Origin of the sequence: Daejeonella sp., assembly GCF_030695525.1 — a bacterium.
Classification (GTDB): domain Bacteria; phylum Bacteroidota; class Bacteroidia; order Sphingobacteriales; family Sphingobacteriaceae; genus Daejeonella.
Genome location: NZ_JAUYSS010000006.1, coordinates 1 through 51,076, shown reverse-complemented (window position 1 = coordinate 51,076; position 51,076 = coordinate 1). Strand labels below are relative to the sequence as shown.

The window sequence follows — 51,076 nt, the reverse complement described above, 5'->3', positions numbered from 1 at the left end:
GGGCTTCAGCCCGATTAAATGTTGTCGGCGCTGAAGCACCGGTTTACGTTATTTTCTAACCTGCTATATGTGGGGCTGAAGCCCAAATTGAATCACGCCGGTTACAACCCGCCTAAAGGCGGGCCCTATTGAGCGATACTTTTATACCCGAGAATAAAATAAACAATCATTAAGAAAATACCCTCTTTCCTAAATATGGCAAGAGTTTCAATTCTGCTGCCGGGCTAAACCTTCATATCTCACTTCTTCAGAAAGTACTCCAAAAACCCATAAGCCACTTCATTAGACTCCGGATTCGGGGTATGCTCGGGTCTGTTGGTCATTGCAACACGATGCTTGTAGCCCAGTAAATTATTAACAGAGACGGCGTGATTCAGTGGGATCCAGCGATCTGCAGGATCTTCAGATCCTCCCGAAACGAGAAACGGTCGTGGAGCCATGAGTGCATGCAATTCCTGAAGATTATACCCTTCTGATATAAGTTTTGGGTATAAGCCTTGTGCGGGATTTTCTTCGGTGATTAATCCTCTTTTTCGCCAGGGCTGAGGATGATAACCCAGATACCAGGGTTCCCAATAATTAATAGATTCGCGGGAATCTTCGAAAACAATACCCGGATCCGACCAAACCGCACAGGCAAATTTCTGATACAGACTGGAGGCAAACATTGCCCATTTTCCTCCGTAAGAATGACCCATAATACCAATCCGTTTCGAATCAACATTCTTAACTTTAGCAAGCACATTCCAGGCATTCGCAGCAGCATAAGCTAACATCGATAATGGCTGAACACTTGCATTTTGAATCCCCGGGTAATAAATTGAGTAAGTTCTGGAATTCGTGTTTTCTGTTGTACCTAAAGAAAGTGTCACAAATCCCCTTTTGCAAAGCTGATAGGCAAAATCCCGATCAGGAAGATCAGGACTTCCTAAACCTGCAGCAGTTTCGGGTTCATAATAAACAGTAATCACTGCAGGCTTTTTTCCTTTGCCATCAGGAACCAAAAGGTAGCCAATCGTCTTCTGACCGGGCACCCAGCTAAACCTGACCTGATACTGGGTAAAGCCATCCCTGCGGATTGTATCCAGAAACTCCATTTTCTGATCTGTTATGAGCGCAGGCCATTTGCCCATCATTCCATTCCAACGATCAAGGATTTCAATCCGCCTTTTCTTCCAGTCAGCAGGATTTTTCACTTCCCTCCCATCATAAAATTTTAATGGGGAACGATATTCCCCATATTGATCTTTAAACTGATCAGGACTAGAGAAATACGGCGCAATCTTTTGCCAGGCTGTTTCCTTACTTCCAGTTTGTGCAGTACTGTTTTGATAGAACAGTGGAAGAATGAACAGAATTTGGATAATACGTATGGTTAAAGTCTTCATCTATTTGAGATATTTTTCAAACCAGTCGAGCATTTCAATCTTCATATCATCAGTGAAAACATGCCCTGTATTAGGATAAATTATACTCCTGAACTTATCTTTCTCCTTATAAAGTGAGTAAACCGTATCTAATTTTTTCTCAAGGGTTTTCATGCCACTTAAGGGTGAACCGGCATCACTGTCTCCGGTTAAAGCCAGAAAAGGCCTTGGAGCAATGAGTCCCATGACCGCTTCAGTATCAAAGTGTTGCAACATACCAGGGACAAAATAATAGATACCGTGAGCTTTTAACTCTCTTTGTTCAATAAGTTCCTTGTACCTGGTAAAGCAAGCGATCCCAACCACAACCTTTACTCTTTCATCAAGTGCTGCCAGCCACCATGCCCTGGTACTTCCCATACTCATCCCTTCTACACCTATCTTTTCTGAGTCAATCTCGGGTCTGGTATTCAGATAATCAAGAGCGATCTGTTCATCCCGGATTTGCATGCCCCATAAGGAGCGGCCAAACCATAGATTGATCTTAAAAGTTGAAGTTTCCTGATCAGGGCCTTTGGACTGGGTTTCGCGTGCTCCGGCCGGACCTGTTCCACGGCGTTCACCATTAAAATAACTATCGATAGCCATTACTGCATATCCCTTTGATATCAGCAGGGCCAATACATCCTGAGCCGTACCAGAATTAGATCCAAAAACATTGTCCTTACTGCTACCATGTCCATGCATTCCCAAGATTACCGGCACTTTACCTTTCACATTGGTTGGAATAGCAAGGTATCCCGGAATCATGCCATCCACTTCATTATCAATCAGAAATTTTTCAAGTATATAGCCGTTCATCTGCTTACGAAAAATTGTTTTTACTTTCAGATCTTTAGGACGGGCAGGTATATCACCGAGCAAACGCTCCAGGGTAGCAGCCACCTTAAGCCTGTCATTTTTCCAGGCAGGCAAAGTGGAAGGAAAATTAAAATCCGGATAATTCCATTTTTGGTAATATTCAGGAACTTCTTCCCAGGCTTTTTGTTCTTTCCAAAGCACTTCCTGTGCTGCTACAGAATTAGAAATCCCGGATAGAATCAGGATTGATAACGATAAACAGAGAATGTAAAATTTCATTTCACCTTTAATTTAGTTTGAAAATTTCTTAATATAATATCTTCATATATAAGTCTTTAGGCCCTTGTGGCTTCCGAAATAAGCTTTGCAGAAAGATCTTTTCCGAGAAATTTATCTATCAGTTTATGTACGCCATAAAGAAATGGGGTCATCAGTATCGCAACTATAAATTTATAGGTGTAATTAACCAATCCGATGGCTGCAACCATCTGCCAGCTCCAGTTATATTGGGGATTAAGATAGAATGCGATGAAGATAACCACAAAACTGTCGATCAATTGAGATACCAGGGTAGAACCGGTAGCCCTTAACCACAGGAAACGCTCACCAGTAAGCTTCTTTATACGTTGAAAAATAATTACATCTGCCATTTGTCCGATCAGAAATGCGATAATAGAACCGGCAATAATCCACATCCCCTGTCCGAAAATTCCATTAAAGGCTGCGTTCATATTAACATCCACTCCATCAATAGTTTGATTGACCCAAAAGCCGGATGGAACCAGTTCCATTGCAAAACCAACTACTATAAAAGCATAGCTAATCAATATTGCAGCTAATATGGACAGAAATCGAACCTGTCTTACCCCAAAGTACTCATTGATAATATCTGTCATGATAAATATAAGCGGCCAGGTTACTACCCCGGCAGACATATTAAAAGAGAGGTCAGGAACGCCGAACATATCTATATTGAATTTCTCCATACCCAGAGAACCCTCAACAGTAAATATTTTAACCCCGATAAACTCAGCTAGAATAGCATTGGCCACAAGGAATGTGCCCAGAACGAGTAAAAGTCGACTTTCTTTGCTTTTATAGGTCATTTATACTTGTCAATTTGAAATCAAAATAATAATTAAATCCATAGAATTATAAAACATTCTAAATCAGGAAAATTAAAAATATCTAATTTAGATTTTAATATGCACTTAAAATCCAAATTGCCGGAGGTAGGCACCACAATTTTCACCATAATGTCTCAACTGGCTACAGAGTATAAAGCCATCAATTTATCTCAGGGATTTCCCGACTACCAATGTTCAGCACAATTGGTTGAGCTGGTCAATCATTATATGAAGTCGGGGCATAATCAGTATGCTCCAATGGCGGGCCTCTATTCACTGAGAGAGCGAATCGCTGAAAAACAGGAAAAGTTGCATCTGGCAAAGTATAATCCTGATACTGAAATAACCATTACTGCGGGTGGTACACAAGCGATTTTTACTTCGATTGCCTGTGTAATACAGCCAGGTGATGAAGTAATTATTTTTGAGCCTGCTTATGATTCATATACACCTTCTGTTGTTCTGTTTGGAGGGCTAGTCAGATCTGTAGAACTAAGTGCTCCAGATTATACCATCAACTGGGAGGAAGTCAGGCAGCTTGTCAATGAGAAGACACGAATGATCATCATCAATACTCCTAATAACCCGACGGCAAAAACCCTTCTTGAAGAGGATATGGCAGAACTGATCAGTATTACAAGAGATAGTAATATTCTGATCATTAGTGACGAAGTGTATGAGCATTTGGTTTATGATGGGACGAAGCACTTTAGTGTTTCGCAATACCCCGAACTAATGGAAAGAAGTTTTATTACAGCCTCTTTTGGCAAACTGTTACATACCACAGGATGGAAAGTGGGCTATTGTCTGGCACCTGAGTGGTTGATGAAAGAATTCCGTAAAGTTCATCAGTTTGAAGTCTTCAGTGTTAACTCGGCAGTACAATATGCCATCTCCGATCATTTATTAGATGAACGTAATTATTTGGATATCAGCGGTTTTTTTCAGACTAAGAAAGATTATTTTTATAACTTAATGAAAGAGACAAGGTTTGACCTTCTTCCATGTTACGGTTCATATTTTCAACTGGCACAGTATAGCAGGATAAGTGACGAAGGGGATACCGATCTGGCGCAAAGGATAATCAGGGAATTTGGTGTAGCCACTATACCTGTTTCTGCATTTTATAGTAAGGGAACTGATTACAGGGTTTTACGCTTTTGTTTTGCCAAAAAGCAAGAAACCCTCGAAAAGGCCGTTATTAAGTTAGCTCAGATTTAACAGCAACCAAATCGGAACATTTACGTATGAATATCATTGAATGGATACGCTAAAAATCACAACCTTCCAGGCTTACCTTTTCTGGGAGAACATTGAAAAAAACCTTCAAAACCTTGGGTTGAGACTTTCCTCAATACGTGAAAAAACCGACCTCATTGTGCTGCCTGAAATGTTCAGCACTGGCTTCTCAATGAATCCTGAGAATCTTGCCGAAGAAATGGATGGTTTAACAATGAAGTGGATGCATCAGCATGCAAAAAAGTTTGACAGTGTCTTAACCGGCAGCATCATTATTAAGGAGGATAAAAAATATTTTAACCGCTTGATCTGGATGCGTCCTGACGGCACTTATGACTATTATGATAAAAGGCACCTTTTTGGTTTGGGCGAAGAAGACCAACACTATTCAGCCGGAAATAAAAAACTATTTGTAGAATTACATGGCTGGAAAATTTGTCCGATGATCTGTTATGATCTCCGCTTCCCTGTATGGCTCCGAAATAAAGATGAAGAATATGACATGCTCCTGATTGTAGCTAATTGGCCTGAACGCCGTTCTCTGCATTGGCGTACGCTTATACCGGCAAGAGCTATAGAGAACCAGGCATTTGTTGTTGCTGTAAACCGGGTGGGACATGATGGCAATGAAATCTACCATTCCGGTGACTCGATGTGTATTGACCCTAACGGTAAAGTGATCTATTACAAACCCAATGATGAGGATCTTTATACATTTTCAATAAACAAAGAAGATCTCATTGCTGCAAGGGAAACATTCCCTTTCCTGAAAGATGCCGACAAGTTCAAAATAAATATAAAATAAGCAATCCTGAATTTTCAAACAAAAAGATTCCTGCTAAGTCCTGACAATGGAAATAAAACATAGTGAGAATGCCCATAAAGGCTCGTTTTACGTTGAAGAAAACAATTCAGTTCTTGCAGAGTTAAGCTATAGCTTTGCAGGAGCTGATAAACTGATTCTGGATCAAACCAATGTTTCAATAGAATTAAAAGGAATGAAAATAGGAAACAGCCTGATTGAGGCCGCAGTAAATTACTCTAGAGCAAAAAATATTAAAATTGTACCGCTTTGTCCCTTTGCAAAAGACTTGATTGAGAGTACTCCGGAATTCAGGGATGTGCTTATCCAAAAAGATCTTGGATAATTTTGGATCATTGTTTACCAGTTAAAGTAAATTTTTAGTCAAATGTGCCATCTATGACTTTAAAACGAGAATTTATTAACGTTTTTAAAAGTATGCCCTCCTGTTTTATCAAAATTATTAGACAAGCAAAATGAGGTTCCTTTTCAGGCTTTCCCGGACACTAGTGACTTTGGATTCTGGTATTATTTTTCATCTGTCAGTCGTTTCCTGCATTCCTCAAGCCGGGCTTTTTCAGCTTCTGAAAGCTCAGGCAGTTTCATATTCATTTCTTTAAATGTGTCTACAATGATCCTGCTGATTGCAATTCGGGTAAACCATTTTTTATCCGCAGGAACAACGTACCATGGGGCATGCTCTTCGGTGGTAGCTTTAATAGCCTCTTCATAAGCAATCATATACTGATCCCACTTTTGACGCTCATCAATGTCGGCTGAGGAAAATTTCCAGTTTTTCAAAGGTTGATCAATCCTTTCAAGAAATCGCTTTTTCTGTTCCTCTTTTGAAACATTCAAAAAAAACTTTATAACTACTGTACCATTCCTGCTGAGATGCTTTTCAAAGTCCCGGATACTCTCAAAACGCTTTTCCCAGAATGCTGCATTGATATCTTTCAGACTTTCAACTCCTGCAATTCCCTCATTAAGAACATATTCAGGATGAACCTTACAAACCAATACATTCTCGTAATGGGAACGGTTGTGTATCCCAACCCGGCCACGTTCAGGCAAAGCTTTGTAATGGCGCCATATAAAATCATGATCCAGTTCCTCGGCACTGGGTTGTTTAAAACTATAAACCTGACACCCTTGTGGGTTTAAACCACTCATAGTATGTCCTATTGCACTATCTTTTCCGGCAGCATCCATTGCCTGAAAAATAATAAGGAGAGAGTTTTTATTAAGAGCATACATTTCCTCCTGCAAATTGGCCATCTCAGCCCCCAGTTCTTCAAGCAGATTAATGGCCTTATCTTTTTTATAATCTCCGGAAAATCCGGGATCATGTTCTTTCAGGCTGAATGGTGCGCCTTTTGTAATTTTGAACTGATTAATGATAGCATCCATATAAAAATCTTTGCCAGCAATTTAAAACAATTTTTATCCCTTTAACGTTATTTTGACGGTATTTAGAAATTCTTAGAATTTTACCGCATATTAATCATGATTTCCTCATATTTACCCTATGTTCAGAAGAATTAAAAACAAGCCACTTCGTTATTCTGCAATAGTTTTTTACTTAATTATCCTGTTTTTTTGCGCACTGGAACTTAATTTTTTGTGGCTTTTTGGTTATTCACCCTCTATAAAAGATATTAAGAGTCCCAGTATAAATATTGTCTCCGAACTTTATACTACTGATGGTAAACTGATTGGAAAATATTACGTAGAAAATCGCACACCTGTTGAATATGATAGCATATCTCCTGCAGTGATTGATGCTTTGGTTGCGACAGAAGATGTACGATTTTTCCAGCACAGCGGGATTGATGTACGCTCTCTGATCTCAAGTATGATATCAACCGCTACGGGTGACCGTCGCGGAGCCAGTACAATTACCCAACAGCTTGCAAAAAATCTATACAGTACACGAAACAGGAAATCCCAGGGACTCATCAAGTATATTCCAATTGTCAGAACCGTAATTTTCAAGTTGAAAGAATGGCTCACCGCATTCAAACTTGAGAAATATTATTCCAAAAACGAGATTCTGACACTCTACCTTAATACTGTACCATTTGGCAATAATACATTCGGAATAAAGACTGCATCCAAACGGTATTTCAATAAAGAGGTAAACAAATTACAGGTTGAAGAAGCCGCACTGCTTGTCGGGATGCTGAAAGCAACCACCACGTATAATCCAATCCGAAATCCTGATAAGGCACTTGATCGCCGGAACACAGTACTCAGCCAGATGGAAAAATACGAATATCTGAACGCATCTGAGTTTAAAAAGTATAGTCAGCGGCCACTTAAACTTAATCCCGGAAGCCTCGATGAAGGCAGTGACGGCGGATCCTATTTAAGGTCAGCTGTTTCAAGATACCTCGAAAAATGGTGCGAAGACAATGATTATGATCTGTATGCCGATGGACTGAAAATTTATACCACCATAGACTCCAGAATGCAGAGGTACGCAGAAGAAGCTGTTAATGGTCACATGAAGATCCTGCAAAAAAGATTTGAAAATGTCTGGGGAAACGAAAACCCATGGCGCACATCAGATGGAAAAGAAATTCTTGATTTTCCTGAAAAAGCGGCACAGAGGCTTCCCTATTATGACTTCTTGAAAAAAAGATTCAATAATAATCCTGATTCAATCAACTATTATTTGAACAGGACAAAAAAAATGAAGGTATTTAACTGGGACGGGGAAAAAGAAGTACAATTCTCTACAATAGATTCCATTAAATATTATGCTAAAATTCTGAATACCGGAATGATGTCTCTGGATCCGTTTAATGGGCATATTAAAGTATGGGTTGGCGGAATTAATAATAAATATTTCAAATATGATCATGTAAATCAGGCCAAAAGGCAGGCAGGATCAACATTCAAACCCTTTGCATACCTGGCCGCTCTCGAATCCGGAATGAATCCCTGCGATAAATTTACTGATGAAGCGGTAAGGATTCCCTATTCTATCAACAAAGGGAAAACAATTTACTGGGAACCCAAAAACGCAGATTACAGATTCTCCGGAAGGCAAATGTCTTTACGCTGGGCTATGGGCAAGTCTGTCAATTCAATTACAGCACAAATCACTGAAAAAGTTGGAGCTGAGAATGTGGTAAAGTATGCACACCAATGTGGAATTGAGAGTGATCTGAAGGCTGTTCCTTCGGTCAGTCTGGGACCAAATGATGTCAGTGTTTTTGAAATGGTAAAAGCATATGGTACTTTTCTGAATAAAGGAATCAGGACAGAACCCATATTGGTAGAAAAGATTACTGATTCAGAAGGAAACCTGATAGTGGAGTTCAAGGCCGAACAGAAAAGAACTCTTACTGAAGAAATAGCATGGCTGATGATCTACATGCTTCGGGGAGGAATGGAAGAGCCTGAAGGAACCTCCCAGGCCCTGTGGGAATGGGATCTGTGGAAGAATAATAACCAGATAGGTGGCAAAACAGGAACATCGTCTGACTATGTAGATGGCTGGTATATGGGTGTTACTAAAGATCTGGTTACCGGGGTTTGGGTTGGTGCTGATGAGCGAAGTGTACACTTTAAAACATCCCAGACCGGTGAAGGATCGAGAACGGCCCTTCCAATTTTCGGCAAATTCATGGAAAAAGTTTATAAGGATGTATCATTAGGTATAAAACCTGGGCCATTCCCTAAACCTGGAGTAGAAATTACGAGAGAGTATCAATGTGTAACCGCTTATAGCCGGCCCGATACGACGGCGATAGACTCAGCATTTATTGATTCTTTATATATCCCATTTGAAGCTCCTGACACATTAGAAGCACCAAATTTAATTATCCGAAGTACTACAAATCCGAATGTTCAGGAGAACAGGGGTAATCAATCACAGGAAAACAAGCAGCCCGCCAACAAGAAAACAGAAAGTCCGGTTGAGGTACAAAAATCACGGAAAGAGATTAGGGAAGAACGTAGACAGAATAAAGCAAAACAAAATAATTGATTTATGATTTAATGACCTGATATTTTACTTCCCGGGAAATCAAAATCATTAATTTTACGTAATTTAGAAAAAGTCCATTTCATTATATAATATGAGAGAGCGTAGTATTTGCCGAAAAATGCCATCATTTTGGCTAATCATAATCTTATTTACTGCCATTTTTTTTAGTGCCGCTATTGACGCACAAGCACAATATTTTGGTCAGAATAAGGTCAGATATAAAAACCTTAAGTTTAAGGTTTATGAAACCCCTCACTTTGACCTGTACTATTATCTAAAAAATGATAGTCTTGTACAGCGTTTTGCGAAAGAGGCTGAGGTTTGGTATGAATTACACCAGCAGGTATTCAGAGATACCTTCTTAAAGAAAAATCCATTTATACTTTATTCAAACCATCCAGATTTTCAACAAACCACCGCCTTAATGGGTAGTATTGGGGTTGGTACAGGTGGTGTTACCGAAGGACTAAAAAATAGGGTGATCATGCCCATTTCCCAGTTAAATCACCAAACAAGGCACGTATTAGGTCACGAGCTCGTGCATGCTTTTCAATACCACTCATTGATTGAGGGTGACTCAACCAACCTCGAAAACATAGGCAATTTACCTTTATGGATGGTAGAAGGTATGGCAGAATACCTTTCGGTAGGAAAGCAGGATGCTTATACATCCATGTGGATGCGTGATGCATACCTGAACAAGGATATTCCTTCTTTAAGAGACCTGACAACAACCAATAAGTACTTCCCATATCGCTACGGACAGGCATTCTGGTCGTACATTGGTTCCACATACGGTGATACAGTCATCGTCCCACTCTTTAAGGAAACTGCGAAATATGGCTATGAAATGGCTATTCGCAGAACTTTTGGATATGATGAAAGAACATTATCCAGTCTTTGGAAAACAAGCGTTGAGAATACCTACAGGCCATTTCTTAAAGACACTGCCCAAACACCAATTGGGAAAAAGATAATTGATGATAAGAATGGTGGGGCTACTTACAACCTTGCTCCGGCCATATCACCTGATGGAAATTATGTTGCATTCCTGTCAGAACGTGACCTCCTCAGCATCGATCTCTTTCTTGCGGATGCCAAAACCGGAAAAATCCTGAAAAAACTTTCCAGTAAGGCAAAAAGCGGGCATATAGATGAATACAATTTTATAGAATCAGCGGGCGCATGGTCACCCGACAGTAAAAAGTTTGCTTTTAGCGCATTCAGCGGCGGTGTAACCAAACTTCTGGTGGTAGATGCTACAAGCGGCCGTTTGCTTTCTACTGAAGCCATGGGCAATGTTGAAGAATTTAGTAATGTTACCTGGTCACCTAATGGGAATGACGTTGCGTTTTCAGGGCTGAGAGAAGGTCAAAATGACCTCTATCAGTTTAATCTGCGTACCAAGGTCCTGACCCAATTAACCAATGATAAATACTCGGATTATCACCCGAGCTATTCAAGAGACGGACGTTCGATTGTTTTCAGTACCGACCGTACCACATTCGATAAATCAGCCATCGGTGTTGATATAACAATGAGCCTGGCTGTTTTGGATATAGCCACTAAGTCTGTTAGTAATCTGGAGGTTTTTGACGGAGCCAATAACCTGAATCCACAATATTCGGGCGACAATAAGAGTATATATTTTCTATCCAATAGAGATGGTTTCAGAAATCTGTACCGCTATTCACTCGATAATAAAACAGTGGAACAGTTAACTGATTATTTTACAGGGATTAGCGGAATCACTGAATACTCCCCTGCCCTGAGTGTTTCAAACAATGATGACATTTTATATTCCTATTACAGAGCACAGAAATACACTATATATAACGCAAAAGCTACCGAATTTAAACCGAAGGAAATTGGTGTTCAGGAAATAAATTTTGATGCAGCTTTATTACCACCCACAAGATCTGTCGGTGTAAATATTATCAATGCTAACCTGAATAATTTTGAGCGCTTTGAAAGAATTCCTAAAGATTCGATCCGCACTATTGCCTATAAGCCTAAATTCAAACTTGATTACCTTTCAAGTAATGGAGTTGGAGCATCAGTTGGTAGGTTTGGAACCGGGCTTGCAAGTGGTGTTCAAGGTGTTTTCAGTGATATACTTGGTAGAAATCAGATCTTTGCAACAGCGGCAGTAAATGGAGAGATTTATGATTTTGGTGGGCAGCTAGCCTATGTAAATCAGCAAAGCAGAATCAATTGGGGAGTAGTTGGTTCGCATATTCCTTATGTTTCTGGGCAGGTTTCAGCCACTGTAGAAAATCTGCCTGGAGTTGGGCCAACTTATATTGAAAATTATGATATCATTCGCACCTTCGAGGATCAGTTTTCTGTTTTTGCATCTTACCCATTTTCAAGAAACCATCGCTTCGAGACAGGAAGCGGCATTTCCAGGTACAGCTACCGTATAGACCGTTTTAGTAATTATTACGATTATAACAGTGGTTTCCCAATCGGTGCAGACCGCCGAAAACTTTCGAGGGACGATGCATCATCTTTTTATGGAGTGTTTTTTGACCCTTTTACTACCATACAGTTAAATGCAGCATTTGTTGGGGATAACTCCTTCTCAGGTATGACTGGCCCTCTGGATGGTTTCCGATACCGGGTGGGAATTGAAAATTATCAGGGAGACTTTAAATTAAATGCAATTACCGCAGATGCAAGAAGATATGTCAGGTTGAAACCCATTACCATCGCAGGCAGAATTTATACTTATACCCGTATGGGCCGTGATGAAAACCGGCTTTTTCAAATGTTTGCAGGTAATGGATTCTTTATTCGCGGTTATGATGCCAATTCATTTTACCGGAATGGAGCAGCATCTAATAGCGGATCAGGAGAATTTGATATTAATCAACTAGTTGGTTCCCGAATCGCTGTTGCTAATTTCGAATTGCGTCTTCCATTCACAGGCCCTGAGAAACTGGCCGCTATTGAATCCAAATTTCTTTTTTCAGATCTGAACCTGTTCTTTGATATGGGTCTTGCATATGATAATGACTCAAAAGTGGCCTTCCGCTCATCCCCTAGGACTATAAATGGGTATATGGAACGTATTCCTGCGACGAGTGCAGGTGTATCGCTTAGAGTCAATGTATTCGGTTACTTTATCTTAGAACCCTATTATGCTATACCTTTCCAAAGGAAAGATATTAAAACCGGAATATTTGGTATGACATTCGCTCCGGGATGGTAAACAAAGAAAGCGGCCTTCGGGACCGCTTTCTTTGTTTAAGGGAAAACTCTTTCTAATGCAATTTCGTACTTTCTAATACAAGAATAATTAATCCAATCCAACTTGTGTAAAGTAAAAATGAAAATAACTAAAGTAATGAAGTCAGTTTTAAGTATTGCGATACTATTGTTAGTTGTATCAACTTCAGGTTGCGGACAAACAAATCCTAAAAGCAAGTCCAATAGCACCAAAGCCTTAACCTTCCCCGTTCAGAAATCTGAAGCCGAATGGAGAAAAGTACTTAGTCCAATTGCCTTCGAAGTGATGGTTAAACGTGGCACAGAACCTCCTTTTCGTAATCCCTACAATGACAATCATCAGAAAGGAATATATGTCAGCGCTGCGACCGGTGAACCTTTATTTAGTTCTGAGGATAAATTTGAATCAGGAAGTGGATGGCCGAGTTTTACAAAAGCCATTAAAGCGGGTGTTATAACAGTGGTTACAGATAACAGCCATGGAATGGTCCGTGATGAAGTGATTGAAACCAAAACCGGGCTACATCTGGGCCATGTATTTGATGATGGCCCTAAAGACAAAGGCGGAAAGCGTTATTGCATGAACTCGGCTGCACTAAAATTCATTAAAAAGTAATCAGGATAGACTTCTTACATTAGTATTCATAGTTTGGATACCTGAAACCAGAATCTGCTCAAAATCCAAACCGATGGTCAGGTCTATCCAATCCGGATTAACAGACCTGATCAATCTGTCCTTCTGAATACGCGTGAATTTGCTGATGAGTTTGAACCGCTCCATTGCCAGGCTTTCAGAATTTAATTCCTCAAAATAAACCAGCCTGGTTAATTGCTGTCCGGCATCAAAAAATAAATTCGGCATCTGCCTGTAAAAACTCATGGTCTTCATCAGGTCAGAACTCATCCCTACGTGGATACAACTGCGGTTACGGTCTGTAACCAAATAAACAAATTTTCTGGTCTTCATGGCTGGTTTGATTAGGATCGGCATATATTAAAAATTAAATTTTTTGTTCTGAAAATATTTACTAATTTTATGAGCATAAATTTACTAACTTTTTTAGTATTTCCAAATTTATTTTAAAATGTCAAACATTTCTTCAAATCTGAAGTACCTCCGCAAGAAAAAAGGGCTTACACAGCAGCAATTTGCTGATACTCTGGAAATCAAACGCTCCCTGGTAGGAGCTTATGAAGAGGATCGGGCAGAACCTAAATATGAATTACTAAAAAAATTCGCGGAATTTTATGAGCTTTCCATGGATGAACTCATTAATGATCGCATTGATGATCGTTGGAAACCTAAACCCAAAGGGGATCCCGCAAATATCAGGGTATTAAGTATTTCGGTAGACAGTCAGGACAGAGAGAATATCGAACTGGTTCCTGTAAAAGCAAGTGCAGGCTATTTAAATGGATACGGAGATCCTGAATACATCAGTGAATTACCAAAATTCCATTTGCCCATGTTCCGCCAGGGGACTTACCGTGCATTTGAAATTAAAGGTGATTCGATGCTTCCACTTCAATCAGGAACAATTGTAGTTGGCGAATATCTCAGCAATTGGAATGATATAAAGCCGGGTGATACCTATGTGGTGATAAGCAAGAGCGATGGCATAGTATACAAAAGAATAGGAAACAGGGTAAAGGAAAATAAGACATTAAAGCTCATTTCAGATAATCCGGTTTATGAGCCCTATGCCATTCCGACAGATGAATTATTGGAAATATGGAAAGCCAAAGCATTTATCAGTACTAATTTCCCTGAACCTGCGCCAGAGCCAACACTTGAAACCCTGACTAATATGGTTTCACAAATGCAGAAATCCATCTCAAACCTTGATAAAAACCGGAATTAACATAATTTAACATTTCCATTTTAAACTATTGATCGGTAAATCCATCTATCTGAATATATAAACACATACAGATATGAAGAAGATATTGATTATTGCAGCCCTATTTGTCGGAGTTATTACTTCCGGCTTTGCACAGGATACAACACCAGGAAAGAGACCTGCAGGGCCAGGCCCACATGGACAGCGGTCTGCCCAGGAAATGAAAACTCCGGAAGAGCGTGCAAAAATGAGCGCTGATGCCTTAGAAAAAAGACTCAATCTAAGTCAGGAGCAAAAAGATAAAGTTTATGCCCTGCATCTGGAACGCGCCGTAAAAATGGAAAAACTCCGTAAATCTGAAATGGATATGAGAAAATCCCAGATGGAAAAGCGCAGAGAGATCATGAATGAATCTGAAAAGAAAATGAATAAGATTCTGAATGCTGAGCAACAAAAAGCGATGGAAGAAATGAAACAAAAAGCTAAAGAAAGAATGAAAAACCGGTCAGAACACAGACCGGGAATGAGAAAGGGTTAATAATTCTTTGATTCATTTCTAATAAAAGCGACCCAATTCAGGTCGCTTTTATTATTTTTAACAAAAAAATTTGAGAGACATCAACACTTTCATTTCCAAAAGCCTTGATCAGCGCATTAAAAACAAATCACTTCGTACGTTAAAAACGGAGAATTCGCTCATTGACTTCTGTTCAAACGATTATCTGGGCTTTTCGCGATCAGAAGAGTTAAAGATCTTATTTGAAACTGAATTAAAGAAATATCCTGAGTATCGCATGGGCTCAGGTGGTTCCAGGCTATTGGCCGGCAATCATAGCTTTACCGAAAATCTGGAGCAGGGGATTGCCCTTTTCCACGATGCAGAAAGCGCACTGATATACAATTCAGGCTTTGATGCTAATATTGGTTTGTTAGCATGCCTTCCACAGCGTGGTGATACCATTATTTCAGATGAATTCATACATGCTTCAATAATCGATGGGATAAGGTTAAGCCATGCATCCCGTTATGTATTCAGGCATAATGACCACAGCAGTCTGGAACAAAAATTAAAACAGGCTAAAGGAAGGATATTTATAGTTGTTGAAAGTGTGTACTCTATGGATGGAGATGAAGCACCCTTAAAACAAATAGCGAAACTTGCAAAGCAATACAGTGCAGCACTCATCGTTGATGAGGCCCATGCGGTGGGGATATTCGGCGATTCAGGCAAAGGGCTGGTTTATGAGCTGGGACTTTGCGGGGAGGTATTCGCCAGAATTATCACTTTTGGCAAAGCTTTAGGTAGCCATGGTGCTGCTATCCTCGGCAGCAAGCAGTTGAGATCCTATCTGATCAACTTTTCAAGGGCTTTCATCTATACAACAGCCGCACCATTCCTTAGTCACCTGGCTGTTAAGAGTGCCTACTTGTACCTTAATAGCAGAGATCATCAATCAGAAATTCATCAGCGGATAAAATTTTTCAAACAGAACGCCAAAACAGGAATCAATCTGCTGAATAGCAGATCAGCTATTCAAATCATTGTCATTCCCGGAAACGAGAAGGCCAGGGAAATAGCCAGGCTTATTCAGGTGGAAGGTTTTGACCTAAGGGCAATTCTGAGTCCGAGTGTTGCAGAAGGATCGGAACGTCTGCGAATCTGCCTGCATAATCACAATTCAATTGAAGAGATAAAAAGCTTTTGTGAACTATTAAATAAAACACTTTGAGAAAACGTCCAATATTTATAACAGGCATAGGCACCGGCATTGGTAAAACTATTGTTTCTGCCATTTTGGTTCAAAAACTGAAAGCCGACTACTGGAAACCTATTCAATCAGGCGACCTTGATAACAGCGATACTGACCATGTCAGAAGCCTGGTGACTAACAACACAACAACATTCCATCCTGAATCATATCGACTTACACAGCCCTTCTCCCCTCACAAATCTGCTGCTATTGATGGAATATATATCGATCCGCAAAAAATTGTATTACCCGATACAAACAATCAGTTAATAATAGAAGGTGCAGGCGGATTAATGGTGCCCCTGAATGACAACTTTTTAATGATTGACCTGATAAAAAAATTGGATGCTGAAGTTATTTTGGTTTCGAAAAACTATCTGGGTAGCATCAATCATACCCTGATGTCGGACGGGATTCTGAAAAGCAATGGTATTAAATTAAGCCGGCTTATATTTTCCGGGGATCATGATCATGATTCTGAAGGGATCATCAGGAAGTATTTGCAAATTGAAAGCATTCATATTCCTTACTTTAATGTACTAAATGCTGATAGTATATCAGCATTTACAGAGAAAATGATCTGGTAGAAAATTACTTCACTATTATTGGCTGCCGGATAAGCCTTCTTTATTTGTTCTTTTTTGGGTTTTATTCAATTGCTGGGGGGCTTCATTCCAAATTCCAGGGAAATTATATCTATCAGGGAAATATCAGAAACAAAAAAAAGGTCCTGAGCTAAACTCAGGACCTTTTTCATCTTAACAATTTAAGACTTAGAAACCAGGATTCGGTTGTAAGTTCTTGTTATTATCCAATTCTCGCTGAGGGATAGGAAGAATAGTTTTCTGACCACCAAAAGCTGCCAGAGGATTACCTGATCTCAGGTTTTGCTTGTATCTAAGCATATCCATTCTTCTGAAACCTTCGAAAGCAAGTTCTTTTCTTCTTTCAAGAAGAATGGCATCAATTAATGCCTGCTTACTTGCAAAAACCAATTTAGGAGCTAATCCCGCTCTATTTCTAAGGTTGTTCAAAATGGTGATAGCTTCAGCACTAAGCGCTGTTTGCTGAGCCAATGCTTCAGCAAGGTTCAGATAAACCTCAGTAATTCTGATTACAGGTGAATTATCTGAATTGTTTACAGCATCCGGGAATTTAGAAGTAAATGTACGGCTAAGTGCATCTGCTGCAGTTCCAGTACGCTTTAATAAATAACGCTTATCTCCTGCTTCTGCTTCATATGCCGCTATTAAATTAGCTGAGAAAGGAGCATCACCACGACCACCCAATGGTGCCGGAGTATAATAAGATGCCCAACCACCTGAACCTGTTCTTCCATTATCTGTTGCAGAGTTCTGGATAGTAAACACATCTTCAGCAGTATTTTTATTGTAAAAAGTATAGTCAGTAGCTAAAGTGTAAGGACCAGTAATTGCAGCCCTTGCAGCCGTAATTACATTTGCCCACTCTTCACGGTAAAGATATAACCTCGACAATAATGCATTAGCAGCGCCTTTTGTTGCACGACCTCTGGTATCTGTACCTGAAGTATAGCTTGCAGGTAATGCTGCAGCAGCTTCTGTAAGATCCTTTTTAATTTGATCATGAACCTGGTTAACGGTTGCTCTTGCAGGATATGTAATTGTTCCAGTAAAATCATCAACAACCAGAGGTACACCAAGATTAGTTCCGGTGCTTTGCTGAAATGGTTGAGCATACATATTTACCAATTGCAAATAGGCCAAAGCACGTAAGAACTTTGCCTCTCCAGCAAACTGATTTTTCTCGGCATCTGATAAACCAGCTACACTTCCAATATTGGCAATTACTTTGTTTGCACGGGTAATAACCTGATAATGTACCTGCCAGATACCAGAAACGTTTGAATTGGTTGAAACGGTTGTGAAATCCCTAAGCTCCTGAAGTGTTGGGAAAGAACCTACAAATTCAACATTATCTCCCATATACTCTTCAATAATTTGCGGCATAGAACCGTAAAATTCAAGAGTTTGAGCAGTACTGTATACACCTAATACGGCACTTCTTGCAGTAGAAGGACTACTGAAGATAGTCTCTTCAGTTAAATCCTGCTCTGGTGTCAGCGCTAATTTATTTTCACATGAACTCAGTGAAAATGCCAGTGCTGAAATTGCTATTATATATTTTATTTTCATTATTTCTTAAATTAAAGTCCTAAGTTGATACCAAACGTAACAGATTTAGCCTGTGGCAATGCAAAGAACGATTCACCCATAATAAGGTTGTTTGGTCCGTTTGCAGAAACTTCAGGATCTGGTCCTCTGAAATCTTTGTTCTGAATTGTCCATAAGTTTTGGCCTAAGACATAGATCCTTGCAGAACGTAATACCTTAGTTTTGCCAAGAACAGAAGATGGCAGATTGTAACCAAGTGTTACAGTTTTCAATCTTGCATAAGATCCATCCTGTAACTGATTAGTTGACAACTGACTGTAAGTAGCGCGGGTTGGGCTATTCAAACGAGGCGCAAATGCCTGATCTCCTGCTGCTTTCCAGTAGTTTAACAGATCTGTACTTTTATTGTATGAACCTGTTGCGAAGTTTTCAGTGAAACGTAATCCGTCAATTAAGACCTTATTACCATATGCAAAGTTAAAGAAAGCAGTCAGGTCAAATTCCTTGTAACGGAAACTATTAGTGAAACCACCAACAAAATCCGGATCAGCTTTTCCAGCTATTACGCGGTCAGCAGCAACCGGAGTTGTAGTTGCAGTACCATCCTTTTTCAACCACTCAGCATCACCCGTTGCAGGATTAATACCTTTGTACCTGATCAGGTAGAATGAGTTCCTTGATTCACCAACCACCGCTCTTTGTGCGGTAGATCCTGAAATAAAGTTTCTTCCTTCAGGGTCTTTATTCTCTGGCAATGACAATACGGTGTTTTTATTGAAACCGATATTGAAATTGGTAGTCCAGGAGAAGTTTTCAGATTTAACGTTTTGAGTACCTAAAGTAACTTCAAAACCTCTGTTTCTCATTTCACCAATATTTTGGGTTGCCGAAGCAAAACCAGTGGTGAATGGATAAGGAACACTAGCTAACAATCCCTGGGTATTCTTGTTATAATAGTTTAATTGCAAATCTATTGCATTAAATAATCTGGTTGTAAGACCGATATCCAATTGCTCTGTTTCTTCCCATCCTAAGTTTGGATTGGCAACACGTGCTGGAGTAGATGCAGAAGCATCACTGTATGCAGCACCAGCACCGAATGTACCCAGATAATCAAAGTAACCTATCTGATCATTTCCTGATATACCATAACTCGCAGTGAATTTCAGGAATTGAGCAATTTTGTTATCCTTATTAAAGAAGTTCTCATTAGACACAATCCATCCGGCAGAAGCTGCATAGAAAATACCATATCTTTTATTTTCACCGAAACGGGAAGAACCATCTCTCCTAACTGTTCCTTCTAAAAGGTATTTATCATTGTATGCATAACCAAGGCGGGCGAACTGTGATTCTAAAGCCCATTCTGAACCTGTTTCAGAAGCAGTAAGCGGAGTGGAAGCAGAACCAATATTTGGCAATGCATCACTTGCAAATCCTTGTCCTTCAAATAATCCATTGGTCAGTCTTGAGGTTTCGAATGAGTAACCCATTAATCCACTAATTGAATGGTTTTGACCAATAATCTTATTATAATTTAAGGTATTTGAAGTCAGCCATTTATTATCCTGACGTCTTGAGATATATCCGTAACCACCAGGTGTAAAAATATCAACCTCACGATATTTTTCATCAAATAAAGCATTGTCAATACCCCAATCAGTTTTGAATGTCAATCCACTAGCGATATCAACTTCTGCAAAAGCATTACCTGTATTACGTGTTGAATTTAACGTGTTGAAACCAGTAGCTTCAAGACCTAATACGTTTTGCACAAAACCTGTATTCACAAAGTTTCCGTTTGCATCATAAGGCATAACATATGGAAGCTGTAAGTATGCAGCAGTTAAAGGCGCGTATGTACTGTTTTCAGCACCGATACGGTCTGAATTAACTCTTGCTAAATTGTAGTTCAATCCAACTCTAACTTTTTGACTAATGTTGTGGTTGAAGTTAAAACGACCCGATAATCGATCTAAGTCATTACCTACAGTATAACCTGATTCATCAGAGAAAGTACCGCCAAGATAAAACCTAGTTTTGTCATTACCACCTGAAGCACTTGCATTAACATTATTCATTTTACCTGTTCTTACAACGGCATCAGCCCAGTCAAAGCTGGTAGTAGGATAAGCAGGAACTGCAGTATTGTTTGCTACCAGATAATCTCTGCGGAAAGTTCTCCACTGATCAGCAGTCATGTATTTCAGGATATCAGTAGGCTGAGAAGTACCATTAAAGTAATCTACATTAATCTTGGTCTCAGAATTATTCGCACCAGATTTTGTCTTAATTAGAATAACCCCGTTTGAACCCCTTGAACCGTAGATAGCTGCAGCAGATGCATCTTTAAGTACAGTCATGCTCTCGATATCATTTGCATTGATATTTAATAATGGGTTCAATCCTGCTCCTGCAGGAGCACCTTGTGTCTGAGTGTAATTTCCTGTATTCAATGGAACACCATCAATTACATAAAGAGGTTGACCACCAGCAGTTAAAGAAGACCCACCACGGATAGTGATTTGGGAAGAAGCTCCCAAAAGACCCGACGAATTCACCATGTTCACACCAGCCGCCTGACCTTGCAAAATTTGCTGCGGACTGATAATCGGCACGTTTTTGAATGATTCAGCACTTACTGTTGCTGTTGATTGTGTACTTAATGCACGGCTCTGAGCACCATAACCAACCACTACAACTTCAGAAAGGAGTTTTGCATCAGTAACTAAACGTACGTCAACACGGTTTCCTGAACCAATTGTTACTTCCTGTGCTAAATAACCGATATAAGTAAATGCCAACACAGAGGCATTAGCAGGCACACTTAAGGAGTAATTTCCTTCAGCACCTGTAGTAGTACCCGCAGTGCCACCTTTAACACGTACGGAAACACCAGGCAGAGGGAGGCCGTCATCGGCTCCAACAACTCTACCAGTGATGGTCTTATTTTGTGCTATAGCGCTTGAAACAGCGAATAAGCCAAACAATAAGAAAGCTAGTAATTTTCTTTTCATTTTTAAAATGTTTAATTAGATAATTGGTTTTGATCCGCAGACACGGACATAGGGCGCAATATTAAGTGTTCTAACACAATATCCATGTATTCTAACTGTAACTTTATAGTAACAATAATGTTGCATAGCAAAATACTATTGGCTCAAAAACAAAGATTTTGAATACCTGTAAATCCTTTATTATGTGAGATGTTAAATTTCTATTTACGTTTTTAATGATAAATCAGGCTATTTTCAAGCAAAAAAACTGTTACATAGTTTATATTATTAAGTGGTTCTGGCGCCACCCTGAAAAATACTTCTTTTCCAACCGCATTAAATAAGCGGAAAATCATTCCTAAATTTGAGCAGCAGCTAAATTGCCTGAATATTAATTCCCAATATGATCAACATACAAACAATTTCAGTTATAGGCTCCGGGACCATGGGCAATGGCATTGCGCATACCTTTGCTTTGTCGGGTTATAGTGTCCATCTGGTCGATATTTCAGAAGAAAGTCTAAAAAAGGGAATGGAAACTATCCATAAAAACCTTGATCGACAGGTTGCTAAAAATTTGATTACTAACGAATTAAAACAAAAGTCAATCAGTAATATTAAAACTTTTACTGATATTGCCATTGCAGTACATGATTCAGATCTCATCATCGAAGCTGCCACAGAAAATCAGGGTATCAAACTACAGATATTCAGAGATCTGGATCTCTACTGCAAGCCAGAAGCCATTCTTGCTTCAAATACCTCTTCCATCTCAATTACTACAATTGCCTCAGCAACTAAAAGACCGGATAAAGTAATTGGAATGCACTTCATGAACCCGGTACCAGTAATGAAACTGGTGGAAGTTATTCGTGGATATTCTAGTTCTGATGAGGTTACCAGGAGCATAATGGATTTATCCATAAAACTGAATAAAATACCCGTTGAGGTAAATGATTATCCCGGATTTGTGGCTAACCGAATATTAATGCCTATGATCAACGAGGCTATTTACACCTTGTATGAAGGTGTTGCCGGAGTTCACGAAATTGATACCGTTATGAAGCTCGGAATGGCTCACCCAATGGGGCCTTTACAATTAGCTGATTTTATCGGACTTGATGTTTGTCTGGCAATCATGAATGTATTATATCAGGGTTTTGGGAATCCAAAATATACCCCTTGTCCCCTACTCGTTAAAATGGTAACAGCTGGTCAGTTGGGTGTCAAAACAGGAAATGGGTTTTATGATTATTCTGGAGGCTCGAAAGAACTTGTGGTTTCGGGTAAATTCAAAAGGTAAATTGGAAATTATGAGATTTGAAATCTGAGGTATGACCGAGGAATCTGTTTCAAAATAATATTCATTTTTAACTATCTTAAAACTGCAAATCCATATAATCTTAGCAGATTTCTCCACTCATCTCAATTATTGAAAATGGAATAATACTACCCGCGTGTTCGAAATGACGGTAATTCAATTCTCCATTCTCAACTCTCCATTCTCCATTCTCAACTCTGCATTCTCAATTATTTACATCCTTGAGGGCACCCTTATCCCCAGTAAAGCCATTCCCTTATTGATGGTAGCTGCAGTCGCGGCAGCAAGATCCAGTCTGAAATTTTTAACGCTTGAATCTTCTGCTTTGAGTATGCTTTCCTCATGGTAAAACTTATTAAAAAGTTTAGCCAGTTCAAAAACATAATTTGCAATATGCGCCGGACTATACTCCTTTGCTGCGGCTGAAATTACTACAGGGTATTTACTCAGATTAACGATGAGTTCCCTTTCCAGGACTGTTAGTTCAAGCGAATGATCAAGTGATATTTTGGCTTTATAATCTGCTTTTGCAAGTACAGAACGTATCCTGGCATGAGTATATTGAATAAATGGACCTGTATGCCCCTGAAAATCAATAGATTCATTCGGATCGAACAACAGTCTCTTTTTAGGTTCAACTTTTAACAGGAAAAACTTAAGCGCACCCAAACCGATCATATTGTAAAGCTCATCTTTCTCATGCTCCGAAAATTCATCTACCTTACCCAGCTCTTCAGTACGTTCTTTTGCGGTTTGAATCATATCATCCATCAATTCATCCGCATCAACAACAGTTCCTTCTCTCGATTTCATTTTACCTGAAGGAAGATCCACCATTCCGTAAGACAAATGGTATAATCCCTTAGCCCACGACTTTCCTAATTTCTGCAGGATCAAAAACAATACTTTAAAGTGATAATCCTGTTCATTACCAACGACATATATGGACTGGTCCACTTTAAAATCATCATATTTTAGTTGGGCAGTTCCAAGATCCTGTGTAATATAGACCGAGGTTCCATCCGCTCGTAATACCAGCTTCTGATCCAGTCCATCTTCAGTAAGATCTATCCAGACCGAGCCATCCTCTTTTTTAAAGAAAACACCCTTAGCCAGTCCTTCTTCAATGATATCTTTTCCAAGTAAATAAGTATCAGACTCATAGTAATATTTAGCAAAATCAACCCCAAGCTGTGTATAGGTTTGTTCAAAACCAGCATATACCCATGAATTCATCATTGACCATAAGGCAATAACCTCAGGGTCGGCAGCTTCCCATTTTAGAAGCATTTCCTGAGCCTGCATGATAACAGGAGCGTTCTTCTTAGCATTCTCTTCAGTCTGACCCTTCTGAACAAGATCAGCAATCTGCTTTTTGTATTCCTGATCAAAAATCACATAGTATTTACCCACCAAATGATCTCCTTTCAGTCCGCTGCTTTCAGGTGTCTCTCCATTGCCAAATAAAGCCCAGGCTAGCATTGATTTGCAGATATGAATTCCACGGTCATTTACCAGGTTAACCTTAATAACTTCGTAACCATTTGCCGAAAGAATCTCAGCGACAGAATAACCTAAAAGATTGTTCCTGACATGCCCCAGATGCAATGGTTTATTGGTATTTGGAGATGAGTACTCCACCATTACTTTTTTACCATTGCCTGGAAACCGGCCAAAACCCTGATCCAGAATGGTATTGAGTAACTGATCAATCCAATATGTATCTGAAATTGAAAGATTCAGAAAACCTTTAATAACATTAAAGGCAGTAACTTCCCTAATATGCAGCTTCAAATATTCACCTATTTCAGCACCCGTTTGTTCAGGTGTTTTTTTTGAAAACTTTGTAAAAGGAAAGGTTACAACAGTTATCTGCCCCTCAAACTCTTTTCTTGTTTCCTGAATAACGATGCTATCTATTCCAATCCCGGATTGATAAAGTTCTGAAACAGCGTTTTGAATGTGCTCTGCTATGGTATTTTCTATTGTCATCTGTTGTGGGACTGCACCCGCTAAATTTAATCGTTAATTAAGGAATTTGTTGCACGCAATAAAATTTCAAAAGCATTCTCAGCCATAAGATTTTCCCTGTCGAGCGTAGGGTTTACTTCTACAATCTCAAACCCGCAAACTTTTTCACTGCACATCAGTCGGGCGAGCAAATTTCCGGCTTCCCGTTCAGTAATACCATGCGGTACAGGTGTTCCCGTACCTCTTGAAATAGAGGAATCAAGCGCATCAACATCAAATGAGACATAAATCAGGTCACAATTTTGCAAATATTTTAGTGTGTCAAGCGCAACCCGCTCCACCCCTCTTTTCTTAATCTCAGATGGGGGAAAGTTCTTTACCTTATGCTTTTTTAGTAAATATTGTTCAGGTGACTCAGAATCACGCATCGCAATATAAACAAGGTCATTATACTTTATTTTCGGAGCAATATTAGCAACATTTTTTAACTGATACCAGTAATTTATAGTCTCCTGATCTGGCACATTAATCTTTGACTCTATATTGTCCTCATCCAGAACAATTGCCAAAGGCATCCCATGCAGATTTCCTGAAGGTGTGGTGTAAGGCGAATGAATATCAGAATGAGCATCAATCCAGATCACTCCAAGCCGGCTTTTTGGGAATGCCTTTCGGATACCTGAAATGGTTCCTGCAGAACAACTATGATCACCCGATAAAATAATTGGAAACTCCTTATTCCTCAGGGTTTTCGCCACTTCCTCTGCTATCCTTTCCACCATTGTAAGCACTCCGGATATTCTTTTTGCATATTGATTGCCGGAAGTTTCGAGCAAAAGATGATTTTCATTCGGAACTTCAATGCTTTTGTATTTTTTAAAATATCTGCTGCCAAAGTCCAGAGCTGCGATTTTAATTGCATCAATCCCTAAACTTGAACCGCGGGTTCCGGCTCCGATTTCTGATCTGACCTCAATTATTTTTAGTTCACGCATCCCCTTAAACTTCGCTTTAAACTTAGGCTTAATATTTTTAAGTCTTGTATTTGGTTCTATACTATATGCTTTTTATATCTTTGCCAAAATTATAAAAAAATGCAGAGTTACGCGGAGTTTCTTGATTTAAGCGTGGGCTTCCCTCAGGATGGTTTTGACATCATTGATGATGAACTTTATTTCCATGATCTGAACCTGATGGAAATGATTGAAACCTATGGATCCCCTCTACGGTTCACTTACTTACCCATTATCAGTAAAAAGATACAGCAGGCGAAACTACTCTTTCAGGCAGCCATTGTTAAGAATAATTATAGAGGTGGTTATAAGTATTGCTATTGTACCAAAAGCTCTCACTTCAGACACATTGTTGAAGAGGCTCTTCGCAACGATATCCACCTGGAAACATCTTCGGCATTTGACATGCCAATGATTGACGCACTGGAAAAGAAAGGTTCTTTAAATAAGGATATTACAGTAATATGTAATGGGTTTAAAACCTTCCAGTACAAACAGTATATCATTGATATGCTTCATGATGGATTTAACAACATTATTCCAGTATTGGATAACAAAGAGGAGTTCAATATTTATGATGACGAACTGGATATTCCATGCAGTATCGGTATGCGAATTGCCGCAGAAGAACAACCTGATTCACAGTTCTATACTTCAAGGTTAGGAATCAGAATGGAAGATATTATTGACTTTTACAATCATAAAATTGCTCCTAACCCGAATTTCAAGGTAAAATTACTTCATTTCTTTATCAATTCTGGAATCTCTGATACCCCGTATTACTGGAATGAGCTTGAAAAATACACCATCCTTTACTGCAAGTTCAAAAAAATAAATCCTGATCTTGATACACTGGATATAGGTGGAGGAATGCCGTTCAAAGATTCCCTCGCCTTTGATTTCGACTACGAATACATGGTCAATGAGATAGTAAAGCGAATCAAAGAGATTTGTGCAGAACATGATGTAATAGAGCCAGATATCATCACTGAATTCGGTAAATATACTGTTGCTGAAGCATCCGGAATTCTCTATAAGGTATTGGGAAGAAAACAGCAAAATGATCGTGAAAAATGGCTGATGCTGGATGGTTCTTTCATTACGAATCTGCCTGATGTTTGGGCACTGAATCAAAAATATATTCTTGCACCAATAAATAACTGGGATTCTGAATACGAACGTGTAAATCTGGGTGGGATAACCTGCGACGGACAGGATTATTACAGTCAGGAGGCACATATGAACAACGTTTTCATGCCTAAGACCAGAAAAGTACAGTACCTTGGATTTTTTCACACAGGTGCCTATCAGGAGGTGCTGAGTGGTTATGGTGGCATTCACCATTGCTTGCTTCCTTCACCTAAACATGTAATTATCCGACGTAACCGTGATGAAACCTTTAATTTTGAAGTATTTGGCGAAGAGCAAAACAGCAAACAGGTTTTAAAGATTTTGGGTTACTAACCCGGCCCGGATCAAGTCCGGGCTGACAGGGGATCAAGTCCGGGCTGACAGGGGTATTAATCAAGGGTTGACATAAGGTTAAGTTTGGGTTGGCAAAAGGTCAAACCAGGAGCAAAGACTAAAATAAAATAATGCAGAAATACTATTTCCTACTTCTTTGCCTTTTTCCATTGATGTCTTGTTCTCAAAACAGAACATCTGAACCCAATGCTGAGACAACAGACAAGCTTTTGCCTCAACAGAATTTCACAACTCTGAAGTTTGAGGCTGATGGGAAACCATGTATTGCTTTAATTAATAACCGCTACATCGGCTACAAAGAAAAATCAAAATTCCCTTTATCCCTTTTTATCATGGTGAGCACGATTGAAAAAAACAAGGATGGCCATCCAGATGAGAAGGAATCTGAAATTTTCAATACCCTTCAAACAGATATCATTTCAGAACTGAGTCAGGTTCTTGGCCCTTACTGTTATGTCGGAACAACCACAATGCCGGGCTATCGCGACATTCTGCTCTACATTAATCCCCAGGACCGGGAAAAAGCAACTGATATTCTAAAAAAACTGAAAGGAAAATATAGTCGTATAGATACTATTTCCTTTGAAGAAGATGTTGAATGGGAAGCTGTATCTTCATTTTATGAGGCTATTTCCTTAAAAAATTAAGAGTCGAACTTATCCAGAAGTTTAATTAGAGTTGCAAAATCCTTAGGATATGGTGCTTCGAAGGTCATCTCTGTATTCTCATCAATTCTAAAGGTGATCTGTCGGGCATGAAGCGCAAACCTTTTCATCACAGGAAGCTCCTCCTGGTCTTTACTCAGTCTGTAAGCCCGCTTGATCTCAGATAAGTATACAGGTTTCCCTCCATACATTTCATCACCGGCGATATTTGCCCGCTGCGAGGCAAGATGAATTCGGATCTGGTGCATTCTGCCTGTAATCGGCCTGCATTCAACCAGAGTGTAATGTTTATAATATTTCAGTGAGTTAAAAACAGTTTCTGCTGGTTTTCCCTCCTGACGGTTAATTGCTACATTTTTGGCACCAAGGTTCAGAATAGGAAGATCAACATGCAGATCCTCAAATATATGAGTGCCATTAATTACAGCATGATACACTTTAATCACTTTTCTATGCTCAAATTGCATGGAAACAAATCGATAAGTCTCCGGATTTTTAGCAATGATGAGTACTCCTGAAGTTTCCCGGTCTAAACGATGGCAGATCTGTGCATCATCAGAATACTGCTTAGCCATTCTAAGGAGATTGTTTTCGCCACCTTCCCTATCATCCAGAGAACTTAAAAAAGCAGGTTTGTTAACTATGATGAGATTGTTATTCTCAAAAAGAATAAGATCTTCGAATTTCGGGAACTTCACGTATGCAGTATTAGACTGCAAAAGTAGGATTTTAATTTCAGCCGGGCGAAGCTTTTAGCTTTCAGTTTAAATTACTTTAATTCAAATTTATACCCTACACCTTTTACAGTACTTACATACTTATCACCAAGTTTTTCGCGAACTTTGCGGATGTGGACATCAATGGTACGATTGGTTACCACAACCGAATCCTCCCATATATTTTTCAGAATGACTTCACGGGTAAAGACCTTCCCAGGTTTGGAAGCAAGAAGGTATAATAATTCAAACTCCTTTTTGGCAAGAACAACCTTTTCACCTCTTTGGTACACCAGGAAAGCTTCACGGTCTATAACCAAATCCCCTATCTCGAGTTTGTTTTCAATTTCTATTTCTGATTGAACATTTCTTCGTAAAATGGCATTGATCCTGCTTGTTAATGCCCTGGGCTTAATCGGTTTTGCGATGTAGTCGTCAGCGCCAACATTAAAACCTGCAATCTCAGAATACTCTTCACTACGGGCAGTGAGGAACACCATAAAGGTATTCTTAAAATCATTCATGGTCCTCAGAATTCGACAGGCTTCGATACCATCCATTTTGGGCATCATAATATCCAGAATAATCAGATCTGGCAATACCCTCTTAGCTTCAGCAACCCCTTCCTGTCCATTTGAGGCAGTAAATACCTGATAACCCTCTTTCTTGAGATTGTACTCAATTAGTTCCCGGATATCCGGTTCATCATCAACAATCAGGATTTTGTGCTTTACGGCGCTCATTAGATAGAATTTTGGTATAAAAGTAATCTCTCCATTACACTAAATCGTTAAGCCAGTATTAAGAAATTGTAAATCATCATAATAAATTGACAATTTATTGTGATCAATTTAACACTTTCTCAAGGTAGTTCTGCAGTTCAGCACCTCTTAAATTTTTGGCAATGATTTTCCCTTTAGGATCAAGAAGAAAAGAAGCGGGTATTCCTTCAATTTTATACTGCATTGTTACCTTACCATCCCAACGCTTTAATTCTGATACATGTGACCAGTTTAAACGATCATCCTTAATTGCTTTTAACCAGTCTGATTTATCCTCATCGAGGGATACACCCAATACGGTAAAGCCTTTGTTTTTAAAGGCTTCAAACTGTTTAACAATATTAGGATTTTCCTCACGGCAAGGAGCACACCATGAAGCCCAAAAATCCAACAGTACATATTTACCTTTGAAATCAGATAATTTAACCAATTTGCCTTCAGTATCATTCAACTCAAATTCAGGTGCGATCTGACCTACCGAAACTGGCTTAACCCCTGCCATTTTTATAACAAATGACTGAACCGCTTTATTATTTGGAAAGACAGACCTGATTTCTTCAGCATATTCGATCAATTCAGCTTCGTACTTATTCTGATCCAGTGAACTAGCCGCAAAAAAACCGGCAAGATTATTTTTATTTTCCCGGGCAAACTTGAATGTGGTTTCAGAATATTTATCCATATTGGCTTGAAACTGCGGCATCAGAACATTAAAGATTGAATCTTTCGCAGCAGGATTTGCCTCGGTCATAACTGAATATTCATCCTGGATTCTTTTATAAATTTTACTGAACTCATACCCGATCTGATTAAACTCACGAATTTTTTCTGAGTCCTCTGAACCTTTAATCTGATAGGTATTGGTAGAATCAGCGTAATCTGTTTTAAAATTTACATCATCACCATTCTTTCCAACAATCAGAAAATTCTTTTCACCGACAACAAGTGTGTAAAAATCAGGTTCCTGTGCATTACGCCTGAATTTAAACTCATTGCTTTCATTTAAAAATGCAGAGTCAACAAGTTGGTCAGTTTCATAAAGCAAAACTTTTTTTATTTCCCCGGCATTGTCTACTTTCCCGGAAATGCTCAATTCATCATTATTATTGCAGGAAACCATAATTATACTCATCGCAATCATGGCTAATCCAAATACTTTTTTCATACTTTACTTTCTAATTTATCTATCACTAACTTGCTGGCAATCTGTGGATTAATCTTACCTTTAGTCCTTTTCATGAGATCCCCCATGAACAAACCAAGAACGCCCTTTTTTCCGTTATGGTATTCTTTAATCTTATCAGGGTAATTACTAAGTACTTCTTCAATAAGCAAACTCAATTCATCCTCTGCAGTATCAATCAATACCTGTAATGAAACAGCCATTTCTTCAGCAGATAGCCCGGGATTCTTAATCAACTCAGGAAAAACCTGATGAGCTGCAACTGAATAGTTGAGTTTGCCTTTATCAATCAGGGCGATAAGATCTGCAAGAACCTCTGGCTTAATAGGGATCTCTTCAATATGCCCGGGATTATCATGAAGATATGACCTCAAAGGGCCTATAACCCAATTAGCAGCAGCTTTATAATGCTGGGTCTTAGAGCTCAGTTCATCGAAATAAGTTGCAATCTCTTTCTCAGATGAAATTAAAATAGCATCATACTCGGAAAGGCCAAAAGCGGAAGTATAGCGTTCAATCTTTTTTGAAGGCAATTCGGGTAATCCGGCCGCTAATTCATCTATAAACTTTTGTTCAAGGACCAAGGGCTGAAGGTCAGGTTCCGGGAAATAACGATAATCATTGGCCATTTCCTTACTTCTTAAGGGACTGGTATTTCCGGTATCCGCATCAAAATTCAGGGTGTTTTGTTCAATATACTCACCTATTTCCAAAAGCCCGGCCTGTCTGATAAATTCATGATCAATAGCGCGCTGCAGGTTTCGGATTGAATTAAGATTTTTTACTTCACATCTATTGCCATATGCCGAAGCTCCCCTAAGCCTGATTGAAATATTGGCGTCGCAACGAATACTTCCTTCCTCCATATTCCCATCGCAAATATTCAGGTATCTCACCAATTTCCGAATCTCGGACAAGTATGCTGCAGCTTCATGTGCCGAGCGGATATCAGGTTCAGAAACTATTTCTATCAATGGGACTCCTGCCCTGTTCAAATCAATCAGCGAATCAAAAGCATCCTGATCATGCATGCTTTTCCCGGCATCATCTTCCATATGAATGCGATGGATTCGGATGCGCCTTGCTGAATGATCATCTGCTTTTATGTCAATAAAACCTGAGTGGCAAATTGGCTGACTATCCTGAGTAGTTTGAAAACCCTTGGGCAAATCAGCATAAAAGTAGTTTTTCCGATCAAAATGAGTATTTAGATTGATACTACAATTGGTTGCCAATCCCATTTTGATTGCATATTCAACTACCTTTTTATTGAGTTTGGGTAAAGTTCCGGGTAAACCAAGACTTACCGGACTTATATGCTCATTAGGGCCGGCACCAAAGCCGGCAGAGTCGCTAGAAAAAATCTTGCTTTCGGTTGATAACTGAACATGTACCTCAAGTCCAACTACAAGTTCATATTTATCAGTTAAACTTTCCGCTATTGTCGTCATTTAAACTTTAATGGTATCTATAATATCATACAAAGATAAGCAATTGATTATAGTGGAGAGTGGAGAATTGAAAGTGTCTAATTCTCCACTCTCAATTCTCCACCCGATAGCTATCGGGTCTCAACTAATAAAAGTTTTTGCTTTTTCCAGTGCTCTTTCAAGTCCTGAACTATCCTTACCACCTGCAGTGGCAAAGAAAGGCTGGCCGCCCCCACCTCCCTGAATTTCTTTAGCTAATTCACGTACAATATTTCCTGCGTTCAGATTCCTTTCTTTTACAAGATTATCAGACAGCATCACAGTCAGGCTTGGTTTTCCATCAATATCACAGGCCAAAACCAGAAAGAGGTCATTTATCAGGTCCTTTACAGCATAAGCAAGGCTTTTAACCGCATCGGTACTAGGCAATTCAACCATTTGGGTAATCAGGTGAATACCATTTATCGACACTGCATTTTTAACCAGTTCATGTTTCAATCCTGCAGAACGTTCAAGTACAGTTTTTTCAATTTCCTTTTTCAGACGATTGTTCTCTTCAAGTAATGACTCAACGGTTTTAAGAAGATCATTAGGGTTTTTTAGAAGGTCTTTTAATCCCTTTATCTGCTCGTTCTGAGTATTAATATAATTCTCAGCGATCTCAGCGGTAATCGCTTCAATCCTTCTGACACCGGCAGCTACCGCACTTTCAGAAATGATCTTAAAATAGCCGATCTGTCCGCTCGATTTAACGTGTGTCCCACCGCAAAGTTCTTTTGAAAAATGATCATCAAAAGTGATCACCCGAACATAATCTCCGTACTTTTCACCAAAAAGAGCAGTGACACCAGAGTCAATAGCTTTTTGATAAGGAACGTTCCGCTCTTCTTTTAAGAGTATATTTTCACGAATCCTACGATTCACAATACCTTCAACTTCTGATAGTTCACGTTCAGTAAGCTTTGAAAAATGTGAAAAATCAAATCGCAGATATTCCGGATTAACCAATGAACCTTTTTGATTTATATGATCACCCAAAACCTGCTTCAATGCTGCATGCAACAGATGGGTCACGGAATGATTATTTTCTGTTGCTGTTCTCTTCTGCTGATCTACCACAGCATAAAACAATCCGGAAAGTTCATCCGGCATTTCGTCCATAAAATGAACAATCAGTCCGTTTTCCTTTTTAGTATCTGTAACCGGGTATTCAAATAAACGTGATCGGTCTTCAAGTTTCCCGGTATCACCAACCTGTCCCCCGCTTTCTGCATAGAATGGAGTCCGGTTTAATACTACTTGGTACTGATCCCTTCCTTTGGCTGTCACCTTGCGATATCTCAGAATTTTACATTCCGTTTCCAGTTCATCATAACCGATAAATTCAACTTCCTCTTCCTCATTGATGATATGCCAGTCGCCGGTATCAATTGCTGTTGCAGCTCTGGAACGGGCTTTTTGCTTCTGAAGCTCTACTTCAAATCCCTCCATATCAACTGTCCAGCCCTTTTCCCGGGCCATTAGTTCGGTCAGGTCAATCGGAAATCCAAAAGTGTCATAAAGTTCAAAGGCAAATTCTCCATTAATGATCTGATCATCGGTTTCAAAACGTTCAAAACGATGAATTCCGGTAGCTAAAGTCCTCAAAAATGACAATTCTTCTTCCAGAACCACCTTTTGAACAAAATCCTGCTGCTTTTTTAACTCAGGAAATATTCCGTCGAACTGATCGGCCAGGATTGGAACTAGCTCATTTAAAAATGCTTCCTTCAGGTCAAGGAAAGTATACGCATACCTAACCGCTCTTCTGAGTATTCTTCTGACCACATATCCCGCCTTATTATTAGATGGTAATGTACCATCGGCAATGCAAAAACTGATTGCGCGGATATGATCAGACATCACACGCATAGCCACTGATGCACCCCATCCTTCCCCTCCGGGGACTGAATTTCCAACATAGGGCATACGTGATTTTTCTGAAATAAATTGAATCATCGGTTGGAACAGATCGGTATCGTAATTGGATGATTTATTCTGAACTACCCTTATCAGGCGTTCCAGTCCCATACCTGTGTCCACATGCTGGCCTGGAAGTTTTTCCAGACTACCATTTTTCAGGCGATTGAACTGCATGAAGACATTATTCCATATTTCAATAACCTGTGGATCATCCTGATTGACCAGTTTACTGCCATCTATTTTAAGACGTTCAGCATCCGGGCGCATATCCACATGAATCTCAGAACATGGTCCGCAGGGGCCTGTTTCCCCCATCTCCCAGAAGTTATCTTTCTTATTGCCCAGAAGGATACGATCTTCAGAAACATACTGTTTCCATATCTCATAGGCTTCCTGATCTTTTGGAAGCCCTTCATTCTTATCTCCCGCAAAAACGCTGACGTAAAGCCTGTCCTTGGGTATTTTATATACTTCAGTTAAAAGTTCCCAGCTCCAGGCCAGGGCCTCCTTTTTAAAATACCCGCCTTCAGGATTGGCAGGATCGCCAAAACTCCAGTTGCCAAGCATCTCAAACATAGTATGATGATAGGTGTCTATTCCTACTTCCTCAAGGTCGTTATGCTTGCCCGAAACCCGTAAACAACGTTGGGTATCAGCCACCCTTGGGTATTTTATTGCTGCCTGACCGAGGAACAAATCCTTGAACTGATTCATCCCCGCATTGGTAAACATCAGTGTAGGGTCATTCTTTACAACAATAGGTGCTGATGGCACAATATGGTGTCCTTTGGCGGCAAAAAAATCTAAAAAACCCTGTCTTATCTCTTTGGTGGTCATCCTGATTAGCTATTCTGCAAATATAATACAGATATGTGTTTTTTATGGAGAGAATATGAAATAGCCTGCGAGTAATGCTTTGGGCATTTATGCGTTATCATTATTCAAAGCATATTAATTTTTATTGCTTCGATTCAAATTTAGTAGTTTTACAAAAGCAAAATCATTGGCATGCCTTACAAAGAGCGCGACATTACAAAATTATACTACAGTATGGGTGAGGTGACCCGAATGTTTGATGTTAATGCATCCCAGATTCGTTTTTATGAACGGGAATTTGAGATTCTCCAGCCTAAGAAAAATAAAAAGGGAAATCGCCTGTTCAGTGCCGATGATGTTGAGAATCTGAAGATTATATTCAATCTTGTGAAAGAAAAGGGCTACACTCTTCAGGGTGCTAAAGATTATCTGCGTAGCAATAAGGCTGAAGTAAAAGAGAACCAAAAGGTAATTGACTCTCTGGAGCGCCTGAAACAATTTCTGCTTGAGGTAAAGGAACAACTTTGATTATGCCAGGGCAGAAAAAATCTCCAGCAACTCCTTTAAGGATATTGTTCGTCATAAATCCCAAATCAGGTCATGGTGGAGAGAGAAACCTTAAAAAGCTAATTTCCTGGCAATCAGAAACTGACGGATTTGATTATCAGCTCATTATAATGAGTGGTGATGATAAAGAACGAATTTCCAACACTATTAATCAATATAAACCTGACATTGTTGCGGCCGCAGGTGGTGATGGAACCATAAATCTAATGGCAGGAATACTTGCACATACAGGGATTCCTCTTGCAATTATTCCACAAGGCTCTGCAAATGGGATGGCAAAGGAGTTGCATATTCAGGGTAAAACTGAAAGCGCTTTAGAAATCCTGGTTAAAGGAAAAACAAAGGCCATTGATCTTATTAAGATCAACGACAGGATTTGTATCCATCTGGCAGATGTCGGTCTGAATGCAAGAGTAGTAAAGCGTTTTGAAAAAGATCCAAAAAGAGGCATTCTGACTTATGCCAGGCACCTTTTCGGAGAAATGTTTCTGCTTAAAAAATATGTATTCAATATATCCTGCGATGGTAAAACAATCCGAAGAAAAGGTGTTTCCATTACCTTCGCCAATGCTTCACAATATGGTACCGGAGCAGTAATCAATCCAAAAGGAATCCTCGACGATGGTAAATTTGAACTTGTAATCATCAAGCCTTTTCCACCAATCAAGCTTTTATCGATTACCTGGAAAATGTTTATGAATAAATTGCACACTTCGGATTATGTGGAGATCATCAGTTGTGTTAAAGCACAAGTTATCAGCAGTAGAAAAACAACACTTCAGGTAGATGGCGAGGTTCTGGGTAAAGTAAAGGAAATATCAATTGAATGTTTACACAAAGCACTCCTTGTTAAAGTTCCCTAGTCGATCTTAAAATCATAAACCATTTTCCCCATTTCAGCATTGTGATCAATTACCCAGGCTGAAATATAAACTGAGCCATTATTTTCAAACTTTAATTTAAAAAATCCTTTTGCTTTCATTCCAAATTTGAGGTTTTTCCCTGTCTGTAAAACATATTTAAGTTTCGAGCCGGCTCCGCTGACTATATAATGATTATGATCTTTTGCAATATGCTGAAGATTATGCTCATGTCCGGAGACATAAATAATGCCCGGATGACTTTTAAATATCTCAATGAGACGATGCCGCAAATGCCTGTAACGTGGATGGGCAATATCTTCTTTTGCCCCAAAATACTTTCGGTAAATAGGCAATAACGAACCCAGAATAGGCAGAGGGAAATATGCTTTGCGATGGAAAATGGTAAAAGGGAATAAGTGATGTCTTAACTTATACCGGCCGCCATGGATAGCATAGCTGTAAACAGGTGCATGTCCGGCAATGATTACTCGCTTATCCTTGTTATTTTCAAGGATTGTAATCAAATGTTTAAAAAAATCTTCCTCCGATTCTACCCTGCAGCCAAAACTTTGCCCGATGGGTCTGAAACCAGGTTGAAGCCACCATTGGGTATTTATCAGCACAAGGGTCACATTCGGATTTACATTGATCTCTGTTGGACCCGGGCAACCATTAGTAGGATACATTACCGTCTTACCAAATAGCTTTTCGAGGTATTTCTCCTGCCTTAAAATATATTCATAGCCGCCTTCCCGTCCTTTGTTCCAGTCGTGATTTCCTGAAATAAACAGCACCTTACCATGATAATCCTTCAAGGCTTCTTTATGCGCAATTAATGCATTCTCTGCATCTTTTCGAAGAATAGCACCTTCCGGAGGTAAGCCTTTAGGATAGATATTATCTCCAAGAAAGATAACCGCAGAATGTTGATCTGTATCGAAATGAGATCGCATCATTTCCAGGACGGGATCAGGCCCATGTCTGGCCACATTTCCAGTATCACCAATCAAAAATATCTCGTAAGTCTTTTTTTCCTTTCCTCCGGATTGCATCATTGATGGTTTAGTTTCAGGTTTTACCACTTCAGCTTCTCTTTATTTAAAAAGGCAGAAATTCCCTTTTTACAATCAACAGATGAACGGGTTTCTACGTTCATCTTTACGGCTAAATTCAAACTGTCTTCCAGGGAAAGATCCTGAACAGAGTTAATGAGTGCTTTTCCAAGCGCTACAGAATTTGCAGAAACAGATTCAACAAATTTTTGCGCATAGGCCTTTACCAGTGCAGCAATTTCTGCTTTAGGACAAATAAAATTGATCAATCCATAATTAGAAGCAGTTTGAGCATCAATTAGTTCTCCGCTAAGCAATAATTCCTTTGCTCTTCCTTCGCCTAGTCTTCTAAGCAGAAAACAGGTAACGAGAGCGGGGATAAAACCAATCCTAACCTCAGTATAAGCAAATTTTGCTTCGGGGACTGAGAATACCAGATCACACACTGATATCAGTCCGCAGCCCCCGGCTATAGCATGGCCTTCAACCTGCGCAATTACCAGTTTTGGGGACTTGTATATTAATAAAAAAAGATCTTTCAACAGATTGGTATCTTTCAAATTATCCTCTTCAGTATTAGTCTGTAGATGTTTCAGGTAATCCAAATCGGCGCCGGCACTAAATACTTCTCCATTGGCCTTAAGTATAATGACCTTAACATCTTCATCATCAATAGCAGCTTTAAAAGCATTTGTCAGTGACAATACAAGTTCCGGATTTAAAGCATTTCGCTTCTCAGGCCGGTTAATTGTAATATTCCCTATCCTATCAGTTGTATAATATTCCAGCAATTCCATTGTTGATTCCCTGTGTAAATAATCGGACCTGATCTGATCAAAATTAACCCAAATTACTATAGTTTGATAATATAAGCAGGTGAATTCTTCAAAACATACACGGAAAGATTCAATTTTGCAGCTTCTGCTAGCCAGAATTTAATCTTATAATCAGTATTGGTCGGGTCGATCAGAACTTTCTTAAACTCAACAATAGCATTGATATCTTCTAAATCCTGAACCGGATTTTGACTCAAAACAAGAATATCTACCTTCAATCTTTTACCCATATTGGGTAAGCTGATTTTTCTGTCCCATCTTAACACCCTGAAATTTCCAAATTGCATAAAATTGGAATCCGACCAGTATGAATTGGTTTTAAACTGGCTTTCAATATCCAGCAAGTGGATTTCAGGACTTCCACGGCTTTCCAATGCTGGCTTAATGGAATAAGAATACGTCCTGTCTGTAGACTCGAAATCTGCCAGAACTATGCTTTTAGTTCTTTTGGTATAAGCAATGGCGGATTTATTTCTAAGACTAAAAAATATCAATTCTTCCTTTCTATAATTCAGAATCCGATCCATTGAAAAGCTTATTTGAAGGATCAGAAAAAGTATTACTGTTGAAATCATTAAGCTTTTTAATCTGAATTTTACCCCAAGGGACAGAGTTAGAATCAGAGTGCAAACCAGAAAAAGTTGAATGCCATTGATCCATAATCCCGAGAGGCTTGCATAAGGCAGATTCTCTATCCGGAATAGAGTATTATTTGTGAGATGAATTAATTCACTCAAAAAAATTCCAATTGGGACAAGCAGAAGTTTAAATGGAATGGCGAGAAGCAAAATCCCTGTATACATAATGATTGTAACAGGTAAAACAATAAGCAAATTACTGATCAGGAAATATAGCGGAAAGTGATGAAAATAATATAAACTCAGTGGGAAAGTGGCTAACTGGGCAGCCACAGACAGGGCGGAGTAACTCCATACATAATCGATAAACTTGTTTCTGAAATACAAGGTGTGATACAATTTAGGATGGAAGTAAACCAGTCCGCAAACAGCCAGGTAAGAAAGCTGAAATCCTACATCAAAGAGATAAAACGGGTTATATAAAAGCAGGAAAAATGCTGAAACTGCAATCAAATTATAGGAGTTCTGATTTCTTTTTAGTGCTTTTCCAATTACCACAAAGCTGATCATTAATGCAGCCCGGCAAACAGGTGATGAAAAACCACTAATCAGGGCATAGAACCAGATTGCAGAAAGGATGAACAGAATTCGTATTAAAATCAGAGGTTTGCTTTTATCCATTGGCCTGAGTAAAACTGACAATACAAGAAATACGATACCTACATGCATTCCCGACACTGATAAAACATGCATAGTTCCAGTTTTTGAATAGGCCTCTATGACATCCTTATTCAAATCTGCCCGATACCCTAAAATTAAAGTCGATGCCAAAGCCGCCGCATCCGGATCAGGCAGATAGTTATTGTACTTACCAATCAGTTCCCTTCTTAAAGACAAAGCAAATGATATCACAGGATTACCTGCATCGCGCGCCAACACCTGAAATTGATCTGAGGGAACAAAAGATTGAAAGTAAATCTGCCTGTTTTCCATAAATGCCTTATAATCAAACTCCCCGGGATTGTAAGGGGGTTCGAGGGCATGATATAATGCAGGAATCAGCAAAATATCCCCGTAATCTGGCAGGTAGTTAATGTTAGAATCTGCTTCAAGTGAGATCAATATTTTTCCGCTGCTCTGTTTAACAGTATCCTGAGTATAAACTCCAATCACTTCACCCTCAAAACGAAAAGTAGCATTGGTTAATTTAGGTTCAGTTTGAACCTTAAGAATTAATAAGTCTGTTTTAAAATTGTTGAATCTTAGTGGGTCAAACCGATCTGAGTAATATACAGTAAGGCTGAAACTGAGAATATAGAGGAATAAATGAATGATCAAACCAAAAATCCATGCCATTCTGAAAAGGGAAAACCGTTTATATTTAATAAGCAGAAACAGGAAAATGCAAAGCGTGAAGAGACAAAACCCTAACCCAGAGTTGATGAAGAAAGGATGCGCAAATAATCTTGCTGAAATTATCCCAACTATTATGGGTATAAGAAATCGAACGAAAGGAACTTCTCCTGTGTAGAACATAATCAGAACTGAAAACGCAACTGTACCCTGATATCAGAACGCTTATTGCCATTAATCAGGTCTCCCCCATTTCCAACTGTTTCCTGGCCATGGTAGCTGCTTAAAGCATACCGAAACCAGAGATCAGTACTGCCTGATATCTTATATCTGCCATTGAAATAAAACCTGATCCCCTTCCCCTGGTAGGCAGGAACGGAATAAGAGTACAAAACATCATTCTCATAAGAATAGATCCTTGTATTGAACCCGGAGGTTTCAAAAATTGCAAAACGAACATTCCCTGAAATTTTTGAACCCAAAGGCTCGTAGATAATATCCTGAAAACTCAGAAAACCAAATTCCGGATTCAGAATACCCTTGCGATAACGAACAATTTCTGCACGGTTCCTGATAGAAAAATTATGACTGATCTTATAAGATAGCTCAAGCCTTAAATCCTGCTTATCCACGATTTCCAATCCTGATCCGGAATCTTCAGCGTTCTCTTCCCTGATCTGTTGCCTGAACCTGCCAGTAAGCTTAAAAAGCTTGTCGGGTGTATAACTGATTTGCGTAAAGAATTCATAACCAGAAGAAGGAGCATCGGCCCTGAATTTTAACCAGGGAAACCTGAAAAAATCTGAATAGGTATAAAGTTCCAAACCCTTGTTAAACTTGATGGCCAGACCTGAATAAAACCCTCGCTCATTAACCGCATTTGAGGCTTCGGCAATGCCCTGGTTAAAAAATGAATGATAATCTTTTTCATAATTACGATAGAACATTACCAAAGAGACTGGGGAAGCTATACTGCTGATTAAACCATTTATAAAGGCAAAACCGGAATTTAAACTATGGGCCACCTCACCAAAAACATAGGAACTCTTAAATGTATAACTGTAATTCAGGCTCAAATTGTTGAGGGTCTCACCTTTGAAATTATACTGCTGATAAAGTGCCTTCCCGTTTGCAAACGGAATACTGAAGCGGGTAAAATAAGCTGTCAATCCTACATTCAAATCCCTGTTAAGGTATTGAGCATTAGCACCATATACGCGCTGTGATACAGCATTTTTATTAAAAATCTCAGTTTTTGTCCGGTGCAAACCACTTATCTGCAGTGAACTGATCTCCATATTTGAATCAGCCTTTCCAGCATCAAGTCTTCTTCCTGAATAAAATGGCGTAAATAAAAATTTCCTTAACCCAAATGTAGCTGAGATGCCACGCATGAATAAGGATTCATTTACTGAACTGTAAGGTCTAAGGCCCAGGTCCTGTTTTGCAATTGTACCCAGGTTTGCTCCTTTGCCAAATCCTGCTCCGGCCCACATGCTCAATCCCTGTCCAAACTGCAGGGCATAATCACCAGCAATTACTTTTCTGATTATCCCGGTTCCTTTATATGAAATATTTGCTGAATAAAAATCAAAACCCCGGCCTCCATTGCTGAATGATAAAGGCTCACCGGCATCTTTCTCCAAATTAACTGAAGCAAAAAATATATTCGAGAAGTTAAATCGATATCTGGCAAACATCCGCATTGCTGAGCCTGCATATATTCCATTTTCTAATAATTTTGATGATGCATACCCGGATTGCTTCTCTAAAACTTGTCCAAACCTCAACATTAAGTCATGTTCGGCATTCATAAATACCTTTTTAAAGGATAAAGAGGTGAACTGTCCGGGGGGCAATACAACGATGAAATTTAAAAGCCAGCTTAGTGTCTGAGGATCAAATCCGGGTACACTCTGTAACTCAAGAACATCCATAAACAGCCCCTGTTCTTCCCTGTGGCTAAGTATGGAGTGGATCTGAATCGGAGAAATAAAGAATAGCTCCTGCAATTGATCCTTACTTGCCAGATTAATATTGATAGGAGATCTTCTGTAATGATTTAACCGATCCGAAATTTCTGAATAATCGTGATCCTCAGAAAGGTCAGGAGCCATGGATTCCAGTATTTGTTCTATCAGATCATCATTCTGAACCTGAGGGTAAGTGGGAATGCGCAGAATTAGACAAAGCAAAACCATCATATAAATCGCTCTGTAGTCAGAATTCATAGTTAAAAGATAAATTTGGAGAATACCCAAGTATCGGATGCGATGATATAGCTGCATCCACTGTAAACCTTCCGAATATTAATCCGAATCCCCCTGTCTGTTTAATTGGATTTGAATTTATCCCGCCCCGTAAATAAAACCGCTTAATAATTTGATATTCAATCCCCATCCTGATATTCATTCCAAAATCCAGCTTCTTATTCAGATCACTGACAAACAAAACCTTATCACTTAAATTGAACGCCATTCCAACAGAAATCCCTGAAGGGATATGAGAACCTGAATATTCATGAATTCTGCTCTGGCCGGGATTGTATATATAGCTGCCGAGACGGATTCTTTCGTTCAGACTATATTGCATACTTGCATCCACAGAAAAAGCTTTACCATTACCATAGCCTGGTATGCTGACCTGATGATATTTAATGGATAGCGATATAGAAAGTGCTGCAGAAAAACTTCTGGAAAGTGCAAGCCCGGCAGTTTGTTCCAGGTATTCAGTGATTCCATAGCGTTGAAAGCTAAGACCCCAAACATGATTCTTTACAGGCAATCCAAAAACTGCACTTTGAGTACTTAGTTCAGAGTCTAAAAAATGCTGTTCATATGCCAGCGCAAATATTGGGCGATCAATGTTTGCGGCACCAGCACTATTTTGCTGTATTGACCATACATCCTGTAATGCTGTACCTGCTGATCCCATTGCTATTGATCTGGAACCGGGGTTAATTTGAGCACTTAGAGAATAATGGAATAAAATACTGATCAGGCAGATGTATTTCATTATAATCAAATTAAGAATAGAGGAAGGAAGCGGCAAATTGAATTATTAAACGGTCGATTGTAACAAAATCCGGAATTATTGCTCTCTTTATCAGATCAATTTATAATCATGAAAAAAATAATTTTAAGTCTCGCTTTGTTACTCATAGGAACAATCGTTTTCGCACAAAGCAATAAAATAGCTGAGGGCATTATTATTTACTCAGTGGAATGGAAATTACCTGAGCAGATGCAAGCTATGGCCAGCAGCTTCCCGGCTGAAATTAAGGTGTATTTTAAAGGGGATTCATCCAGCTTAAAAACTGAATCTGCAATTTATAGTAGTACCAATATCATCAATTTCAATAAGGAATATGAGCGTCTCCTATTAAATATACCAATGATGGGGAAAAAGTTCTCTGTCATCTTTAGTCCGGCAGACCAGGAAAGAATAGCAGCAAATTTGCCAGAATTAATTATAAAACCAGGAACAGAAACAAAAAAGATTGCAGGTTATACCGCCATGAAACATGAAGTTAATGAAAAGAAAAGCAATCAAAACTCTGAAGCATGGTTTACAAAAGATGTTGAGATCACACCTAATTCCTTAAGCCGTTTTTATGCTAAAGAATACGGATTTCCGTTAGAATTCACGTCTTATATGAACGGCCTTAGCGTAAATGCGGTAGTGAAAGAAATCACCCAGGGTCCGGTACCTGCTGGCACTTTCAGCGCGACAAAAGATTATGAGGAGATTACTTTAGATCAGTTAATGCAGATGCAGGGTGGAAGATAAAGCAACACCTAAGTTTAATTAACCCAAAGTTTAAAGCTTTTTAACATTCGGCGTTTTTTATAACTTGCGCTGATGTTAAAAAGCTTTCTTGTTTTTGGCCGGTATTTCCTGTTCTGGATCATTTTTTTCTTCCTCGAGAGACTTATATTTCTAATTTATTATTCAGAAAGAATTTCATACTTGGGGATTAATGAAATTATCAGCACTTTCTGGCATGCTTTGAGACTTGACTTCTCTATGGCCGCCTATATTTCGGCAATCCCTGCCCTTGTTTATATTACACTTCTTTTTCTGCCTTCTGTAAGGTTCCCAAAAATAATAGCTAAAGCCTATGTGGTGTTTTTTGTTCTGCTATTTTCAATTATTGGGATTAGTAATCTAAATCTGTACAGGGAATGGGGTTCCAAAATCAATTTCAGGGCGCTCGACATGGCGATTAGTGCTCCAAAAGAAGCAATTGCCTCAACTTCATCATCTCCGGTCATCCTAATGTTCAGCATCTTATTTGCTTATATGATTTTTTCTGTTTATCTCAGTTCTAAAGTCATTCTGTATAAAATTGCCGATAGGGCTAAATATATGGGGATCAGGCTGATTATAAGCTTTTTAGTTTTAAGCACATTATTTCTCGCAATAAGGGGGGGATGGCAACTTTCACCCATCAACCAGAGCATGTCTTATTTTTCAGAAGAACCTGTTTTAAATCATGCTGCAGTAAATACAGAGTGGAATCTAATTCAGGATATTCTTAACAATAAGTTTGGGAATGAAAATCCATATAATTATTACCATGAGGAAGACGCGAAGAAGATTGTGGCCGGCCTCTTTAAAGAACCCTCTCCACCCACAACCCAGGTCATAAACACAGAACGTCCGAATATTGTATTCATTATACTCGAGAGCTTTACATCAAGGTTGGTGGAAGATCTGGGAGGAGAAAAAGGTGTTAGTCCGAATTTTAAAAAGCTGGTTGCCGAAGGTATATTGTTTGAGAATATCTATGCTGCATCGGGCAGAACAGATAAGGGAGTGGTAGCAATATTAAGCGCTTTCCCTTCTCAGGCCATCCGAAGCATCATGAAGCAGAATGATAAACAGGAGAGGCTTCCGTCAATTTCACAGGAACTTGTTAAAAATGGCTATTCAAGCTCTTTTTATTATGGAGGAGAGAGTGAATTCTTTAATATGAAATCTTATATTTTGAGTCATGGGTATCAAAAAATGGTAGACCAGCATTCATTTGATATGAAAGATATGAATTCAAAATGGGGCACTTATGACGATAAAGTATTCTCAAAAAACCTCGCCGATTTGGATCATGCTAAACAACCTTTCTTTACCACCATCCTTACTTTAACTAACCACGAACCATTTGAACTTTCTTCAGAACCTCATTTCAAAGGAGATGATGTAGATTCAAAATTCAGGAGTACTACATTTTATACCGATTCCTGTTTGGGTGCTTACATCCATGAAGCCAAACAAAAAAGCTGGTATAAAAACACACTTTTTGTGATCATTTCTGACCATGGCCACCGTATTCCCGGCAATCTTATGGAATATGATCCGGAACGTTACCGCATTCCCCTTCTCTACTTTGGGGAAGTGATTAAGCCTGAATTTAAAGGTACCCGGATTACTAAAATTGGAAACCAAACTGATCTTGCAGCAACTTTGCTTAGTCAATTAAAAATTGACTCAAAACGCTTTGTCTGGAGTAAGGATTTACTGAATCCGGGTACAGCCGGATTCGCATTTTTCAACTGGGATAATGGATTTGGATTTGCAAACAATGAGCAGATTATTTCATTTGATAATATTGGCAAGAACATTATTCTGAGAAAAAATCCAATAAACCCGAATGCAGATTCTGTACTGACAAGCCATGGGAAAGCTTATATGCAGGAAGTTTTCAGACAATACCTTGAATATTAACAATTTCCTACCGCAACAAAGCAATTTGTATTAAATTAAGCTTGAAGCTCAAAATCGCTCCAATGCCTCTTCAATTTTTAAATATACATAGTTCAATTGATCAGGGCTAATACAGTATGGTGGTAGTACATATATAATATTGCCAAGGGGGCGAAGAATTATACCCTGATCCAGAAAAAAGTTATATAGATTATCCCTTAAATTATTAAAATAGGATGTTTCACCAGTGCTCTCCCATTCCATAGCAAGAATAGTACCCGTTTGCCGGATATTTTTAAGCTTTGGATGGTCTTTAATTTTATTAAGAAATTCATAATGACTCTGGGTAATCCTCTCAATATTCTTCATTGTTTCATTATCGAGTAAGAGATCAAGACTGGCCAGAGCTGCTGAGCATGCAACCGGATTGGCGGTAAATGAGTGTCCATGGAACAATGTCTTCAGTTTATCATCAGAAAGAAACGCATTGTATATATCTGAAGTACAAGTAGTTAATCCCAGGGCCATTGTTCCTCCTGTCAACCCTTTTGAAAAACACATCAGGTCAGCCTGCTCAGAAAGATGATCGGAAGCAAACAGCTTTCCGGTACGGCCAAAGCCAGTCATCACTTCATCAGCAATAGTTAATATTCCATTTTTCCTGCAATGCAGGATCAGTTCATCCAAATACCGGGCTTCATACATTTGCATTCCTCCTGCACCCTGTACAAGAGGTTCAAAAATAAATGCTGCCAGATCAGAAGCGATCCCTGAAATATATTCTTTAAGGATTTCAATATTTCCGGCATTCGGAACATCCATGAATTCAACCTCAAATAATAATTTTTCAAAAGGCCGCGTAAATGCACTCCTGGAACTGACTGCCATTGCACCGAATGTATCTCCATGGTAAGAGTTGTTAAAAGCCAGAACTTTGGTTCTTGGATCCCCCAGATTACTCCGGTATTGAAAACACATTTTCAAGGCCACTTCAACTGCAGTTGAGCCATTATCAGAATAAAAGACCTTTGACTGACCAGATGGAAGAATCTCTATGAGGCGCTCAGCAAGTTCGACTGCACCGGGATGTGTAAAGCCTGCAAAGATCACATGCTCTAGTCGGCCGAGTTGCTCAGCAACTTTCTGTGCGATGTAAGGATGTGAATGTCCATGAATATTAACCCACCAGGATGAAACGGCATCAATGTACTTTTTACCATCCTCTGCAATAAGGTATACCCCATCTCCCCTAACAATGGGGATTGGAGATGCTGCATTCCGCATTTGCGTGTAGGGATGCCAGATCAGGTCCCTGTCGCGTTCAACTAAAGATTTTTGGGCCATTTCTCTTTCAATAATTCTACAACCCGCTGGTCGGTTGGAAAAGTAACATCCTGTATTCCAATTTCATTCAGATTCTTCCATCGGAAAGCCTGCAAAAGATCCCCTTCACTATCAAAATCAAACGGTACATCCCGAAAATCAAGTTGCAATACTGAATTTGGTCTAACTATATAATAAACACTGATCACCTGACTATCATTAAATACTGATTGAATATAAAAATCAGTAGTATAAAAATGCGCGATTATATCCACATCTACATGGCACTCTTCCATAAACTCTCTCTTCAAAGCATCAATAAGGCCTTCACCATACTCAAGACCGCCACCCGGGAACTTACAGAACCTGAAGCCATATTCTTCTTCATCACTCAATAAAATCTGATTCTGATCATTGATCAGCAAGCCATAAACCCGAACATTAAAATTATACATCCTTAGTAAAATGTTTTTGATTTCTGGTCACATTTTCGGTGGTCCATAATATATCGATACGCTTATCCTCTGATCTTACCTCACAGGCAGGCATTCTGCAATAATGGCAACACTCTGGCATACAGGGGTCAGCATGTATAAAAAATTCCATAGTGGAATTAGCCTTATGGTTAACCAGCTTATCTACTTCCGAAACTTCCTCATGAACTTTACAGAGGTTAAAATAATAAGGCAGCGTAATATGACAGTCAATATGCAAATCAGGTCCATAACGCTGGGTGCGAAGATTGTGCATATCAATCCATGATTCTTTACGGTGTTGGTTAAGTATTGCGATGATTTCATCAGCGGTATCGAAATCAGACTCATCCATTAAACCTGAAACAGATTTGCGAACGAGTTTATACCCACTGTAAATAATGTAAAACCCAATCAGTATCGAAAGTATACTATCGAGATATGTCAGACCGGTAATATAAATCAGAATCAATCCTGCCACGATCCCAACACTCGTGTATGCATCGGTCTGTAAATGCTTCCCGTCGGCATATAATGTCAATGAATTGAGCTTTTTACTCTGAGCAACCAGGTAATAACCTAAGCCGTAATTGATCAGTCCTGCTACGGCTATGATTATTGTACCATCCATAAGATCCTTGATCTCATGAGGATAAAAAAGATTATAGGCCGATTTAAAACTAATCAGGATTCCGGCAATTACAATGAGGCTTCCTTCAATAAACACTGAAAAGAACTCGACTTTACCATGACCATATGGATGATTGGAGTCACGGGGCTGAGCTGCTACATAAATACTGTAAAATGCAAATAGTCCGGCCAGGATATTAACGATACTTTCGGCTGCATCTGTTAATATTGAATTGGATGAAGTAATAAAATAAGCTGTAAACTTTGCAAGCATCAGCAAAATACCGATGACCAGGGATATTAAAATAATTTTTTTTTGAGCTTGCAAACCAGAGATATTTAAGAGCAAAAATATATAATACAACAGAGCATTTGTTATAAATGTCGAAATATAAGCTTCATTTATCTTTAATATTTGCATTGGATGGTCATGTTCATATATTTGCGTTAATTATGAGCACATTATCAAACCGAATTAACAACTTATCCGAGTCTGCCACGATTAAAATGGCAAAAATGGGCCGGGAATTAGCAGCAAAGGGAGTAGACGTTATCAGTCTAAGTTTAGGTGAAACAGACTTTTACACTCCGGACTTTGTTAAAGCAGCAGCCAAAGAGGCTATTGACAAGAACTTTTCTTATTACACTCCGGTTGCGGGCTATCCTGAACTTCGTAAGGAAATTGCAGCAAAACTGAAGCGTGAAAACAATCTGGATTATGATTTCGACCAGATTGTTGTATCAACAGGTGCTAAACAATCACTTGCCAATGCGATTCTTTGTGTAGTAAATCCGGGAGATGAAGTGATCATCCCTACACCTTACTGGGTATCATATTCTGAGCTTGTAAAGCTGGCAGAAGGTGAATCTGTATTCATCAACACCACTCTGGAGAGTGATTTTAAAATTACACCTGAAGAACTCGAGGCTGCAATCACTCCGAAAACAAAATTATTCATGTTCTCCTCACCAAACAACCCAACAGGCAGCGTTTACACCCGCGAAGAGCTTGCTGGTTTAGTGAAGGTTTTCGAAAAACATCCTAATATATATATCATTTCTGATGAGATTTATGAGCATATCAACTTCCTGAATGCGCATGAAACTATTGCACAATTCCCTTCTGTTAAAGACCGTGTAATCATTATCAACGGACTTTCAAAGGCATATGCAATGACCGGATGGAGAATCGGTTATTCTGTAAGCAGTAAAGAAATTGCGAATGCATGCGACAAGCTGCAAAGCCAAATCACTTCAGGAACCTGTTCAATCACCCAAAAGGCAGGTATTGCTGCGTATGCCGGAGGACTTGATACCATCCATGAAATGAGAACTGTGTTTAAAGAACGACGTGATCTTGTTTATGGTTTATTGAAAGATATCCCGGGCTTAAAAGTCAACCTACCGGGAGGTGCTTTTTACTTCTTCCCTGAGGTTAGCTCATTCTTTGGAAAAACCACACCTGATGGTGAAGTAATCAAAAATGCTGAAGATCTTTCACTTTACCTGTTAAATACAGGACATGTTGCTACAGTGAGCGGCGATTCTTTCGGAGATCCAAATTCAATCAGGCTTTCATATGCAGCGGCAAACGACAAGCTAATCGAAGCCATGAAACGTATAAAAGCTGCTTTAGGCGCTTTAAAATAGTAATTTGCTCTTAATATCGGGCTAATCACCCGGTTTTACATTTCATATCCCCAATGACAGATATCTTCGAAAAGTTCAACTCATTGAATATTATGATCATTGGAGATGTGATGATGGATAGTTATATCTGGGGGAAGGTTGAACGTGTCTCGCCTGAGGCACCTGTCCCGGTTGTAAAAGTAAGTAATAAAGAAAACCGACTTGGTGGAGCAGCTAACGTTGCCCTGAATGTTCAGTCACTTGGTGGAAAGCCTTTCATTTGTGCAGTCATTGGCGATAATCAAGAAGGTGAAGAATTTCTGTTGCTGCTCAGGAATCAAAAACTTTCAGAACAGGGGATATTGAAGATCAAAAATCGGTCTACTACAGTTAAAACCAGAATCATTGCTCACAATCAGCAAATTGTTCGGGTAGATGAAGAAACCGATGAAAATATCTCTGAAGCAGAAACAGAGTTGATGATTGAAATGATCAAAAACAATCTGTCCGAACAAAAAATTGATGCCATTATCTTTGAAGATTATGACAAAGGTTTAATTACTGAAAAACTGATTCATGAAACGGTAAAACTTGCAAATCAAAAGGGAATAATTACTGTTGTAGACCCAAAGAAACGAAATTTTCTTTTTTACAAAGGTGTCCATTTGTTCAAACCAAATTTAAAGGAGTTGGAAGATGGCCTTAAAATAGCCATTGATCCCTCAAAGGCCGTTCAGGTAGAAAATGCAATCAGCAAATTGAAGACACAGCTAGGAGCCAGAGCAGTAATGCTCACTCTATCAGAGAAAGGTGTATATATCAGCTCTGAGCAGGGGCAGCGTCATATTCCTGCACATAAACGTGATATTGCCGATGTATCCGGCGCAGGAGATACTGTAATCGCAACGGCAACACTATGCCTTGCAGCCGGTCTGAATGAATTTAAAGCCTCAGAAATAGCCAACCTGGCAGGAGGCCTCGTTTGCGAACATGTTGGCGTAGTTCCTGTTGATAAAGCAAGATTACTGGAAGAAAGCAGGAAACTATAAAGGTGTGTTGTCAGTTTGCTGTTATCAGGTAACTGGAACAACAAGATATTCTTTTAACAGAAAGTTGTAACAGAAAACAGAGAACTGAATTTGAGGAAATTGAAATAAGAAATTCTCTGAATTATCAACTGTCAATTCTCAACTACTAGTGTCCGGGGAAATTGAAATCGTAAGATTAAAAATCAAATCTCATAATTTTCTCTCTACTTTTCCTGCAGCAGAAAAGTAGCAAAATGCCGCCGCTGCACCTGATGCTATTAAAGTTAATGCTTTGGCTTGGCCTATGCTGCCCGCACCAGCTGAGGCGGAAA

At 39.2% G+C, this 51,076-nt stretch carries 41 protein-coding genes; 19 read left to right on the top strand and 22 right to left on the bottom strand.

Annotated features, from left to right (window positions below; translation table 11 throughout):
- Window positions 1–239: 239 nt before the first annotated feature.
- From Q8S11_RS00470 to Q8S11_RS00460, 3 genes are read right to left on the bottom strand one after another with little or no spacing between them, the layout of a single operon-like run.
- Window positions 240–1,388, bottom strand: a complete 1,149-nt coding sequence (locus tag Q8S11_RS00470) for a S9 family peptidase (protein ID WP_305660105.1) — start codon at window positions 1,386–1,388, stop codon at window positions 240–242.
- Window positions 1,389–2,507: a dienelactone hydrolase family protein gene (locus Q8S11_RS00465; protein WP_305660104.1), complete on the bottom strand. Its 1,119-nt coding sequence runs from the start codon at window positions 2,505–2,507 to the stop codon at window positions 1,389–1,391. It lies immediately after the preceding gene.
- Between the two features lie 56 nt (window positions 2,508–2,563).
- Window positions 2,564–3,334 (bottom strand): queuosine precursor transporter, encoded by a 771-nt coding sequence (locus Q8S11_RS00460; protein ID WP_305660103.1) that lies wholly within the window; start codon window positions 3,332–3,334, stop codon window positions 2,564–2,566.
- A gap of 99 nt (window positions 3,335–3,433) precedes the next feature.
- Between Q8S11_RS00460 and Q8S11_RS00455 the strand changes: the two genes are divergently transcribed.
- Genes Q8S11_RS00455 through Q8S11_RS00445 form a run of 3 tightly spaced genes read left to right on the top strand, consistent with a single transcriptional unit; the run spans window position 3,434 to window position 5,742 of the window.
- Entirely contained in the window at window positions 3,434–4,576 is a 1,143-nt protein-coding gene (locus Q8S11_RS00455) for a methionine aminotransferase (RefSeq protein ID WP_305660102.1), read from the top strand.
- Between the two features lie 40 nt (window positions 4,577–4,616).
- Window positions 4,617–5,399 (top strand): amidohydrolase, encoded by a 783-nt coding sequence (locus Q8S11_RS00450; RefSeq protein ID WP_305660101.1) that lies wholly within the window; start codon window positions 4,617–4,619, stop codon window positions 5,397–5,399.
- Window positions 5,400–5,445: 46 nt separating this feature from the next.
- Window positions 5,446–5,742, top strand: coding sequence for a GNAT family N-acetyltransferase (locus Q8S11_RS00445; protein ID WP_305660100.1), 297 nt, complete (start codon window positions 5,446–5,448; stop codon window positions 5,740–5,742).
- A gap of 182 nt (window positions 5,743–5,924) precedes the next feature.
- On the opposite strand, the gene Q8S11_RS00440 is transcribed toward Q8S11_RS00445, so the two are convergent.
- Window positions 5,925–6,806 (bottom strand): polyphosphate kinase 2 family protein, encoded by an 882-nt coding sequence (locus tag Q8S11_RS00440; protein WP_305660099.1) that lies wholly within the window; start codon window positions 6,804–6,806, stop codon window positions 5,925–5,927.
- 118 nt (window positions 6,807–6,924) lie between these two features.
- On the opposite strand from Q8S11_RS00440, the gene Q8S11_RS00435 reads away from it, so the two are divergent.
- From Q8S11_RS00435 to msrB, 3 genes are all read left to right on the top strand, one after another.
- Window positions 6,925–9,393, top strand: a complete 2,469-nt coding sequence (locus Q8S11_RS00435) for a transglycosylase domain-containing protein (RefSeq protein WP_305660098.1) — start codon at window positions 6,925–6,927, stop codon at window positions 9,391–9,393.
- A 91-nt stretch (window positions 9,394–9,484) separates the two neighbouring features.
- Window positions 9,485–12,607 (top strand): basic secretory protein-like protein, encoded by a 3,123-nt coding sequence (locus tag Q8S11_RS00430; protein ID WP_305660097.1) that lies wholly within the window; start codon window positions 9,485–9,487, stop codon window positions 12,605–12,607.
- Window positions 12,608–12,724: 117 nt separating this feature from the next.
- The gene (msrB, locus tag Q8S11_RS00425) at window positions 12,725–13,240 is read left to right on the top strand and encodes a peptide-methionine (R)-S-oxide reductase MsrB (protein WP_305660096.1); all 516 of its coding nucleotides are present in this window, start codon (window positions 12,725–12,727) and stop codon (window positions 13,238–13,240) included.
- Here msrB and Q8S11_RS00420 read toward each other — a convergent pair whose 3' ends face one another.
- Window positions 13,241–13,591 (bottom strand): GIY-YIG nuclease family protein, encoded by a 351-nt coding sequence (locus Q8S11_RS00420; protein ID WP_305660095.1) that lies wholly within the window; start codon window positions 13,589–13,591, stop codon window positions 13,241–13,243.
- 118 nt (window positions 13,592–13,709) lie between these two features.
- Here Q8S11_RS00420 and Q8S11_RS00415 point away from each other — a divergent pair, with 118 nt between their 5' ends.
- The 4 genes from Q8S11_RS00415 to bioD all read left to right on the top strand — a co-directional run bounded on the left by Q8S11_RS00415 (window position 13,710) and on the right by bioD (window position 16,803).
- The gene (locus tag Q8S11_RS00415) at window positions 13,710–14,486 is read left to right on the top strand and encodes an XRE family transcriptional regulator (protein ID WP_305660094.1); all 777 of its coding nucleotides are present in this window, start codon (window positions 13,710–13,712) and stop codon (window positions 14,484–14,486) included.
- Window positions 14,487–14,559: 73 nt separating this feature from the next.
- Window positions 14,560–15,003 (top strand): hypothetical protein, encoded by a 444-nt coding sequence (locus tag Q8S11_RS00410; RefSeq protein WP_305660093.1) that lies wholly within the window; start codon window positions 14,560–14,562, stop codon window positions 15,001–15,003.
- Window positions 15,004–15,073: 70 nt separating this feature from the next.
- Complete coding sequence (locus Q8S11_RS00405) at window positions 15,074–16,195, top strand: 8-amino-7-oxononanoate synthase (protein ID WP_305660092.1); 1,122 nt, start codon at window positions 15,074–15,076, stop codon at window positions 16,193–16,195.
- Window positions 16,192–16,803 (top strand): dethiobiotin synthase, encoded by a 612-nt coding sequence (gene bioD, locus Q8S11_RS00400; RefSeq protein ID WP_305660091.1) that lies wholly within the window; start codon window positions 16,192–16,194, stop codon window positions 16,801–16,803. The genes Q8S11_RS00405 and bioD overlap by 4 nt, the downstream gene beginning before the upstream one ends.
- Window positions 16,804–16,989: 186 nt before the next feature.
- Here bioD and Q8S11_RS00395 read toward each other — a convergent pair whose 3' ends face one another.
- Together Q8S11_RS00395 and Q8S11_RS00390 are read right to left on the bottom strand one after the other, a co-directional pair.
- Window positions 16,990–18,390 carry a RagB/SusD family nutrient uptake outer membrane protein gene (locus Q8S11_RS00395; RefSeq protein WP_305660090.1) on the bottom strand — a complete coding sequence of 467 codons (1,401 nt, stop codon included), beginning with the start codon at window positions 18,388–18,390 and terminating at the stop codon, window positions 16,990–16,992.
- A gap of 11 nt (window positions 18,391–18,401) precedes the next feature.
- Window positions 18,402–21,386 carry a TonB-dependent receptor gene (locus tag Q8S11_RS00390; RefSeq protein WP_305660089.1) on the bottom strand — a complete coding sequence of 995 codons (2,985 nt, stop codon included), beginning with the start codon at window positions 21,384–21,386 and terminating at the stop codon, window positions 18,402–18,404.
- A gap of 385 nt (window positions 21,387–21,771) precedes the next feature.
- Here Q8S11_RS00390 and Q8S11_RS00385 point away from each other — a divergent pair, with 385 nt between their 5' ends.
- Window positions 21,772–22,668 (top strand): 3-hydroxybutyryl-CoA dehydrogenase, encoded by an 897-nt coding sequence (locus tag Q8S11_RS00385; RefSeq protein WP_371135106.1) that lies wholly within the window; start codon window positions 21,772–21,774, stop codon window positions 22,666–22,668.
- A gap of 231 nt (window positions 22,669–22,899) precedes the next feature.
- Here Q8S11_RS00385 and argS read toward each other — a convergent pair whose 3' ends face one another.
- Window positions 22,900–24,678: an arginine--tRNA ligase gene (gene argS / locus Q8S11_RS00380; protein ID WP_305660088.1), complete on the bottom strand. Its 1,779-nt coding sequence runs from the start codon at window positions 24,676–24,678 to the stop codon at window positions 22,900–22,902.
- A 26-nt stretch (window positions 24,679–24,704) separates the two neighbouring features.
- Window positions 24,705–25,652, bottom strand: a complete 948-nt coding sequence (gene rocF / locus Q8S11_RS00375; protein WP_305660087.1) for an arginase — start codon at window positions 25,650–25,652, stop codon at window positions 24,705–24,707.
- Between the two features lie 99 nt (window positions 25,653–25,751).
- Here rocF and Q8S11_RS00370 point away from each other — a divergent pair, with 99 nt between their 5' ends.
- A complete protein-coding gene (locus tag Q8S11_RS00370) occupies window positions 25,752–27,134 on the top strand; it encodes an arginine decarboxylase (protein WP_305660086.1) in 1,383 nt (460 codons plus the stop codon).
- A 131-nt stretch (window positions 27,135–27,265) separates the two neighbouring features.
- Window positions 27,266–27,802 carry a DUF695 domain-containing protein gene (locus Q8S11_RS00365; protein WP_305660085.1) on the top strand — a complete coding sequence of 179 codons (537 nt, stop codon included), beginning with the start codon at window positions 27,266–27,268 and terminating at the stop codon, window positions 27,800–27,802.
- Here the strand turns inward: Q8S11_RS00365 and Q8S11_RS00360 are convergent.
- The 5 genes from Q8S11_RS00360 to alaS form a co-directional block, all read right to left on the bottom strand.
- On the bottom strand, window positions 27,799–28,518 hold the full coding sequence (locus Q8S11_RS00360) for an RluA family pseudouridine synthase (protein WP_305660084.1): 720 nt from the start codon (window positions 28,516–28,518) through the stop codon (window positions 27,799–27,801). The genes Q8S11_RS00365 and Q8S11_RS00360 overlap by 4 nt on opposite strands.
- A 71-nt stretch (window positions 28,519–28,589) precedes the next feature.
- A complete protein-coding gene (locus Q8S11_RS00355) occupies window positions 28,590–29,279 on the bottom strand; it encodes a response regulator transcription factor (RefSeq protein WP_305660083.1) in 690 nt (229 codons plus the stop codon).
- 103 nt (window positions 29,280–29,382) lie between these two features.
- Window positions 29,383–30,483 (bottom strand): peroxiredoxin, encoded by a 1,101-nt coding sequence (locus tag Q8S11_RS00350; protein WP_305660082.1) that lies wholly within the window; start codon window positions 30,481–30,483, stop codon window positions 29,383–29,385.
- Complete coding sequence (gene gatB / locus Q8S11_RS00345; protein WP_305660081.1) at window positions 30,480–31,952, bottom strand: Asp-tRNA(Asn)/Glu-tRNA(Gln) amidotransferase subunit GatB; 1,473 nt, start codon at window positions 31,950–31,952, stop codon at window positions 30,480–30,482. Before gatB ends, Q8S11_RS00350 begins: the two co-directional genes overlap by 4 nt.
- Window positions 31,953–32,072: 120 nt before the next feature.
- Window positions 32,073–34,730 carry an alanine--tRNA ligase gene (alaS, locus tag Q8S11_RS00340; RefSeq protein ID WP_305660080.1) on the bottom strand — a complete coding sequence of 886 codons (2,658 nt, stop codon included), beginning with the start codon at window positions 34,728–34,730 and terminating at the stop codon, window positions 32,073–32,075.
- Between the two features lie 171 nt (window positions 34,731–34,901).
- Here alaS and Q8S11_RS00335 point away from each other — a divergent pair, with 171 nt between their 5' ends.
- A complete protein-coding gene (locus Q8S11_RS00335) occupies window positions 34,902–35,237 on the top strand; it encodes a MerR family transcriptional regulator (protein ID WP_305365403.1) in 336 nt (111 codons plus the stop codon).
- A 2-nt stretch (window positions 35,238–35,239) separates the two neighbouring features.
- On the top strand, window positions 35,240–36,139 hold the full coding sequence (locus Q8S11_RS00330) for a diacylglycerol kinase family protein (protein ID WP_305660079.1): 900 nt from the start codon (window positions 35,240–35,242) through the stop codon (window positions 36,137–36,139).
- Here the strand turns inward: Q8S11_RS00330 and Q8S11_RS00325 are convergent.
- From Q8S11_RS00325 to Q8S11_RS00305, 5 genes are read right to left on the bottom strand one after another with little or no spacing between them, the layout of a single operon-like run.
- Complete coding sequence (locus Q8S11_RS00325) at window positions 36,136–37,221, bottom strand: metallophosphoesterase (RefSeq protein WP_305660078.1); 1,086 nt, start codon at window positions 37,219–37,221, stop codon at window positions 36,136–36,138. The two genes, Q8S11_RS00330 and Q8S11_RS00325, sit on opposite strands and share 4 nt — an antisense overlap.
- Complete coding sequence (locus Q8S11_RS00320) at window positions 37,215–37,988, bottom strand: enoyl-CoA hydratase/isomerase family protein (RefSeq protein WP_305660077.1); 774 nt, start codon at window positions 37,986–37,988, stop codon at window positions 37,215–37,217. Before Q8S11_RS00320 ends, Q8S11_RS00325 begins: the two co-directional genes overlap by 7 nt.
- A 56-nt stretch (window positions 37,989–38,044) precedes the next feature.
- Window positions 38,045–40,141, bottom strand: coding sequence for a ComEC/Rec2 family competence protein (locus Q8S11_RS00315; RefSeq protein WP_305660076.1), 2,097 nt, complete (start codon window positions 40,139–40,141; stop codon window positions 38,045–38,047).
- Between the two features lie 2 nt (window positions 40,142–40,143).
- On the bottom strand, window positions 40,144–42,189 hold the full coding sequence (locus Q8S11_RS00310; RefSeq protein WP_305660075.1) for a helix-hairpin-helix domain-containing protein: 2,046 nt from the start codon (window positions 42,187–42,189) through the stop codon (window positions 40,144–40,146).
- Complete coding sequence (locus Q8S11_RS00305; RefSeq protein WP_305660074.1) at window positions 42,179–42,973, bottom strand: hypothetical protein; 795 nt, start codon at window positions 42,971–42,973, stop codon at window positions 42,179–42,181. The genes Q8S11_RS00310 and Q8S11_RS00305 overlap by 11 nt, the downstream gene beginning before the upstream one ends.
- A gap of 108 nt (window positions 42,974–43,081) precedes the next feature.
- On the opposite strand from Q8S11_RS00305, the gene Q8S11_RS00300 reads away from it, so the two are divergent.
- Both Q8S11_RS00300 and Q8S11_RS00295 read left to right on the top strand, forming a co-directional pair.
- Window positions 43,082–43,747 (top strand): hypothetical protein, encoded by a 666-nt coding sequence (locus Q8S11_RS00300; RefSeq protein WP_305660073.1) that lies wholly within the window; start codon window positions 43,082–43,084, stop codon window positions 43,745–43,747.
- A 72-nt stretch (window positions 43,748–43,819) separates the two neighbouring features.
- Window positions 43,820–45,682: an LTA synthase family protein gene (locus Q8S11_RS00295; protein WP_305660072.1), complete on the top strand. Its 1,863-nt coding sequence runs from the start codon at window positions 43,820–43,822 to the stop codon at window positions 45,680–45,682.
- Between the two features lie 48 nt (window positions 45,683–45,730).
- On the opposite strand, the gene bioA is transcribed toward Q8S11_RS00295, so the two are convergent.
- The 3 genes from bioA to Q8S11_RS00280 are packed head-to-tail and all read right to left on the bottom strand — an operon-like array spanning window position 45,731 to window position 48,415.
- On the bottom strand, window positions 45,731–47,005 hold the full coding sequence (bioA, locus tag Q8S11_RS00290) for an adenosylmethionine--8-amino-7-oxononanoate transaminase (protein WP_305660071.1): 1,275 nt from the start codon (window positions 47,003–47,005) through the stop codon (window positions 45,731–45,733).
- Entirely contained in the window at window positions 46,987–47,439 is a 453-nt protein-coding gene (locus tag Q8S11_RS00285; RefSeq protein ID WP_305660070.1) for an NUDIX domain-containing protein, read from the bottom strand. The genes bioA and Q8S11_RS00285 overlap by 19 nt, the downstream gene beginning before the upstream one ends.
- The gene (locus Q8S11_RS00280) at window positions 47,432–48,415 is read right to left on the bottom strand and encodes a cation diffusion facilitator family transporter (protein WP_305660069.1); all 984 of its coding nucleotides are present in this window, start codon (window positions 48,413–48,415) and stop codon (window positions 47,432–47,434) included. The genes Q8S11_RS00285 and Q8S11_RS00280 overlap by 8 nt, the downstream gene beginning before the upstream one ends.
- Before the next feature lie 125 nt (window positions 48,416–48,540).
- On the opposite strand from Q8S11_RS00280, the gene Q8S11_RS00275 reads away from it, so the two are divergent.
- A complete protein-coding gene (locus Q8S11_RS00275; protein ID WP_305660068.1) occupies window positions 48,541–49,737 on the top strand; it encodes a pyridoxal phosphate-dependent aminotransferase in 1,197 nt (398 codons plus the stop codon).
- Window positions 49,738–49,790: 53 nt separating this feature from the next.
- Window positions 49,791–50,765 carry a bifunctional heptose 7-phosphate kinase/heptose 1-phosphate adenyltransferase gene (locus tag Q8S11_RS00270; RefSeq protein ID WP_305660067.1) on the top strand — a complete coding sequence of 325 codons (975 nt, stop codon included), beginning with the start codon at window positions 49,791–49,793 and terminating at the stop codon, window positions 50,763–50,765.
- Window positions 50,766–51,076: the final 311 nt, after the last annotated feature.

Excerpts from the sequence above, each read along its gene's own strand:
- Q8S11_RS00310 (WP_305660075.1), bottom strand. The coding sequence starts at position 42,189 with ATGAATTCTGACTACAGAGCGATTTATATGATGGTTTTGCTTTGTCTA.
- Q8S11_RS00415 (WP_305660094.1), top strand. The coding sequence starts at position 13,710 with ATGTCAAACATTTCTTCAAATCTGAAGTACCTCCGCAAGAAAAAAGGG.
- Q8S11_RS00350 (WP_305660082.1), bottom strand. The coding sequence starts at position 30,483 with ATGAAAAAAGTATTTGGATTAGCCATGATTGCGATGAGTATAATTATG.
- Q8S11_RS00300 (WP_305660073.1), top strand. The coding sequence starts at position 43,082 with ATGAAAAAAATAATTTTAAGTCTCGCTTTGTTACTCATAGGAACAATC.
- Q8S11_RS00440 (WP_305660099.1), bottom strand. The coding sequence starts at position 6,806 with ATGGATGCTATCATTAATCAGTTCAAAATTACAAAAGGCGCACCATTC.
- Q8S11_RS00370 (WP_305660086.1), top strand. The coding sequence starts at position 25,752 with ATGCAGAGTTACGCGGAGTTTCTTGATTTAAGCGTGGGCTTCCCTCAG.
- alaS (WP_305660080.1), bottom strand. The coding sequence starts at position 34,730 with ATGACCACCAAAGAGATAAGACAGGGTTTTTTAGATTTTTTTGCCGCC.
- gatB (WP_305660081.1), bottom strand. The coding sequence starts at position 31,952 with ATGACGACAATAGCGGAAAGTTTAACTGATAAATATGAACTTGTAGTT.
- Q8S11_RS00465 (WP_305660104.1), bottom strand. The coding sequence starts at position 2,507 with ATGAAATTTTACATTCTCTGTTTATCGTTATCAATCCTGATTCTATCC.
- Q8S11_RS00435 (WP_305660098.1), top strand. The coding sequence starts at position 6,925 with ATGTTCAGAAGAATTAAAAACAAGCCACTTCGTTATTCTGCAATAGTT.
- Q8S11_RS00355 (WP_305660083.1), bottom strand. The coding sequence starts at position 29,279 with ATGAGCGCCGTAAAGCACAAAATCCTGATTGTTGATGATGAACCGGAT.
- Q8S11_RS00270 (WP_305660067.1), top strand. The coding sequence starts at position 49,791 with ATGACAGATATCTTCGAAAAGTTCAACTCATTGAATATTATGATCATT.
- msrB (WP_305660096.1), top strand. The coding sequence starts at position 12,725 with ATGAAAATAACTAAAGTAATGAAGTCAGTTTTAAGTATTGCGATACTA.
- Q8S11_RS00395 (WP_305660090.1), bottom strand. The coding sequence starts at position 18,390 with ATGAAAATAAAATATATAATAGCAATTTCAGCACTGGCATTTTCACTG.
- Q8S11_RS00330 (WP_305660079.1), top strand. The coding sequence starts at position 35,240 with ATGCCAGGGCAGAAAAAATCTCCAGCAACTCCTTTAAGGATATTGTTC.
- Q8S11_RS00275 (WP_305660068.1), top strand. The coding sequence starts at position 48,541 with ATGAGCACATTATCAAACCGAATTAACAACTTATCCGAGTCTGCCACG.
- Q8S11_RS00295 (WP_305660072.1), top strand. The coding sequence starts at position 43,820 with ATGTTAAAAAGCTTTCTTGTTTTTGGCCGGTATTTCCTGTTCTGGATC.
- Q8S11_RS00455 (WP_305660102.1), top strand. The coding sequence starts at position 3,434 with ATGCACTTAAAATCCAAATTGCCGGAGGTAGGCACCACAATTTTCACC.
- Q8S11_RS00320 (WP_305660077.1), bottom strand. The coding sequence starts at position 37,988 with ATGGAATTGCTGGAATATTATACAACTGATAGGATAGGGAATATTACA.
- Q8S11_RS00365 (WP_305660085.1), top strand. The coding sequence starts at position 27,266 with ATGCAGAAATACTATTTCCTACTTCTTTGCCTTTTTCCATTGATGTCT.
- Q8S11_RS00460 (WP_305660103.1), bottom strand. The coding sequence starts at position 3,334 with ATGACCTATAAAAGCAAAGAAAGTCGACTTTTACTCGTTCTGGGCACA.
- Q8S11_RS00430 (WP_305660097.1), top strand. The coding sequence starts at position 9,485 with ATGAGAGAGCGTAGTATTTGCCGAAAAATGCCATCATTTTGGCTAATC.
- Q8S11_RS00335 (WP_305365403.1), top strand. The coding sequence starts at position 34,902 with ATGCCTTACAAAGAGCGCGACATTACAAAATTATACTACAGTATGGGT.
- Q8S11_RS00315 (WP_305660076.1), bottom strand. The coding sequence starts at position 40,141 with ATGTTCTACACAGGAGAAGTTCCTTTCGTTCGATTTCTTATACCCATA.
- Q8S11_RS00420 (WP_305660095.1), bottom strand. The coding sequence starts at position 13,591 with ATGAAGACCAGAAAATTTGTTTATTTGGTTACAGACCGTAACCGCAGT.
- Q8S11_RS00450 (WP_305660101.1), top strand. The coding sequence starts at position 4,617 with ATGGATACGCTAAAAATCACAACCTTCCAGGCTTACCTTTTCTGGGAG.
- Q8S11_RS00445 (WP_305660100.1), top strand. The coding sequence starts at position 5,446 with ATGGAAATAAAACATAGTGAGAATGCCCATAAAGGCTCGTTTTACGTT.
- Q8S11_RS00410 (WP_305660093.1), top strand. The coding sequence starts at position 14,560 with ATGAAGAAGATATTGATTATTGCAGCCCTATTTGTCGGAGTTATTACT.
- Q8S11_RS00305 (WP_305660074.1), bottom strand. The coding sequence starts at position 42,973 with ATGAAATACATCTGCCTGATCAGTATTTTATTCCATTATTCTCTAAGT.
- rocF (WP_305660087.1), bottom strand. The coding sequence starts at position 25,652 with ATGCGTGAACTAAAAATAATTGAGGTCAGATCAGAAATCGGAGCCGGA.
- Q8S11_RS00390 (WP_305660089.1), bottom strand. The coding sequence starts at position 21,386 with ATGAAAAGAAAATTACTAGCTTTCTTATTGTTTGGCTTATTCGCTGTT.
- Q8S11_RS00470 (WP_305660105.1), bottom strand. The coding sequence starts at position 1,388 with ATGAAGACTTTAACCATACGTATTATCCAAATTCTGTTCATTCTTCCA.
- argS (WP_305660088.1), bottom strand. The coding sequence starts at position 24,678 with ATGACAATAGAAAATACCATAGCAGAGCACATTCAAAACGCTGTTTCA.
- Q8S11_RS00285 (WP_305660070.1), bottom strand. The coding sequence starts at position 47,439 with ATGTATAATTTTAATGTTCGGGTTTATGGCTTGCTGATCAATGATCAG.
- bioA (WP_305660071.1), bottom strand. The coding sequence starts at position 47,005 with ATGGCCCAAAAATCTTTAGTTGAACGCGACAGGGACCTGATCTGGCAT.